This window comes from Paenibacillus sp. FSL H8-0175 (assembly GCF_045040615.1).
Lineage (GTDB): Bacteria > Bacillota > Bacilli > Paenibacillales > Paenibacillaceae > Paenibacillus_AQ > Paenibacillus_AQ odorifer.
In genome coordinates this window covers 2,537,372-2,595,042 of record NZ_CP150299.1, presented here as the reverse complement: position 1 = coordinate 2,595,042, position 57,671 = coordinate 2,537,372, and the positions used below count along the sequence as shown (strand labels likewise).

The window sequence follows — 57,671 nt, the reverse complement described above, 5'->3', positions numbered from 1 at the left end:
CTTCACCCTGTGCAACTCGTTTTTGATAAATCCGCAAATTACGATCTGTGTATTCCTTATCTTTCTCATGTGTGATGCAGACATCACTACTAAAAGAAGGACCACTTACCTCTAAATACTCATGAACAGGCCCAATCCATTGAAAGTTGCAGCTGCGCCGAACCAGCCTGTTGCGGCGTAAACTAGCTGTGACATTTCCCGCTTCGTCAAAAGCCAGATTATATTGCATGTTCACACTGTGAATATGTCCGGGCAGGATTTCTTTTAGTTTTTTAAAAAGAATCTGATCCTCTTCCTTTATATAATCATCCGCATCAAGCCACAAAATGTACTCCTGAGTAGCTTTGCTAAAGGCAAAATTACGTGCGGCACTAAAATTATCAATCCATTCAAAATCATAAATTACAGCTCCGAAGGACAACGCAATCTCTTTTGTTTTATCCGTCGAGCCTGTATCCACGATAACAATTTCATCTACGAGACTTGCAATGGTAGACAAACATCGGTGCAAGCTTTTTTCTTCATTTCGCACTATCATACATAAACTAATCGTAACCATACTCGCCCTCCTACACGCTTTGTTTGAAATTCTTTCTATATTGATATGCAGGGTTTAAGAAACGGACTCCCTCTCTATCCCGCCCGATCATGAAGAACTTCAGAAATATAAAGGTTATGTAAGAAACTTTCCACTCCATTCTTAGGTCTATATAAGTAAGATCAAAGGAGGTACAACATATATGAAATCCAAACGAAGAGGTGTTAGAAACGGCTGGATCTTAACTTCAATATTATGCGTCGTAATTGTACTAGTGCTGCTGGTTGGATATAAAGGGCTCGACTGGGGTACACCTACCACACCACCTACATCCACCAACGCACAAACTAATAATGAAGCAGATAACAAACCCAGCTCCACTCAAGAAATGATCGAATTTCCTAGCAGTGATCCCGATAATGGGCAGGTCATCATTCCACTGCACACTACGCTCGCGCAGCTAAATATTGATAGTGGCAGCGAATATGTAAATACAGAAATCCCCCCCATACCTGAAATGACCTTTGCTTTATCTCAAGACATGAAAAACCAAGTAGAAGCAACGCTGGTCTACCGCCCTGATATCGGTGGAGGTTATCTTCTACTCGCTCCTGCCGGATGGCAGGCTACCGCGGTTGTCGGCGCTAACGGTTCTTATGGAGTTACCTTTCAGGATCCGAACCATCCGGAACAAAACATGCACTATTCAGATACGGCTTGGACTTGTATAGGCTGTGCCATCACTGCAATCGGAGCCTATTTCCCGGAAAAAGCCGAATGGGCTGACGCGCTGGGATTTACCATTAATAATCCGCTTAAGTTTAGCGAGCAGCATATTTTAGGTACTGCCGGAGCTGAAGCAAGAACGGTCAGATATACGCTTCAAGCAGACGCGAATGGCTATCAGGATGAGGGTGCTGCCTATTACGATAAGGGAGAATGGGGTTATTTATTCCGCAGTATCGGAATACATCAAGCTCAAACATCCCCACAGCAGGAAGTAGTGGAGACCCTCATGAAGTTCTTTACAGATAATCATGGACCGCTCTTCATTGCTGACCCAAACGCAGAGAAGCTGGACTAAGGGCGGGAATTTTTAGAGGAAGGTATTTTCAACCTTACTCTTGCTTTTAGAAAGACGTAGGTGCTATTTTTTGTTATAATCAATGCAATGCGTTGTTTATGAATTCAGACATATATAAAGGGGACGTAACCATGACTCAAATTATTAAAACTCTAACTATTGCAGGCAGCGACTCCAGTGGTGGCGCAGGCATCCAAGCGGATCTAAAAACATTTGAAGAGTATGGTACCTACGGCTTTAGTGCCTTGACCACTATCGTTACTATGGACCCGGACAACGGCTGGCACCATAATGTTTATCCAATTGATGCCTCCATTGTTGCTGAGCAGTTAAAAACTATTTTCGCTGGTGGCCCGGTTAATGCCATGAAGACAGGTATGCTTGGAAGTGTTGAAATTGTGCGCGTTGCAGAGCAAGCGATCAAAGAAAATCTTCAGACTAATGTAGTTATTGATCCAGTTATGGTGTGCAAGGGTGAAGATGAAGTCTTGAACCCTGACAGCGCTGAGGCTATTCGTGACTTATTGCTACCACTAGCAACTGTGGTCACCCCAAACTTGTTTGAAGCAGGTGTTCTTTCAGGTCTTGGCAAACTTACTACCCTTGAGGAAATGAAAGAAGCTGCCCGTCTGATTCATAAGCTCGGTGCACGTAATGTCGTGGTTAAAGGCGGCAAAGCCCTCGGCGGCGATCAAGCGATTGATATCTTCTTCGACGGTTCTGAGTACACTGTATTCCAAACAGCCAAAATCGAACCCGCTCACAATCATGGAGCTGGATGTACTTTTGCCGCAGCAATTACAGGTGGTCTAGCTAATGGCTTAACGGTTCATGAAGCTGTTGCAAAAGCTAAAGATTTTGTCTCCGCAGCCATTCGTAATGGATTTGCGTTTAATGAATATGTGGGTCCTGTATTTCACGGTGGTTACCGTTTAGAACGTTAGAACTCGCAATCCAATTACACAAAAAATAAATGGCAGTCCAGACGCTGAACTTCAGCTCTGGACTGCCATTTTTATTTACTATTATAGAAAATCCGTAAATTCAAAACTAAGCTTACCGAACATAGATTTTTTATACGATTATTTTCATAAAAAAAGCACCCGAATCAAGATTCGAGTGCTTCTGAGCTACGTCCTCTAATTATTTTATCAGAATGGATAAAGCACTTTTTGATGCCAAACGGAAAGATAATTCATCCGCTCCCGGCAAGTTCAAAGCCACATTCTCAGCCTTTTCACTATCGTTAAACAGAACAACTGCAATAGAGTTATCTGTATTCTTAAAAGCTACGGAACGAATCACTTCTTGATCGGTTGAAGCGTCAATGCGCACAGCCTTCGGACGAATAATTTTACTGAAATGGGCAAGCGCATAATAGTCGAGCGTATACGTAAGCTCCTTGGTCTCTTGGTTAACTGTCACAACACCACGACAAGTACTTTTGCCAAAACCCGGTACGGTTGGGCCGTTCTTTTCATCTAAGGCCATATTCCATAACACAAAGGATTTACTATGATTTCTAAGAATATCAATCCCTGTTCTCATTACATTGGAGAAGGCTTGTTCAAACGGAGGAATCCATTCTCCACCAGAACCTTCTGTAAAATGCACTTCTTTATCAGCAAAAGCTTTCAGAACCTCTGATTGCGCTGACGCATTGCCACCATACCAGTGCCAAGCTACACCATCCACTTCATCTTTTGCATAATCGAGCACGGTTAACGGATAATCTGGACGATCCCAGTTGTGGTCGTAGCAGAGAATTTTTGTAGCGATGTTATGCTTAACAAAGCTCGGCTTCAGGTAGTTTTTAATGAAATCTTTTTGCGCCTCAGGCAACATTAACATACTAGGGTAGTGTTTGGGTTCAAATAAAGGCTCGTTCTGTGGTGTTACAGCATAAGTTGGCAATCCGTGCCCTTCAAAAGCTTGAATATATCGAACAAAATAATCGGCATAAGCCTGATAATATTCTTGTTTAAGTTCTCCAGCAATCATCGATCCGCTAGTCTTCATCCAACCTGGTGCACTCCATGGAGAAGCCATCAGTTTGATCTCAGGGTTAATTTCCAGAGCTTGTTGCAACAAAGGGATAATGTCTGCTTCATCATGTGCGATAGAGAAGTGGGTTAATTCCGTATCCGTTTCCTGTGCAGGTCTATCATCATAGCTATAAATATCTCTAGCATAATCCGATGCCCCCATTGGATTTCTTAATACGGACAAACCAATTCCATCTTGTGCGTCAAAAAGCTTGCTCATGACTTCCTTTTTCTGTTCGTTGTCCAGGACTTGATTAATCAAATAAGCGGATGAATCCGTAAAGGATGCTCCAAAGCCATCCATTTCCTGAAAGGTTTGATTCTCGTCAATAGTTACAGTAGTGGTCGCCTCTGCGTCAGCAATTGGAGTTAATTGTTGCAGACTTTGCTCTACAAACAATGTATTCTCCCCGGTGGATTGATAAATTTTAAGCTCTGGCATGTTGTTTCCCTCCATCTTTCTATGAAGAGGCCCCAGTGAAGGGGCCACATTCTATTATCTAACTTATTTAAGGCCTAATTTTTCTTTGTTGTTTTTCATTTTTTCAGAACGAACTTCTACAATCTTATCCCAGTTGTTATCATTCAAAAATGTTTTGTAAGCAGCCAAGGTGCTGTCGAATGTAGCATCGTCTTTAGCGCGGATCATACTTACAAGCGTAGTGTTCCAAGTAGTATCAATTGCAGTAAGACTGCGAGCTTCAGGCGTTCCTTGAGCCGGGTTAATATTTTCAAGAATAAAGTGTGGTTTTAGCTTTCCTTTGCCCCACTCTTGCATTTGTTTAATGGAATCTGCGAATGCGTCATTACTCAGCGCTTTATCACGGTCATGTCCAAAGAACATAAATTCGCCCATCCGGTAATCTTTTTTGAATTTATCGGCATTATTTAATTGCAGGTCTTTGATTTCAGGCAAGAATTCAATTTTACCGCTGTCATTAACTTTATAGGTCTCTCCTTCAATACCGTAGTTCATGAGCTTTTGTCCTTCGTCGCTGAGCAAATAAGTGTAAATTTGAATCGCTTTTGCAGGATCCTTAGCCTTTTTAGTAACATAGCTAATCATCCAACCTGTAATTCCGGATTGATTCAACGTTGGTTCATGTCCAACAGTACTTTGTGGGCCATCAATAGCGATATATTCCTTGCCTGGATTTTCTGTCATGAAGATTTGCAGGTTACCACTTTGTTGAGGGGTTCCATCCAAAAGTATTGTTGCATATTTACCAGATTTCACTTTTTCTTCAAAGGCAGTACCGTCATCAGCAAAACTGTCATCACTGATATCACCATTTCTGTAGACTTCATTTAACGTTTTCAACCAAGTCAAGTAATCCTCATCCAGGTTACGGTTGTAGAATTCGCCATTTTCAGTTTCCATCGGCACTCCGATGAAGTCCTCCAATACATCTCCCAAAGAACCAGTGCCTGAACCAATGGAGTTAAAACCAAAAGGAATCATGTCCGGGAATTGTTTTTTGATTTGTTGCATAACGCTCTTGAATTCCTCAGGAGTTCCAAAGCTTGGTTTTCCAATGGCTTCGTAAACATCCTTGCGGATGACAAAGGCTGTTTTAGCAGGGATGTTACCGCTATCATAATCGTTTTGCGTATTGGAATAGTTAGGGTATCCATAGGTCTTGCCATCTGCTAACTGGAACCAGTTTATCGTATCTTTTTCTGCAACTTTATTGAAATACGGATCATATTTATCTGCCAGATCATTTAAAGGCAATGCCCATGTAGCAGCTTTTTGTACGACTGGAGAGTTGGAATCAAAAATAGTCAACAGATCTGGCATTTCACCGCCGGCAAAAATCGTATTCAGCTTAGTGTCATCGCCTGTAATGAATTTAATGTTGATGTTTAAATCCTCTTTAATTTTCTTGGTGACAAGGTCTTTTCCGAAATCAGTATTCCACCAGTCTGCATTCACGTACCAAGTCAGATCTGTTGTCTCTTTTTTTGTATCCAGCTTCCATGCCGGTGTTTCCGGATCTATAGTATAACGGCCTTCAATGGAGCTTAACTCTTTACTGGAGCTGTCAGAATTACCTTTCGATCCACAACCTGTAAATACTAATACAACAGCCATAAGTGCCGTACAAAGTTTGAGTCCTTTTTTCCCAAATGCTTTGTTCATCTTTTATTTCCCCCTAAAATGTTTTGTAAGCATTCACTACTTGGAGATTTACTTACTATTCCTTCACCGCCCCCATCATCATGCCTGAGATAAAGTACCTCTGTAATATTGGATACATCACAACAATCGGCAAAGTTGTAATGACAATTGTTGCTAGTTGAACCCCTTTAGTCGTAGTTTCGATAATCGCAGATCCACCAACATTTTGCATGGATTGTGTTTGCGACTGAACAATGATTTCATAGAGCTTCATCTGCAGCGGGTAGAGCGATTGATCGGTAATATATAACTTGGTAGTCATAAAGTCGTTCCACTGCCCAACCCCGTTAAATAACGCAATGGTGGCCATAGCCGGCATGGAAAGAGGGATAAAGATTTTTAGGAAAATGCGCCAGTCACCTGCACCATCAATTTTGGCTGACTCTTCAAGTGAATCCGGTACATTTCTGAAGAAGTTCATTAGAATAACTACATCATAATAACTGAACAAGGCCGGGATAATATAAACCCAGAAGCTGTTTAAGAGGCCTAATGATTTAATCAATAAATACGTAGGGATCATTCCACCAGAGAAAAACATAGTGATTACACCCATGGCAACATACAGCTTACGTCCACGTATGTATTTCTTACTCAAGCCATAACCGATCATGGCACAAAAGAATACGTGGGTAATGACACCAATGAATGTTTTGGCAAGCGATACTACGAATGCTAAACCAATGGTCTCATCTTGAAATACAGCACGATAATTTTCCAAAGAGAACTCTGGAGACCAAAATATGAATCCGCCTTCCGCAAGCGCCTTGCCCGAACTTAAAGAGGATATGACTACATTCCATAAAGGAACGACAATAATGATTGTACAAATACAGAGCAGGATAATATTTAAGGTATTAAAGATTCGACTATCGAGATCTTCTTTAGCCACCGTACGATTCACAGAAATGCCTCCTTCTACAGAACTGATTGATTATCATTTAATTTACTGGATACTTTGTTGGCGCTAATCAGTAGGATGACTGAAACGATGGAGACACCTAAACCAACAGCAGTAGCATAAGAGAAGTCACCTTGCGTCATACCCATACGATACACATAAGAATTAATGACCTCCGCCTTAACGCGGTTCTGAGAATTCATCAATACCAGGGTTTGGTCCAGATTTGATCCTAATAAACCGCTTACAGTGAGAATCAGATTTAAACTGATAATCGGTTTCATGTTAGGAAGCGTGATATTCCAAATTTGTCTCATACGGCTTGCGCCATCTATTTTGGCAGCCTCATAATAAGTAGGATCAATTTTCGACATAATGGCTAAGTAGAGAATCGTTCCCCAACCAGCCTCTTTCCAAATATCGGATAACGTTGCAATCCACCAGTATTTATTCGCATCAAGCAAAATATTTACCGGTTTCGAAATCAGTCCCAAACTGAGCATAATCTCATTAAACATACCGGATGAGGAAAACCAGGCAATCAGCATCCCGCCGAGAACGATCCAGGACAAAAAGTGTGGTAAATAAGAGATGGTTTGCACTATCTTTTTAAAACGTCCACCACTTAATTCGTAAATCATAACGGATAAAATAATAGGAATAACAAACCCTATGGCTAATTTCAGAAAGCTGATCCCTAATGTATTGACTACAGCGTCCCAAAAATATTTATCAGATAAAATAATTCTGAAATTATCGAGCCCTACCCAAGGTGCAGAATCGAGCGTATCAATTACGGTGTAGCTTTTAAAAGCAATCGTCAATCCGTAAATCGGAATAAAACAAAAGATAATCATAAAAATAATTCCCGGGATGACCATGGATTGAATTTCCCATTGTCTCTTATAATCAATTACAAATTCTTTGACCCTCTGCCCCATAGGCTTTTTCCCGCTCATTGGATTCTTTCCGTTTGTTGGCACTACGGCTAATTTATCCACTTTTTCTTCTCCCCTCCGAATCATGATCCCCAAACAATAAAAACGTTTTTATTTTTTCGAAAAAAAAACCCTCCCAAAACAACAAAATTTTAAAAAATGATCGGGTGAAACCTTGAACCCATTACATATATGTGTTCTTACCGACCAATCTTTACTTGACTAGAACCTCTTACAACTAATTCACCCGCCAATTTCATCATCTCGCCCTGTTCCTTCTTCTGAATCATACGAACGAGGTGATTAATGGCCAAAATACCTTGTCTAGCAATTTGATTTCTTACAGTAGTTAAAGGCGGTGAGAAATATTGCGCAATATCAATATCATCAAACCCCATAACACTAACATCTAGCGGAACTTCGTATCCATGCGATTTCAAAGCTTGAATACATCCAATTGCACTCAAGTCGTTCCCTGCTAAGAAGGCATCAGGTATTTTATCAGGACTATAGTGAAGAAAAGATTTTATAGCGTTGTAAGTGCTTTCTTCTTCAAAATATCCTTGTATAATATACTCTTCATGCGTGGGTAGCTGATACTGACGCAAAGCAGCTAAGTATCCTTCTCTCCGCTGAACACTGTCGTACATCTCATCCACACCAGATATGTAAGCAATCTTTTTATGCCCTAGACTGATTAAATATTTGGTCGCTTCAAACCCCGCTTCAAAGGAATCAAATATCACGCTTCCCATCGTGTCGTTCTTAAGCGGCCGATCCAGAAATACAGCCTTGATCTTGTCTTTCACCATTGCAGCAATTTCTTCTTCGTCTATTCTCAGCTCTTCGTAGATAATGACACCATCCACTCGCCGGCCTAGAATATTGCTCATAATCACTTGTTTATCCTTGGTAACAAATACATTCAGCCCGTAACCTAGCCGATCACATTCACGCGACATGGACTCAACCAGCTTATAGAAGTATGGACCCGACACACTTGTTGTGAAAAAACCCAGCATTTTGGTTTTCCCATTCCTAAGGAGCTTACCGTTCAGGTTAGGAACATAATTTAATCGCTTCGCAACCTTAAGAACATGTGATTTCGTCTCCGGGTTCAATACATCTACGTCATTTAGCGCGTTGGAAACCGTAGAAATGGAGACTCCAGCCTCTCTGGCAACATCTTTGATCGTTACCTTTTCCATAATGATTCAATCTTCCTTTACGAATAAAAACGTTTTTATAGATTTAAATTAACATAAAAACGTTTTCATTACAATATATTTTTTATTTTTATTTTATCAGAGGTAATAATTGGTACACAAGCTTAAATTTTCTACAGAATCTTATAAAACACCTCTTCTGCAAACTCGAAATCATTCATAATACACTCTAAACATAATGTCTTGCTCGTAATTCCCAAACCCACGGCCATATATGGTTAGTCCCCCTCTTCTCCGTCCGCTATTCTCTGCCGTTAAACGAAAGGTCCACTGATCCTGCTCTACTCGTACATCCTCCAAGGTAATATCTGAGATTTGCTGGCCATCTACAAAGGTTCCACCTGTATTAATCCGCAGAACCTTCAGCAAACCATATTGGTTAACATCCGAACGCCACCAAATGGGATTTAATCGTCCTCTAGTGAGGCCAAAGTCGCCCGGACTGGTCCATTTTCCTAAATCCTGACCATTCATCATAAAGCCAATATCCGACGGCCACTTCTCATTTACATGTGGAGCTTCGGAACCTATTTCTAGCGAAATCTCAATTTCCTGCACCACTTGATCTTGAAATAGATAATTTGGAATCTTGTACTCGATAGAACCTTTCGCAAACCATACAATGCCGGCATTCACCCGTTCCGGGTCCAGAAAATAACGTGGATCATCATAATAGCCGATCAGCTTCTCAGTAGTAGCAATCCCGCAGGTAGGTAAAGCCTGAATATCGGTATATTGCCCTACAGGGATAGACACCTCAACCACCTTTCTGGCAACTCCACGGGAGCCCGATAATTTAATCTGCAGGTAATTCGCAGACAAAGAACAATATTTATAGGTCCCTCCATTTACTCGTCTCATTTTAGAACTGATCAGGCCTGCTTTTTGCAGCTTTGCTACATGAGTACTGACAATTGCACTACTAAGGTAGAGCTCCGCTGCCAGCTCTTTGATGTGCATCTCTCTGCGGTCCAGAAGTTCAATAATTCGCAGCCTAACTTCACTTGCCAGCGCTTCATACACCTGCAAGGATTCAGAATCTGTGGTTAAGTACATTTCAACGTCTCCAATGCTTATTGAATTAGTATTTTAACGAATCCTAAATTAATTCATTGCTTATTATAAGCTAAAATCAGTATCATGTAATCATAAAACAATTACTTAATTAGTGAAATCATTAATTCAACTAGAGGGAGCTGTACACTCATGCCGATTAAATCGACAATGATTATTGACAAAGATTTCAGACTAGCTGAAGTAGACCCGCGGATTTACGGCTCATTTATCGAACATTTAGGAAGAGCAGTTTACGGTGGCATTTATGACCCGGGTCACCCTACTGCGGATCAGAATGGTTTTCGGAACGATGCCATCGAAGCTATTCGTGCCTTAAACGTTCCTATCATCCGTTATCCTGGAGGCAACTTTGTATCCGGTTACAATTGGGAAGATGGGGTTGGACCCAAGCACGAACGCAAGCAATCTCTTGAATTAGCTTGGTGGACCACGGAAACCAATCAAGTGGGTACCAACGAATTTGCAGATTGGGCTAAGCTCGTAGGCAGCGAAGTCATGATGGCAGTTAACCTTGGAACACGCGGCATCGATGCAGCTAGAAATCTAGTAGAGTACTGCAATCATCCTTCCGGCTCCTACTACAGTGACCTGCGGATCTCTCATGGGTATAAAGAGCCTCACGCTTTTAAGACCTGGTGCCTCGGAAATGAAATGGATGGTCCGTGGCAGATTGGAGCTAAAACCGCGGTCGAATATGGACGGTTAGCGAACGAAACTGCAAAAGCTATGCGCTGGGTCGATCCAACGCTTGAGCTTGTGGCTTGTGGCAGCTCCGGCAGCGGCATGGACACTTTTGCCGAGTGGGAAGCTACCGTGCTTGATCTTTCTTATGATAATGTGGACTATTTATCACTGCATACGTACTACAATAACAACAATGACGACACGCCTAACTTCCTAGCCCGCTCTATGGATTTGGATCATTTCATCAGCAGTGTGGCTGCCACCTGTGATTATGTTCAAGCGAAGAAAAAGAGCAAAAAGAAAATTAATCTGTCGCTCGATGAATGGAATGTATGGAAATCACAAGGCAGCAGCCGTGCCGAACAACATTGGCAGATCGCACCGCCAGAATTCGAAGATGTGTACACTCTTGAAGATGCACTTGTTGTGGGCTGCTGTCTTATTTCATTGTTGAAGCATGCTGATCGTGTGAAAATGGCCTGCTTAGCGCAGCTGATCAATGTAATCGCCCCAATTATGACTGAAAATGGCGGACCGCTTTGGCTGCAGACTACTTATTATCCGTACCTGCATGCTTCCCTTTATGGTCGTGGAACCGTACTTCACCCGCTGATTTCCAGCCCTAAATACGATTCCAAAGATTTCACTGATGTGCCTTACTTGGAAGCCATTAGTGTATACAACGAAGAGCTGAATGAAGTAACCGTCTTCGCTGTAAACCGCCATTTATCCGAAGGACTAGAGCTCGACGTGGATCTGCGCAGCTTCAGTTCCGTAAACATTATTGAACATATTGTACTGGAACATGAAGATATAAAAGCTGTAAATACCAAATCCAATCCTCATAACGTGATGCCTAGCCAAGGCAAAGCCGTTGTTGAGAGTGGACATGTAAAAGCCCTTCTCGCAAAAGCTTCCTGGAATGTGATTCGTCTGCGGGTGAACGGCTAAGCTAACTTGTAATAGTCATAGAAATGCCCCCATGAATCTTTAATAAGCCATCGATTCATGGGGGCGTCTTCGTTATTTTATTCTGAAAATTGTCACGGATTGCTTCGGAAACTCATAACTAAAGCTGCTTCCTTCTGTCTTAAAGCTGGTTTGTTTCGGAGAGACCTGCTGCTTATTCTCGAAGTTATTTTCGTCCTCAAGCGGGTATCCCGACATTTCATAGACTTCGATGGTCAGTGCTTCTTTTGCCAAAGATTCCAGTACAACCTCAGCAGAAACGCTGTTCTCTTGTACGTTTACAGTCTTGAGGATAATATCCCCCGTTAAATCTTCCACACTTGCCGTGTAATACAGCGGTTCGATGACCGGAAGTTTATCTTCTGTCTCATTCACCAGTTCTCCGTTAATAAAAGTACGGATCTGTCTGCCCACTACTTCTAGCTTAAGATCGTATTCTACATCTGTTTCAACCGTAAACATAGCATGCGTCAGAACAGAATTTCTTCCGTTGATAATTGAGGCCACAATCGAATCCTGATTCTGCCAGCCACCCAGCTCCCAGTACAAATGATTCTGATCATCCGCTTTACCAAAATAGAAGATAAACCCTTTATTTCCTGCGGTTCGTCTAGCCTTAAAATGCAAAGTATAGTTTTCCCACTCTGTCTCACCAAGCTCTAGTGTCCGATTAGCCGTTTTGTTCTGAGCAGGGTCAGGCAGATTTGAAACTTCCTCTGATAAGTCAGAATACGTCTTCACTTCTCCCGTAAGATTGTTGACTAAGGTGATCTCGGAGAAACGAGCAGCAGAGGCATCCACACCGAAACTGACGGCTCCAGTGATCGCTTCCTTTCTGCTTTCCTTCGGTGCCGTGAAGCCATCTGCTTCCATCTTCAGCAAATGATCTCCCTGATGGTTCATAAATAGCTTTTGCACATAATAGTTTGCCGTTCCGTACACTTCATGATTATTGAACCAGATCATATCCGGCTTCCAGTTAATATAATCCACATTGCAGAGCATTGGAGCATAACAAGCTAAGCCAACGGCATGCGCATTATTTTGCAGACCTGTCATAAATGCTGCTTCCACCAATGCATTGTAATAGGTATTGCCCCATGAAGCATATTCACCGAGGAATACCTTTGGCTCATCGGCTTTGAAGTCATCATAACGATGATGATTAGCCAGGAACCATTCAGGTGTACAGTAATAATGCTCGTCTACGAGGTCAGACTTGTTCTCTTTTGCCGACGTCCAGCCCCGTTCATATTCCTGGCCGGCAGAGAACGGACCGCTAGAGTTAATGACCTTGATTTCCGGATATTTTGCTTTGATGGCTTGATGAAAGTAAGGATATCTCTCGAAAAAGGGTGCACCTACCTCTTCATTCCCAATGCCGACATACTCCAGCCCAAAAGGCTCAGGGTGACCCAGTTCTGCACGAATGCCTCCCCACTTCGTGGAAGAATCCCCCTTGGCGAATTCAATTAAATCCAAAGCATCCTCAATCCAAGGCGTTAATTCATCCAGCGGTACCATCCGTTTATGATGCGGGTCGTAGCCGCCCGGAAGAACGGGGATCGGCTTAGCTCCAATATCCTCACAGAACTGAAAATATTCATAATAACCTAACCCAAGCGTCTGATTATATGACCAGTTATTGCGTCTTGCCGGTCTTTGTGCAACATCCCCAATCGTATTCTTCCATCTGTACATGGAGTCTCTGTCATCTGGATCCAAGGAACCGTCATGCACCAGACATCCTCCTGGGAACCGCATAAATTTAGGTTTTAAATCAGCGAGCAGCAGCGAAATATCTTCACGCATGCCTCCGGGTCTATTCTTAAAGGTCTTCTCAGGAAACAGGGAAACCATATCCAGATATACCTTCCCGTTACCTTTGGTAACGATTACAAGACGACTGCTTGTGTCCGTGCTATTAGCTGTAATAACGGCTTCATATCGGGTCCATTCAGAGCTGCTTACGGCTATTTTCGCTTCACCAAGAATGGTGCCGTCTGTGCTTTCGATGTTTACGGTAAGCGGCACATCAAAGCTTGTCTCCCGGCGGGCATACACTGAGAAGTTATAATTCTCGCCTTCTTTTACCGGAATACCACTGTTAAAGCCTAGATTCATCAGGCCAACGCCGTCACCTTCAGCCACAATATCGATGGCAACATAATGTTGGTTACGATCATTTAAGGGCTTGCTGTCTTCTACAGAGATATTTACCTTTCCATCTCCACGTTCTACAGGCTCCCAAGCCATCAGCGCATGATAATCTGCCCGGTCAATCGGGTCGAATTCAAAAGATCGGTTCTGAACTAGTTCAGCGTAAAGCCCACCATCGGCCGCATGATTCAAATCCTCGAAAAAGATACCGAATAGATCGCCTAACTCCGCCCCCCGCTGCTGCGTATGTATCGTCAATTTTCCTTCTGTCTTCATTCTTTTGTCTTCCTCCTTGTGAATCCAAATTTAATTTATATTTATATTACTTAGTTCATATCAATATAAATCATTATAATAACTCCTCTCTACATTCGTCAATTCGAAAACGAAAAACTGACACCGAATACCCCTCGATGTCAGTTCACACTAGGAAGCCCCCTAGTAAAGGTTATAAAGAATACGTAAATTGATAGCTGCCCGAACCTAATTGAAGTCTCACTCCGTTATCGACCAAGCTGATGCTGTGCACGCCTCTGGACTGCTCCACAGGAACTTCATTTTCTAATAACCCTAGTTGATTGGCTCCAGGCAGAACGACAATACCGTTGGTATTGGCAGGAATCGTAACGTGAATCATCATTCCATCATCCTCTGATCGCCGCCACGCTGACTCTACTTTTCCGTACATGGTTTCAAGACTAGCTTCTGCGTAATCCAGACCGGGGCCAGGCTGTGGCTTGATATGAACGATTTTGAAACCAGGCTCCAACTCATCAGTTCCGATTCCTGCAACGTAACGATACAACCATTCACCTATTGCGCCATAGGCGTAATGATTGAAGGAATTCATATCTGCACTCCAGAAGCTGCCGTCCTCCTTGATCCCATCCCAATGCTCCCAAATCGTAGTCGCACCTTTCGTCACCTGATACAGCCAGGATGGATAATCCTTTTGAAAAAGAAGCTTATACGCGAGTTCATTATTTCCAATCTCGCTGAGCACAGGATTCAGATATGGTGTGCCCACGAATCCAGTAGTCAGATGATCCTTAGCTTCAGCAATCAGCTCAGTTAGCTTCTGAATTGCACGTTCTTTGGCGACCCCTTCTATAAGATCGAAACGTAGGGCTAATATCTGTGCAGTCTGGGTAGAGACGGACAACCTTCCCGCAGGTGTTATGAACTCATTACTGAATGCTTTTATAATTTTGGCGTGCAGCTCACTATAATAGTCCACGTCCTCCGATTTTTCTAAGGCTATTGCCGCTTTTAAAGTAAGAGAAACGGAATAGGCATAAAAAGCGGTGGCGACATAATCCCGATCTGTAGCTCCCACATAGCTGTCTGGCTTGGAATCAAGCGCTAGCCAATCGCCGAAATGAAAGCCAGTATTCCACAGATAAGGGTTACTTCCCTGTGCATAGATATATGAAATCCATTGCTTCATGCTCTCGTATTGCTCTGCAAGCAGCCTTTTGTCGCCGTACATTTCATAGATTGTCCATGGACAGATCGTAGCTGCATCCCCCCAGGCTGCAGAAGAATGGTTAGTATCTCCGTCGCCAGGAGGCGCTGCTCTCAGCTCTGGAATAAAAAACGGAATGCCGCCCTCAGGGGTTTGGTCTGCCTTCAAATCCCGTAACCATTTCGTAAAGAAAGGTGCCGTATTCATCAAATAGGAGGCTGTTCGGACAAACATCTGAGCATCCCCCGTCCAGCCGAGCCGCTCATCACGCTGTGGACAATCAGTGGGCACATCGAGGAAATTCCCTTTTTGCCCCCACAGGATATTGTGATGCAGTTGATTCACAAGTGGATCTGAGCACTGAAAATCACCCGTACGTTCCATATTAGAGTGCATCACAATTCCTGTTAAATCCTCTAGTTGAAGATCTGCTGAGAACCCACTAAGCTTCACATACCGAAAGCCTTGGAAGGTGAAATGCGGTTCATACGCCTCTTGCTCTCCACCTTTCAGAGTATAGCGGATGCACTGTTTCGCTTTACGCATATTCTCCGTGTAGAAATTTCCGTCCCGGTCTAATATTTCAGCATGCTGAAGTTCTACCGCCTGACCAGATTGACCTTTTACATTAAATTTTAACCACCCTACCATGTTCTGGCCCATGTCCAGCACTCTATCTCCCTGCGGGGTAGTCAGCAGTGCAATCGGCTTCAAGGTTTCAACTTGTGTCACTGGCACATTTTCCTGGGCAACGATGATCGCTTTGGAATAATTAATAATCTCCACTGGATGCCAACCTTCTGATGAAGGATCGGTGATATCCAGCTCCAGCCGAGCATCATAGGTTTCACCATTATAAATTTCAGACATCATAATTGCGCTTTTTGCAGCCTGCCAATTCTGATCTGAGCTAATAAGCTCATTTGAACCGTCTGCGTACCGGATATGAAGCTCCAGCAGAAGTGAAGTCTTTGATCCATAAATCTCCTTTTGATTATCCCAGCCCAAATACCCTCTGTACCAGCCATTGCCCAACAGTGCGCCTAACGCATTCGCACCTTCATGCAGAAGCTTTGTGACATCATAAGTTTGATATTGCAGCCGCTTACTGTAACTGGTCCAGCCTGGAGTAAAATAATGATCTCCCACCCGACTTCCGTTCAGCTGCAGTTCATACAAGCCCAAAGCAGTAGCATAAATCCTTGCACTTTCCACTGGACCTTTTACATCCACGAATGTACGAAGCTGTGGGCAAATCTCAGAATCTTGTGAAAAAGAGGCTGTAGGAGCGCTGATCCACTCCGCCTGCCAATTCCCTGCATCTAATAGTCCGGTTTCAAAAAATGCAACCTCAGACCAACCCGAGTCTATTGCATTCTGATTCCATGCCCGAACCCGATAATAATAACGCGTGCGAGCTTCCAGCAGCAGACCTTCAAGCTCAACATGGATCGATTGAGAAGACTTTACTTCCTCTGTATCCCATAGCTTGCCTTGAAAAAGCATATTCTCCGCCACTTGAATTTGATAAGCAGACTGCATGCAGTCCCTGTCATCTGAAACTAACTGCCAACTGATTCTGGGTCTGATCACATCAATTCCTAGCGGATTTTCTTTGTACTCACAACGAAGCTTAGTCATTGCGAACATATAGATAAAAACCTCCTTCTATAGCGACAAATTAGTCTTTGCCCTATAATTATAGCTGGGTTACCGCTTTCATCACCCGGTAAAAAGGACATCATATCCCTGCAATCATGCCATGAATCTGGAAGGGGGAATTCAATATGCAACGAACCACCGAGTTGTTCAAAAATGAAATTTTTTTTCAAAACGATCTGCATCTGCTCGTTAACCGCTATTCAGAGAACTTCCATGCCCCTTTTCATGCTCATGAATTTATTGAGTATTGCTATGTAGCTGAAGGAAGAGGTTTTCATCACCTTGAAAATGAGATCTTTCCCGTTAGAAAAGGAATGCTGTTCGTGATTCCTGTAGGTGCCCCCCATGTGTTCCGTCCAGCATCTTCTGATACTTTAGGGAATCGCCTGATCGTCTATAACTGCCTTTTTGATATGCAAATGGTGGAGCAATTAAATATCGTCCTTCAAGAGCCATCTATCCGGGAGCACCTAGCCACTCTTGGGAGTAGCAGCTCATCTTACTTTTCCGTCTCAGATCGAGATGGCTCTATTGAGCGCTTAATGCTGAATTTATATCATGAAATGTCGGTATCCGGTATGGGCTCCAAAACAATGCTTTACACCCTCTTAAGTCAATTAATCATAGCAGTGTACAGGCAAAAATACGGAGAAGATGACAAATCTACGATGGATATGGCAGACTTCACGCAAGTCATTCAATACCTAGAGCATAATCTGTCGGAAAAGATTACACTTGCCGAATTAGCCCGTATTTCACAGTGGAGCAGCAGGCATCTTCAGCGCATGTTCCACAAGCATACTGGCCAGTCCTTTGGGACCTACTTGAAGAATCTGCGAATGCATAAAAGCTGTGAATTGCTGCGTACTTCTGGACATAAAATTAATATGATTGCCGAGCTAGTGGGTTACCGTGACATCGACTCCTTTAACGCTGTATTCAAAAAAATAGTCGGCCAGACACCCATCGCGTACCGCAAGCTCTACAGATCATAAAAAGGCCGATGTCGTATGAACATCCATACAACATCGGCCCTATTAATTTATTGATTAGTGATCTGTTTAAGTAAAAACTCAACAAAATCAGTTGATTTAGTCTTACTGTCATCTTGTCCTAACGTTCCGACGATCATCTGATTTGAATGGATAGGGAGTTCTGTAGCAAAATCCGTATCTGTGATATCTATGCCAGTAATCAGCTCTTGACCACTCTCCGGGTTAGTCATACGTTTCAGACGGTTATCATCAAGAGGAAGTCCTGCGGATTTAATAAACGACTCCAGATTTTGCAGTCCCGACTGCTGGCCAATCCATTCAAAAGTAGCATCATCCATAATCAGGATATCCGGATGATCGGCTGCCAGCATCGCCATAGCCCGCTGCATATAGCTCATATCCAAGGCTCCACCGTCCGTCCCACCTGTTGAGGGTAGATAAACGATTTCTGCCTCCACTCTCTTCCAAGCCGGGTAACGTTTGATGATTTCTTGTTTTAGCTCTTCATTCTTACCTGACGAGTCCTGAGATTCATAGTTGCCTAGGAACATGATTCGAACATCTACCGGTGGGAGCGTAGCTTCATATTTTCTTTCCTGCCATTGATCATAGAGCGCTTTCCCTCCAAAGATAACTACCAGCAGCACGATAATAGAAATAATAGTGTGCGTTTTGTAGAGGCGAAAGAAATTCTCCGATTTACGTGCTACGCCGGACATGGCTCCCCACTTCTCCAGCCGCTTGTCCTCTGCTTCCTGAATCTCCTTCTGATCCAAGCCATCTAGGATGGTTTTGTAAGCGCGGAATTCCTCTTCATAAGCTGCAACCTCATCTTCAGTCGAATTCGATCGACGGCGTTTCAAATGCATATCTAACCTTTTGTTCAATTCCTCCCGGGTAACGTCTTCAGGCAAGTTCAAACGCTCATAGGCTTGCTTTAGCTTCTCATTCAAAATGATGTCTCCTTCCTGATGCTTTTCGTCATTTCAGATCGTTAATTTGGTTCTATGTATTGAATTCTTGTGGCAGTAAAAGTATGGGCTAAGCCGCAAAAAAAACATCGCAGGAACTCAAGTAAACTATATCATGTTGTGCTAGACGGTAACAAGTAAGCGTTTATCTAATCCAAACCATGCAGCTGCTTAAATTGCTCAGGACTCATCCCTGTCAATCTTTTAAACACCAAACAAAAGTAACTAGCATTATCAAAACCCACTAGCTGGGCAATTTCATACATTTTTTTATCGCGTCCATTAAACATAAGCTGTTTACTCAAATTGATACGTTGCTTATTGATATAGGTTACAGGTCGATCATGAATTGTTTTTTGAAAAAGCCTGCATAAATACTGTGGCGATACAGAAATAATCTCCGCCAGCTCCTTTAAAGGAAGCGTCCTATGCAGATTGCTCTCAATATAACGCAGCACCGGCTTAATTCGCTCCAATTCATGTGCCTCATTCAGAGGCGATACTAGCTTTCTTTTTAAATCCAGAAGCAATGCATAAAGATGTTTAGATCGTGCCAAATTAGTCTCCAGCTCATTGCTATCTGGCAGCATAAGGATTTGCTTTAGAGGATTGAGCCATTGATCTTCTTTTAATCTAGCAGGACCAGACTCGCGGATGCCCGCATAGAGCAGCATTTGACCAACCTCTCTGCCATTGAACGAGACCCATGATACCTTCCATTCCTTCCCACTGATAGGGGCATACGAATGAGGAATATCCGGGAACAAAAAGAACACATCCCCTGGACCCACGAGATATCGGTTCTCATGAATGATAAGCTCACCCTTGCCTTCGTGAATCTGATGTATTTGATAGTCTGGAAAGCCTGCAGGACGTATAGTTTCTGGCTGATGCTCCCAAAATCCAAGGGTTGTAGCATAAAGCGGCAGCATGATTACATCTTCTGTTTGGCAAAAAATAATTTTGCTCTCCATAAAAAGTCCTCGTTTCATATTTTGTTATCTGGGACTAAAATTCTTTTATTTATCCTAACATTACTTCAACTTATAATATGAATATAATAACATTACAATGATTATAAAGGAGATCAACTCATGCGAGCAAAGTTTGTCTACCAGCCACCTGCTAACGGTTATCCGGAATGGAATAACAACCCAGAGACTTTTGAATTGAATCGATTGGATGCACATGCCTCCATGATCCCTTACCGTAGCTTATCCCAAGCGCTAACTAACGATAAAGAAACCTCACCTTTCTACCAAACCCTCAATGGGCTTTGGAAATTCGCTTTTTCCGAAACACCGGATCAACGAATTGTGGATTTCTATAAAACCGATTTTGATTGCAGTACTTGGGATACAATTCCTGTACCGTCCCACTGGCAGTTCCAAGATTATGACTACCCACAATATACAAATCTCCGGTATCCTTGGGCGGAATCCGAGCCAGAGCTTAAAGCCCCCTTTGCCCCAACAAAATATAATCCAGTAGGCTCTTATCTACGAACCTTTACTGTACCTGAGTCTTGGAACGGTCAACCGGTGTACCTAAGCTTTCAGGGTGTTGAATCCGCTTTCTACGTATGGGTAAACGGTGAACTTGTCGGGTACTGTGAAGATACATTTACTCCATCAGAATTCGATATCACCCCATATTTAGTGGCAGGGGACAACAAACTAGCTGTCGAGGTTTATCGTTGGTGTGATGCCAGCTGGCTAGAGGATCAGGATTTCTGGCGCCTGAGCGGTATTTTTCGGGAAGTCTATCTTTATTCGGCTCCTTCCGTTCATATTGCTGATTATTTCGTCCACACAGATCTGGATGAAAACTTCGTACATGCGGATTTAAATGTAGATATCAAGGTGGAAAATTACTTTAACGAGCAAAGCCCATATACACTGCAAATGCAGCTTTACAATAAAGAGGGCCAGCCTGTTTGGGAGACTCCTATCTCCGCTACTGGTTCCTTTGAGCAAGAAGGCGTTCAACAACTCAAGCTTGCTGCCCCGGTTGAGCAGCCTTTTAAATGGAGTGCTGAAACCCCTTATCTTTATACCTTAGTTCTGTCTATAAATGACGGCAACGGGCATACACAAGAAACGGTCAGCTGTAAGGTTGGATTCCGCAAGTTTGAGATTAAAGACGGACTTATGAAGATCAATGGCAAAAGAATCGTACTCAAAGGTGTCAATCGCCACGAATTCTCTTGCGACACAGGTCGTGCTTTAGCCAAAGAAGATATGCTGCGCGACATCCAATTAATGAAAACACATAATATTAATGCTGTTCGAACCTCCCATTACCCGAATCAGTCTATCTGGTACGAGTTATGTGATGAATACGGATTATATGTGATTGACGAAACTAATCTGGAAACTCACGGCACCTGGGCATACAGCCAAGAAGGGTTGAATGACGGGAATGTCCCTGGAAGCAAACCGGAATGGCGGGCCAATGTCATTGACCGCTGCAACTCCATGATGCAAAGGGATAAAAACCACCCTTCAGTCATCATATGGTCTCTCGGCAATGAATCTTTCGGAGGCGACAATTTTATCGCTATGCACGACTACCTGAGAGAAATCGATCCTTCGCGGCCGGTTCATTATGAGGGAATCTTTCACTGTAGAGAATCGGAAGCAGCAAGTGACATAGAATCTACTATGTACATTAAACCGCAGGATGTTGAAAAATATGCGCTTAATAATCCTAAGAAGCCTTATATCCTCTGTGAATACAGTCATGCCATGGGCAATTCATGCGGTGGGCTGCACTTATACTGTGACTTGTTCGACAAATATGACATTGTTCAAGGTGCATTCATTTGGGATTGGGTAGATCAAGCCATTCGGACCCACACCTCCGAAGGAATTGAATATCTCGCTTATGGCGGGGACTTTGGTGAATCGCCTCATGACGGCAATTTTAGTGGCAACGGATTACTTTTTGCTGATCGTACGGTTACTCCTAAGCTCTTTGAGGTCAAAAAATGTTATCAGAATATTAAAGTAACGGCTGAAAATATCCTAGAAGGACTCTTCCAGATTCGAAATTCCTTCTTATTTACCAACTTAAAGGAATACGATCTCAAATGGGAAGTTCGTTTAGACGGAGTAACTGCGCAAGAAGGCTTGCTGAAGATCTCATGTGCACCAGGTGAGAGCATTTCATGCAAAGTTCCTTACGAGTTGGATTCACTGCGTGGCAATCATGAAGCAGTTCTGAATCTTTCCTTTATTCAGCCTTCAGCAACTATATGGGCAGAAGCCAATCACGAAATCGCTTGGGAACAGTTCATTCTGTCACCTCGTTTCGTAACCAGTACCTCAAAGACAACCGCAGAAACACTGCGTGTCAGCGAGCTTGAGAATGTTTTGAACGTACAAGGTGATAATTTCGAACTGAGCTTTAGTACCACTATGGGTGCTCTGAACTCTTATCGTTCCTCAGGCAAAGAACGTCTGCTTGAGCCTGTAAGACCTAACTTCTGGAGAGCAGTCACAGATAATGATTGTGGCAATAAATTGCCACAGCGGTGTGCAGTATGGAAGCAGGCATCGCATAAACAACACTTAATCAGCTTTACATTTAGAACCGAAGGCTCTCTCTGTTTCGTCTATGCCAGCTACCTTCTGGCTACAAGTCCGGATTCCACGCTTCGGGTCCAGTATGTGATTCGCGCTGACGGGACTTTAGAGATCACGCAAGAGCTGAGTCCAGGCAGCAGCGAACTGCCGGAAATCCCTGAGTTCGGAATGATGTTCGTTCTAGATGGAAGTCTTGATACCCTGTCTTGGTACGGCCGCGGACCTCATGAGAATTATTGGGATCGGCAAACCGGAGCCCCACTTGGACGTTACACAGGTAAGGTCAGTGATCAATTCACGCCTTATCTCAAACCTCAAGAGTGCGGCAACAAGACTGATGTCAGATTCGCTTCAATTACAGAGGGCAACGATGGATCAGGGTTCTATTTTGAAAGTGCAAACCCTATCGAAATTAATGCCCTGCCTTGGAAGCCTGAGGAACTGGAAGCCCATGACCACGTCTATAAATTGCCAGTCTCAAACAAAAGCGTACTGAGAGTCAACTACAAGCAAATGGGTGTTGGCGGGGACGACAGCTGGGGCGCACCAACCCACGAAGAGTTCACTCTGCCGGCTAATCGCCCGTACATCTTCCGTTTCACTGTCTCACTGCTCTAATCTCTTCCACTTATAAAAAAGGCCGTCTCTGGTTGGTTTCTACCACACAGGACGGCCTTCTTCTATTTATTTCACAGCTACTGTTCCTTGTCTGAATTCCGAAGGGCTTAAACCTACATTTTTTTTGAACTGTTTGGAGAAATAATAGAGATCGCTAAAACCAAGATCATGGGCAATCTCACCGACAGAACTTTGCGTCCCCCTCAATAGCTCCTTGGCCTTAGTTATCTTTTTTCTGGTGATATACTGAATGGGTGGAACTCCGATTTGCTGTTTAAATAGCCGGATAAAATAGTTGGGATGCATGTACGCAATCTCGGCAAGCTCGTGTATGGTGATATTTCGCTCGATATGAGCGTCTATGTACGTTAATACTTTCGTTAATTTTTCGATCGAGCTCAGATTCTTAAAGGTGATTTCGTCTACTTCTATGTTCATAATAAAATAAGAAAATAACTCCATTAACTTACTTTTGGCTAATAAATGAGCATACACCGCATCAGATTTCATATGACTCGTTAGGCTGCTGAAAATCTTTTGGATTACATGAGGATCTACTTCTCTGCATACATGACTTAACTCTAACATTTTGAATAGATTAATGTCTCCGACTTTTGCGCTGAAATGGCACCAATACTTCTCAAAGGGTTGATCACTTATGCAAGAATAAGATTGCTTAACTCCCTCAGGCATCAAAAAAAGCTGACCAGGCTTCGGATAATATTCTCGATCCCCAATCTTTAACCAACCCTCCCCATCGCAAATAAAATAAAATTTACTATAGTCAGGTGTGTAGTCAAGATCTCTCCAGTCACGGCCACAAAGATTGTAATCAGCCATAAATAAATCAACCTTTAAATTGGATAAATAATTTGTAAGCAAAACATGGTTATCCATCCCTTACTCCGCCTTATCAGGTTAGTTTTGTACATCTAAAAGTTAATGTCCTACATTTTGATTTCCACCTCCAATCACTACAATGAAGTAGAAATAAACGTTTGAAAGGATGATTGCAAAATGGTGGATAAAAACAAATATTTAAAAGTAATCGAAGATACGATCGCAACTGGAAGATTCAAAGCCGATTGGGATTCACTAAGTCAATTTCAAGTGCCTATGTGGTATGAGAACGCTAAGTTTGGTATTTTCATTCATTGGGGCCTTTATTCTATTCCGGCTTTCGCCAATGAGTGGTATCCCCGAAATATGTATATCCAGGGTTCACGGGAATATGAACATCATCTTGCTACCTATGGCGAGCATAAAACCTTTGGTTATAAAGATTTCATCCCCTTGTTCAAGGCTGAGCATTTCAATGCTGAGGAATGGGCCAATCTCTTCAAATTATCTGGTGCCAAATACGTGATGCCTGTTGCAGAGCACCATGACGGCTTTCAAATGTATAAGAGCGCTTACTCTCACTATAACACATATGAGATGGGTCCTAAGCGGGATTTAGTCGGGGAAATGAAAGACGCTTTTGAGCAGCAGGGATTAGAGTTTTGTGTATCTTCCCATAGGGCTGAGCACTGGTTCTTCCTGTCTCATGGCAAGGAATTTGATTCCGATATCCATGAACCGCTTGTATGTGGAGATTTCTATTGGCCATCTATGCCCGAACCCGATCATCACGATTTATTCGGCTCCCCACCTAATCAAGAATTTCTGGAGGATTGGTTGATTCGCTGCTGCGAGCTGGTAGACAATTATCAGCCGAAAATCTTTTACTTTGACTGGTGGATTCATACAGCTGCCTTCAAACCCTATCTCAAAAAGTTCGCCGCTTACTATTACAATAAGGGAGAGGAATGGGGAACTCCGGTTGCAATCAATTATAAGCATGATGCCTTCATGTTTGGCTCAGCAATCCCAGATATTGAGAGAGGTCATTTCTCCGGGCTTAAACCTTATTTCTGGCAAACGGATACAGCAGTTGCTAAAAATTCATGGTGTTATACTCCGGAAAATGATTATAAATCTGCCGTAGAAATTATCAGAGATCTAATAGATATCGTAAGCAAAAACGGCAACTTGCTGCTGAATATAGGTCCTAAAGCGGACGGCAGCATACCAGCTCAGGATCAGGAAATTCTGCTTGGCATCGGAGAATGGCTAAAGGTGAATGGTGAAGCAATCTATGATACGACCTACTGGCGCACCTTCGGGGAAGGCCCTACAGAGATCGTTGAAGGTCAGTTTACAGATGGGATCACGAAAATTTTCACTAATGAAGATATCCGCTTTACGGTAAAAGGCAGTTATCTTTACGCTACTGTTCTTGTCTATCCAAACAACGGTATAGTGCAAATCAAATCCCTTAAAGAAAACGCTGCGCACTTCCATGGGATGATTAAACAGATCAAAATCTTAGGTTTTGAGGAACAACCTGCATGGGAAAGAACCGATGAAGCCTTGGTTATAAAAACGACCTCGGTTCGCAGTGATACTCCGGTTGTTCTGCGGATTGAATTGGATTAGGGACACTTACAGAACTTCGTAACCTATAAAAAGAGTGTTCTTGCCCATCCAGCAGAGAACACTCTTTTATAGTTTTATAACCATCGTTTTATATTAAAAGTAGGGTACCCTGACGTTTACTGTCTTCATTCTAGTCCTATGAGGATATCTCGCGCGTAATTTGTTGGACTCCAAAATAATGCGACCATGAAGCGGATGCTCCGTGGGGATTTTTAGTTGTGCAGCAATGACTTCACTTAGCCCGTGGTTTCGGATGTCCGCTTGAAGCTGTAAGGCTTCTGGATCTTTTTCATGATCAAAATAAAGTGCAGAAGCAATAGCTGAGACTAAATGTGAGGTCTCAAAACCAAGTTCATGAGCAAGCATTGCCGGTTTTACGAGCCGATCATTAGGTGAAAGCTTGCGAAGCGGCGAGCGGGCGACACGTGTAATTTTATCGTTAAAGTTGGGGTTAGTGAATCTCTCCATCATCTTTTCTATATACCGGTCATGTTCTATGGGCTTGAAGCCATATAAATGCACCAATAAGGCCCCTGTTTCCTTAAGCACCCCGTGAACACGAACTCTGATTTCGGGATCAGACATCGCTTCTTGAATGCTAGTATAACCTTCCAGGTATCCAAAATAGGCTGCACTGCAATGACCTGTATTCACAGTATATAGCTTCCGTTCGAGGTATGGCGCCAGCGAATCCACATAATGGACGCCTTTAATTTCATTGTAATTACCAATCATTCCACTGCGGGGAATAACCCACTCACTGAAGGGTTCAACGAGGATTTCAAGTGAATCTGTATTTTTCTGCATAGGTACAATCCGGTCCACCATCGCATTGGGAAAAGCGACATTGCGGTCGGCAAGTTCCTTGAAGGATTGCTTCATATGCCGATAAACTGATTTTTTCAACTTCTGACTGCTTCCAATCCCATTCTCACAGGCAATGATATGAAGAGGGTTGAGATTTCTGCTATTTTCAAGCCTTCGTTCGATGCCCTGCGCAATGGTCTCAGCAATATCTTTTAAAGCGGATATTCCGACGGCAGTTGTCACAATTTCAGCTTCTGCTATAGCTCTAGTAACGTCCTCAGTATCATTCAGATTGATTGCAGTAACATTATCAACAATAAAGCTGTCCCGGTTCTTGTTAGCTAGGGTGACAGGATATTGCCCACGTTTTTGCAATTGGGCAATTTTACTCTTATTTCTTCCGACGAAACAAACATTGTAACCGGAGTCCGACAACATAGGCCCAATAAAACCTCTGCCAATATTACCTGCTCCAAAATGTACGGCTCTCAATTTGGTATCCCCCTTTAATTTGAACTTAGTTTCTCGGTTTCTCTATACGAAGCAACGTTGAGTAACTACATGATCAAATTCAAGAAGACTTAGATTATCAATTTTATGGTGCTGCTTATCGAATTCAAGAAAATTAGTAATTTCGTTAGGCGTCACAATGCAACGGATGCCAGCTGCTGCCGCTGCCTTAGATCCATTCGGTGAATCCTCGATAGCAACCGCCTCATCAGCTGTGATTCCAAGACAAGCTAACGTTTGGTTATATAGCTCGGGATCTGGTTTCACTTTTGCCACATGGTCGGCAGTCCGAACACATTCGAAATACTCGCGAATACCCAATTGATTCAGATATTTTTCCACCCATTCCAGTGAAGAACTTGAGGCCAGCCCTACGCGCAGTCCAGCTGCTTTGGCGGAATCAAGATAATGCTGAATGCCTGGTCGTATTGTTTCAAGCTCCATAAGTTTGCTGTGTCTCTGTTTAACAGCCTTACTGAACTCTTCTTTGTCAATCGCTAGCTTAAGATCAGTCATTAAATATTCATAAGGATTAAAACTGTTCAAGCTCGTGCCGATGCAGGTGGAATATTGTTCAAGCGTCAGATCCACTCCATATTCTGCATAAGCCTCGTTAAATGCGGTGTACCAAGCAGTCTCCGTGTCGATAATCGTTCCGTCAAAATCAAAAATAATTCCTTTGATCACAATCAACCATCTCCCTCGTATTATGTTTGGTTAGAATATCTTACGCAAAACCTTCTGCATATTCTACAAAAAGCTATTTCGGCTTGCGTTTGACTATAAAAACCATAACAAAGCCCTTCTACTGACGTCAAGCACGGTAGATAACATGCCACGTAATGATAACGATTACAATCAATGTGGACAAACCTGGATTTTTTCATCACCTGAACTTCTTAATACATAACAGTAATCAGATTCAAAAAAACACCACAATCCTATGTGCTTCAAGGGATTCCTTTGCCAAGTTTATTATGAAGACAAGCTCCCTCTCTTTCTCTCGATTGCTGTTATTTAGAGTATTTTTCCAAGCAGCTAAAAATAATTCAAAATAATTTTAAACACATCCTTTTTACTTGATTGTACAAATCAAATTACGGGGTTATTTTTTGTCCATTGAGTAAAAAGAGGCTTTAATTTATGATATATTTTAATCGAGAATGATTATCATTATTGGTGGTCGTTACATATAATAGGGAGGCAATAAGATATGAACAAGGTACGACAGTCCTTCGCTGTGGTATGTGTACTATTTTTGCTGAGTACATTGCTACTGGCGTGCGGAAACTCAAAGGAACAATCCTCTGCCAATAGTACGGTGAACAAAACCGGGAACTCTTCCGCTGCAACCGCGGTACCTTCAGCAGAACCCTCAGATAGCAGTACAGATGAAGCAGCAGCGACTACCCGCTCCTATACAGATTACATAGGGCATACTGTAGAGATTCCGGTGAATCCGCAGCGAATTATCTATTCTGGAGAAACTTATGGCGATTTGCTCGCACTTGGTGTGCAGGCGGTAGGTTATCCTCTTTCTATGGGTGAAGGCCAGGTTTTTGAAGATCAATTACAAGGTGTGGAGGATGTAGGCTTCCCTATCAATCTGGAAAAAACATTGGAGCTTCAGCCTGACCTGATCATCTATGCGGGCACAGATGAAGCTGATTTCGAACAGCTCTCCAAAATTGCACCCACTATAATATTTGATACCTTTGCCCCACTCCAGGAACGTATGCTGGACATTGGTGGAATTGTTGGGAAAACGACTGAAGCAGAAGCATGGCTTGCGCAGTATAAAACCGCTGAAGAGAACATGTGGAAGCAATTGAAATCCGCAGGCATGAAAGAGGGCGAAACGGCTGCGGTCTTCACTTATTATCCAGGAGACAGACTGTTTATAATGGCTGCAACCGGACTTTCCCAGGTACTCTATGGGGAGAATGGCTTCAAGGCAACTCCAGCTATTCAAACGATCCTTGATGAAGGTAAAGGGTTCCAGGAAGTATCCATGGAAGTCCTGAAAGAATATGCCGGAGACCGGATATTCCTCTTGACTCCAGTGGCAGAAGAAGCAAAACAATCCACAGAGAATCTATTAAAGAGCCCTATCTGGAAGAGCCTTCCTGCCGTCAAGAACGGATATGTCTATACACAAGACATCATGAAGACTTCAAGTGATGCGACAACAAGAGAATGGCTGCTTGGCGAAATTCCACAGCTATTGAATATGAATTAACCTTCTGTGATGAAGAGTTTAACACAAGGCTGATAAAAAACTGCAAGAAGCATGTCAACAGCTGTTGATATGCTTCTTTTTTTTATATACAATGAATTCATTGATAATCATTCTCACCAAATGAACGGAGGCTGAACCCATGCTGCATACATCATCGTCCTGCCCCCCACTCCACTCTCTGCTATTTCAGCTAAACGAGGCCGAACTGATGATTCAAGCTGCCGATTCAAGCTCTATAACGCGTACAACCCAGGACTATACCCTTCTCATATTTACTGGAGGGAACGGACAATTGAACCTCGATGATCAAAGCGTGATACTAAGTACGGATAAATGTTATCTACTATCTCCTGGAATCTCCTATAGTACGGACAACCAGGAGCTGACGTTGTATTATTACCTCATCACCTTTACAGCAATTTATACAACCGAGGATCCTAAACGATATTCTGGAGAGCTGCTTTCCGGCAGACGGGAGTTAATTGTGCACCCGTTCACCAAGGTAATCCGACTAGTCGAAGACCTGCTCATGAACAGGAATAACACCGATGATGTACAACAATTCAAGCGACAATTAAAATTCCAAGAATTGCTGCTGCTACTTTTTGAGCATAATTACCCTTCCAAACACCTGCCAAGTCCTACGGAATCCGTAGAAAAGACCATAACATTCATTCAGGAGCATTATACAGAGAGTATCACCGTGAAGCAGTTAGCTGAACTGGCGGGAATATCAATCTGGCAATATACACCGATCTTTCAGCAGCTTACGGGTAAAAAGCCGCTTGAATACCTGACGGATCTGCGCATTAATCATTCCAAACGATTCCTGCAGGAATCGACTGAACCACTGCGGGAAATCGCCAGACTGGTCGGCTTCTCGGACGAATACTATTTTAGCCGCCGCTTTCGGCAAAAAACCGGAGTTACACCCGGACAATATGCACATCAGAAAGGTCGTAAGCTTACCGTCAAGGATTGGACGGGTCATGAGGTGGAGATTCCAGAGCGAGCGAAACGTATTGTCTATCATGGCGAAACACTTGGCGACCTTCTCGCGTTAGGCGTAAAGCCTATCGGTGGAGATGAAGCGTTCGCCCGGAACAGCGTCTATAAACATCGGCTTAAGAAGCTCGCCAACGTCGGGTTTCCACTGGACCCGCAGTTGACCGCTTCCCTAAACCCAGATTTGATCATTTTGGCAAATAGTGATGAAAGAGCCTACAGAGCAGTTTCTGGTATCGCTCCGACACTCACCTTTGATTCATTTGCATCTCTCGACAAACGAATGCGGACACTAGGCAGTTGGCTAGGTAAACAGCGCGAAGCCGAAGCATGGCTGGAGTCATTCACAATCAAAAACGCTGCCATGTGGCAGCAGCTTTACACGACAACCCTCCAAGTTGGAGAAACCGCCTCTGCTTTGGTCTATGATCATGGAGATCATCTGTATGCTATGGGAATGTCCGGATTCTCCACTGCGCTTTATGCCCCATGTGGTTTACAACCGACCGAAGAGATCCAGGCCATATTGGACGAAGAGTTAGGGTTCGCCGAAGTTGATCCAACACGACTGCCTGCCTACGCCGGAGATCATATCTTCATGCTCATTCCGGAACGCAAAGACTCGCGAGCTGCGATGGAACGATTACTAGACAGTTCACTTTGGAACAATCTCCCGGCAGTACGTCAGGGACATGTTTATCTGCTCGACGGAAGCAAATGGAACTCTAGTGATGCGTTAACCCGGGAGAAGCTGCTAACGCTGTTGCCTAAACTACTCGGCGGAAGTAGCGCTAACAATTGAAAGTGAATCTAGGATTCTCTTTTGACTTATCAAAACTTGATAGGGTATACTTTATCTACGCTTAATTTCCAACTTTTACAGTTGAAAAGCGGGGGAACCAGTTAATTGGGGCGAATCATTGAGCATTAGAATGTAGGGTACCATCTTACCCGAGTCCGTCAGCTAACCTCGTCAGCAGTGGATGGGTCTGCTTTCCATGTTATTTACATAACCAGAGACCCTTGCTAAGGGTCTCTTTTCGTGCTTTTTTGGACCCTGCTGGCAGTAGATTGGCCTTTGACACTAAGGCTCCCTCATTTTTCTCACACTACGAGACAAAGGAGAGATGTACGTGCAAAAGGTAAAGTACTTCACGGATATTAACAAAATAGCTATGTTGTCTGAGCTGGAAAAAGAGAATCTGAAAGAAATTACGGACAAATTTGTTTTTCGTGTAAATGACTACTATCTGTCTTTAATTAACTGGGATGATCCAAATGATCCCATCCGTAAGCTGGTTATTCCTAACGAAGGTGAACTGCTGGAGTATGGGCGCTGGGACGCCTCCGATGAGGACACGAATTATGTGGTACCTGGTTGTCAGCACAAGTATAGAACCACTGCACTACTGATTGTATCCGAGGTCTGCGGGGCTTATTGCCGCTACTGTTTCCGTAAGCGTCTTTTCCGAAATGACGTGAAAGAGGCGATGGCTGATGTCTCTCCGGGCTTGGAGTATATCGCAAATAATCCGGAGATTAACAACGTACTTCTTACGGGCGGGGACAGTTTAATTCTCTCCACACCGAAGCTAAGATCCATTATTGAAAATCTAAGAAGCATTGAGCATGTTAAGATCATTAGACTGGGTTCCAAAATTCCCGTATTTAATCCGATGCGGATCTCTGAAGACGAAGAACTGCTGGAGCTGATTCGTACTTACTCTACCGAAGACAAACGAATCTATGTTATGGCGCACATCAATCATCCTCGTGAAATCACACCTGAAGCCAAAAAAGCATTTAAAGCTCTCCACAACGCAGGGGCAATTGTCGTAAATCAGACCCCCATCCTCAAAGGCATCAACGATGATCCCGTTATTTTAGGGGAACTACTGGACCGGCTTTCATGGGCTGGCGTTACACCCTACTACTTCTTTGTGAACCGGCCCGTAGCCGGAAACCGGGATTTCGTATTACCGCTCGAGCAAGTCTATCAAATTGTAGAAGAAGCCAAAGCCAGAACCTCAGGACTTGGCAAAAGAGTACGCTTATCCATGAGCCACACCTCAGGAAAAATAGAAATTCTCGCCATTGATAACGGAAAAGCCTATCTCAAATACCATCAATCCAGAGATCAGGAATACGGAAAGTTTATGATTCTAGATTGTCCAAAGGACGCCGAATGGTTCGATGACCTGCCTGGGAATGAGCAATATTGGACCCCACCTGTGAAAAAAAACGATGCTATTATTTCTGTTAATGATTTATCAGGCGAGCCTGCGGATTTAATCTGTAAATAGATTAATCAACTCTGTCAGACTCTGTCATAGGATATTTCTTCATCACCAACAACAAAACTCCTCCCGCCCAAAATTAGCCCGAAAAAATCTATGATATAATCACGCTGTAACACGAAATGGACTAATGGGTGGGAATGCACACATGAAATTGGAACGATTGATTTCTATGATCTATAAACTATTGAACCACGAAGTTTTATCTGCCTCCAAGCTGGCTGAAGAGTTTCAGGTTTCCCAGCGAACAATCTATAGGGATATCGATGTGATTTGTGCCGCTGGCATCCCGGTCGTATCGTATCAGGGTACTAAAGGTGGATATGGCATCATGGACGGATATAAAATGGATAAAAGCCTGCTCCGTTCGTATGATGTCACTTCTCTGATTACTGTACTTAACAGTCTTTCTTCCGTGTTTGAAGATGAGCATACGCAAGGAACCATTGAACGGCTGCAAACGATTGGAACGGAGCCACAGACCTCTAGTCTCGCGGTGGATCTTGAAACCCGGCGTACGGATCCTGACGCACTTCCTCTTTTACGTGCGGCTATTGCGGAACGAAATGTTGTCCGTTTTGATTACATCAGTGTAAAAAATGAACGTACAACCCGTGAAATGGAACCAGTAAAGCTTCATTTTAAATATAGCAACTGGTACATCTATGGTTATTGCCGGGCTCGGCAGGACTATCGGGAGTTCCGACTTTCCCGGATGCTGAATTTGTTCCTGACGCAGGATACCTTTCATTCGCAACATGAGGTACCCAAAGAGGCCGGCTGTTCAAACAGGGCAGATCAGGTGGAGGAAATAGTGATCCGGGTAGGCCCTGAGGCTTTGGCAGAAGCTTTGGATCAGTTTCATCAAGTCGACAAGGAATTTCATTCCGATAAAAGCATGACGATGCGAATTCCTGTGTATAAGCCATTGGAAGCACGTTGGCTTTGGTCCATTCTGCTGAGTTTTGGCAGCGGTGCCGAAGTCCTCGAACCCCCTGCATTGCGAGGTATTTTAAAAGAGCAGCTTCAAAACACACTCAAACTTTATGAAGAAGTATGACAGTCTGATGTCATACTTCTTCTTTTATATTAACTACAGTAACAAAAAACAAATCCATGACCATTCAAAAGGAGAATGTACGAATGACAAATTATCCAGTAGAAATGTTTAAATACCACACATGGGCAAACCAAACTATCCTGGGGAGAATCAAGGAACTCCCGCCTTCTGTGCTAAGTCAAGAAGTGAACAGCTCATTTCCCACCATCGCTCATGCCCTTAGCCATATCTATGCGGTTGATACGATGTGGTATCTTGTATTAACAGGCACTGCCATGCCAGAGGCTTTTCAACAAAGTGTCCCGCTAAATTTGAGCATTCTAGATTCTGTGGATGAATACGTAAATATCTTTGCCCAGCTATCGGAACAATACAAAGCATGGTTACACAACCAATCCGATTTGGAGCAAACTATTCTGCTTGACAATCCATTCGCCGGAATCCGCCAAACACACCTATCAGAAATTGTGTTGCAAGTCGCCAATCACGGGACTTATCATAGAGGCAATGTATCTACTATGTTACGGCAGTTAGGCCATGCTTCCACCATGAATGACTATGCTCTTTTTTGGTATCAGGTTCCTACGGAAGCTATTTAATCTCGGATGGGCAAGACGCTCCACTCCATACCTAGAAAGGAAATTGTATTTTAATTATGGAGATTAAAAATCTAATTACAGTAAAAACGAGAGAAGATTTAAGAGTTTGGCTGCAGGAGAATTGTAAGACTGAACAATCTTGTTGGGTACTCGTTAGTATGACGCCAAACCCAGAAACGTTGCTATATTTGGACGTAGTTGAGGAATGTTTGTGTTTTGGATGGATCGATGGAGTGAAAAAGAAAATTTCGGAAACGGAGCTGGCGCAAAGACTCTCTCCCCGAAGCAAAAGAAGCTCTTGGACTGAATTGAATAAAGAGCGTGTCCGCCGCCTTGAAAAGCTGGGGTTAATGAGTGCTGAAGGAAAACGGGTACTTCCTGATATGAACCCTGATTCTTTTATAGTAGATAAGATTATAGAGCAAAGGCTAAAAGAGGACAGTCAAGTATATGAGAATTTCACAGCCTTTCCAGCCCTTTATAAAAGAGTTCGGATCGACACGATCCAAAGCAATAAACATCAGCCAGATTTATTTAAGAGTAAATTAGACAAATTCATTGCAAACACTAAAGAAAATAAAATGTACGGGCAATGGCATGATAATGGACGTCTGCTAGATTATTAAGCTGCGCTATATGCATGATCTCCTGCTGAGGCTTTCGGACTCCAATGACGCTATTTACTAATTTGTCGCCTTTTCAGCAATCCATCGGACCCCAGTGCAGCTATTCCTTAGAAACTGGCTCTTATAAGGCGTTTTTTTGGCCAATAGGAGCTATGCGGTCCGATAATACTCCAAATGGCGGATTTTCTTGCATATAAGGTCTGCTGAGTCCGATACCGCTGAAGTATGATCATTCGCTGGACTCCTGAGTCCGATACCGCCAAGTATGATCATTCGCTGATCTGCTGAGTCCGATACCGCCGAAGTATGGTCATTCGCTGGGTCTACTGCTACTGCTACCATGATCTCCTGCTGAGGCTTTCGGACTCCAATGACGCTATTTACTAATTTATCGCCTTTTCTGCAACTCATCGGACTCCAGCGCAGCTATTCCTTAGAAAGGGGCTCTTATACGGTGATTTTTCCGCCATTAGGAGCTATGCGGTCCGATAATACTCCAAATGGCGGATTTTCTTGCTTATAAGGTCTGCTGAGTCCGATACGCCGAAGAATGATCATTCGCTGGGTCTACTGCTACCGCTACTACTGCTACCGCTACTACTGCTACTGCTACTGTTACTGCTACTGCTACTGCTACTGCTACTGCTACTGCTACTGCTACTGCTACTGCTACTGCTACTGCTACTGCTACTGCTACTGCTACTGCTACTGCTACTGCTACTGCTACTGCTACTGCTACTGCTACTGCTACTGCTACTGCTACTGCTACTGCTACTGCTACTGCTACTGCTACTGCTACTGCTACTGCTACTGCTACTGCTACTGCTACTGCTACTGCTACTGCTACTGCTACTGATACTGCTACTGCTACTGATACTGCTGCTACTACTGCTCTAATACCATGATCTCCTGCTGAGGCTTTCGGACTCCAATGACGTTATTTACTAATTTATCGCCTTTTCTGCAACTCATCGGACTCCAGTGCAGCTATTCCTTAGAAACTGGCTCTTATAATGCGTTTTTTTCGCCAATAGGAGCTATGCGGTCCGATAATACTCCAAATGGCGGATTTTCCTGCATTTAAGGTCCGCTGGGTCCGATACCGCTGAAGCATAGTCTTTCGCTGGGTCTACTGCTACTGCTACTGCTACCATGATCTCCTGCTGAGGCTTTCGGACTCCAATGACGCTATTTACTAATTTATCGCCTTTTCAGCAACTCATCGGACTCCAGCGCAGCTATTTCTTAGAATCAGGCTCTTATACGGTGATTTTTCCGCCATTAGGAGCTATGCGGTCCGATAATACTCCAATTGGCGGATTTTCCTGCTTATAAGGTCTGCTGAGTCCGATACGCCGAAGAATGATCATTCGCTGGACTCCTGAGTCCGACACGCCGAAGAATGATCATTCGCTGGTCTGCTGAGTCCGATACCGCCGAAGCATAGTCTTTCGCTGTCTGATGCTACCGTATCCTAATCATCTGCGGATCAAACACCATTGACTCATGATCATCTGTTATACCCAAAGTGCTAAGTACGCGCGAATGGGATTGGTTCAGACGTTCAGACGAAGTTTAGAGTTGAGAGCAGAGGTTTGGTTTAAGTTCAAAAAAAGAGAGGTGCCCCAGCCATTTTCATGGCTTTTGGGCACCTCTTTTATTAAGTTACAGCCCTTCAGCCAGAATCCGTTTCAGGAACATCCCTGTGTAGGATTCCCGTACTTCAGCAACCTGCTCCGGTGTACCTTCAGCTACAAGCTTACCGCCCACAACGCCACCTTCAGGGCCGATGTCAATCACCCAGTCGGACTCCCGAATCAGCTCTAAGCTGTGCTCCACAACTACGACAGTATTTCCCGTATCAACCAATTTGCTCAATAAGGTATGGAGCTGCTTGATGTCTGACGGATGAAGGCCTGTTGTGGGTTCGTCAAGCAGATAGAGCGTATGGTTTTTGGAAGGTTTGCTCAGCTCTTTAGCCAGTCTAATCCGTTGCCCTTCACCACCGGATAAGGTTTTGACAGATTGTCCCCATTTAAGGTAACCGAGACCCACCTCACACAATGTCTCGATAATCCCCGCCATTTTGGCTTCCGACTTAAGAATCGGCAAGCTTTCCTGTACGGACATGTCCAGCAGATCCGAGATGGAATATCCATCATATTTCACCTGGAGAACCTCATCCGTAAATCTTCTCCCCTTGCATGCGTGGCATTTAACCTCCAGATCGGGTAAGAAATTCATGTCTACAGTCAGCACCCCAAGACCCTGACAGGTTTCGCAGCGTCCACCCGGTGTGTTAAAGGAAAAATGCTTGGAGGTCAGTTTTCTTTTTTTCGCCTCCGGCAAAGCAGCAAACAGCTGGCGCAGATGTGTGAATACATCTGTATACGTCGCTACATTAGAACGCAGCATTCTACCCATGGGCGATTGGTCAAAGATCACTATATTTCCAACCTGATCTAAGCCCGCAATCTCCGCACAGCCTATTTGCTCATGTCCTTTCGTACTGCCTTGCGCAAGAATATCAAAGACTAGGGTCGACTTGCCTGAACCCGAAACTCCAGTTACAGAGACCAGACAACCTAGAGGTAAAGAAACCTCCGGGATATCAATATTCCGGTACTGTGCCTGTCGGATGGTGATTTGTTTTCCGTCACCTTTCCGGCGAACATATGCAGCAGTCTTATGACGCTCTTCTCTAAGATAGGCTCCCGTAACAGAAGCCTCGCTTGCCATCAAATCCTCAATGCTGCCCTCGCCAACAACTTGCCCTCCGTCCAGACCAGCACCCGGACCCATATCAATAATATGATCGGCAGCGCGCATCATCTCGATATCATGCTCGATAACGAGCACCGTATTACCCAAATCGCGCAGCTCCTGAAGCACACGAATGAGGCCAACAGTATCCCGCGGATGAAGCCCGGTCGTCGGTTCATCTAGAATGTATAACACTCCAGTCAGACCTGACCCCAGCAATGAGGCAAGGCGCAGCCGCTGTGCCTCTCCACCAGAGAGGGAGACCGTCTGACGGTTCATGGAAAGATAACCAAGACCAACATCGATAATCCGTTTTAGTCGGGTAGGCATATCGTGAAGGATGGGTTCAAGCAGATGAAGTCCCTCGGTTGGCAAAGCCGCCTCCAAGCCTTTAGTCCACTCGTAAACATCGCTTAATGGCCAATCTGATACCTCCGTAATCGATGCGCCAGCTACCCGAACGAGACGAACTTCTTTTTTTAGGCGAGCGCCAAGGCATTCCGGGCATTGCTGCTCATGAAAAAATCCGCCGTCTTTTTCCTGTGTACCAGCTTCTCCTTCCTTCTCCTTGTATCGCCGCCACAAACCAGGAATGACGCCTTCAAATTTGGTGCCTTGAATCGGCTTAACATTGGGAAAATGGCGCTTAAACGCCTCACTTTCCACTCCGTAATATAACAAGTCGCGCTGAATTTCGCCGTAATTTTTTAAGGGCTGATCTGGGTCAAACTCAAAACCAAAATGCTTGCCAGCGGCCACTAATATACGCATCTGTATATCACGATGAACACCATTCAGCGAGGCCACCCCACCCTCACGCATACTAAGCTCTGGATTAAACACTGCCACTTCATTTATAGTTGCCACAGATCCAACACCACCGCAGGCTTCACAAGCTCCCTCCGGCTTATTAAAAGAAAAGTGTGACATGCCCAGCTTCTCAAGCTCAGCTCCGCAATGCGGACAACCCATCGTTTGACCATGCATTTCCTCGTCTTCCTCGATCAGCAATCCCCTCGCTTCAAAAGAAGGTGGAATGCTGCCACTACAGGAAGGGCAAACCCGCTCGCCTAATCTGGAAAAGATAAACCGGACAAACGTATAGATGTCGGTGACTGTCCCAACTGTCGAACGGGGATTACGATTGGTGACATGTTGTCCAACACTAATGGACGGAGACAGTCCAATAATAGACTCCACCTTTGGTTTGCTGATCGTATCTGACGTCATGCCCATGGAATCCAAATACTGTCTTTGGCATTCCCGCTGAAGTGTATCCATAGCTAACGTCGATTTCCCTGATCCCGAAGGTCCTGTCAGGACAACTAGCTTATACTTAGGAATCGTGAGCGAGACATTTTTCAGATTATTCTCTCTTGCCCCTTTAATAACAATAGTCTCTTTCACATCTATTCCCCTCTCAATTCAACCCACTGGTTCGTAGTTATATCTTCTATCCATATGGTTGCCCAAAGTTGTTGGATTGCAATTATTTTGCAAAACATTTCTAATTTCGATAGAATGTATTTGATAAATCACAAAATTTTCAAATAACTTTATAATCTAATATCTTGACTATCAAGATATAATTATTTTAAAAGGAGCGTTATCTTTTGTCAAGCCACGAACAACCTACACCAGAGCAGGAACAATTCACCTTGCTTATGCGCAGTTTGGGAAACCGAACGGTATTGTACCAACAAAATGTAGCCGCCTCACTTGGGTTATACAATAATGATTTCTTATCTATAGATATTCTACGGGAGAAAGGTCCGATCACTGCTGGAGAACTGTCTAAATTAACCGGTCTGACCACAGGCAGTGTTACGGCATTAATAGACCGGCTCGAAAAAAATGGCTATGTCCGCAGACAAAATGACCCGAATGACCGCCGTAAAGTGATTATTGTGCCATTATATGAGAATAAAGATGATGTCATTAATACGTACCAACCGCTCCATACCGCCATGGTTAAGCTCGCAGCTTCTTATACGGATGAAGAGCTCGCCCTTATTTCGCAGTTTTTAGGCCAAGCAAGTGCGGTTCTGGAAGAGCAGATTGATCAGCTTGGATCCACTGCGCGCGGCAAATCTTCTTCCTAAGATACGTATTTATACAAAAAAGGACGATATCCAAAAGTCATACGACTCTCTGGATACCGTCCTTTTCCATTTATTTTCTAATACCAATCGTTACAATTTCGCATGGACCGATCTGTAAGTCAAAGCTACCTTTCTCTTTCTCATCACTAGTGACTGGGTGGCTCTCCTCTTCTAGAATCGTCGTTTTATAGAAATACTGCTGTGGAATAGACGAATGGAAGGCCAGGTTGGTGTTCTGCTGACTCATGTTGTACCAACGCAGCACTATATCTCCAGTCTGCTCGTTCATTTTCAGTGAAGAAAATGCGAGTTCCCTACTCTCCCAATCAAATGGAGTATACACCGGCGCAACCACGCCTGCATGTACATCTGTCTGACATACAATCCACGGAACCTGGAATTGGTAAGCTTCAGCATAAGCACCAGAAGTTATACCCTCACCTGTGTGCGGGATTAGCTCCATACGAACAACGTGCTCTCCCAGACACTGCGCTTCTGGAGTTGGGAATAGCCCCCAGTCACCAAGTTCGCCAACAGAACGTAGCAGCGTAATCGCAATAGTGTTACGCCCATCTCGCAGCACTTCATATTCATTTAATCCAAAATTAGCGACGGTTAGACCCGCTTTCCCATCACTAACATCAACAAAGGCTTGCTGATGTTGCGTGTTACTCGGATTCTTCCATTCTGTGGCTGGTTCAATATTCCGCTCAGCAACCTCGAACATCGAATCTACACGATGCGTGGCAGCGTTCAAATCTGTTGGAAACAGTATACGAATCCGGTGATCTTTGGCGTGGTTATCTATTGTCGTTTCGATATGCAATCCCTTTCCGCCCCGCTCCAAGGAGATTACAGTACGAAGTTTCAGAATGACTGTGTCACTACTGCGCTGAGCTTTGCGCTCCGGATAATAAACCAGTGCACGCTGCTCCTCATCCAGCTTATCATCTGCCGAGGCTGGAATCTCCCAGCTATGGTTAATTTCTATAGCGGCGCGAAACGATGTATTTTCCAGTACACAAATGTTAGCCTTCAGTCCTTTAGTCGTCAAAGCTTGTTCAGCCTCTGGCTGTTTGTACATATATTCATTGCCGATATCCCCGGTGTTTTCATATACACCAAGATCTTGATAGGTCACTCCACTAGTTTTGTCACTTAGCATAAACGAACCATCATCATTAATGACTACCTTGATAACGTCATTTTCCAGCACCCGATCTCCATATAGCAAAGATTCAGCGGCTATTACCAGTTTTGCATCTGCTCGGCGAACCCAAGCATATGATCGAAGACCTAGCGCAGGAACTTCTACGGCTTCAAAGGTAAGTCTTACCCGGCGGCACATATACGGCTGACGGAACTTATCATCTGGCAAATCATAACCAAACTGAAGCCCCAAGTCCTTCAGCTGGGAGGCAATGTTATTCCCTTGATCGTCTACTAACACACGACCGTGCAAGTCAATTCCAGTCATACGGCTAGCCGTTTCTTCCAGAGAGAATCCTTCTCGCAAATATAGACGCGCCACATCAAGTTCTACGCTCACAGTACCCGTGCGACTCCAACCCGTCATATTCATCGCTACTAATGGAAGCACGTCTTCACCATATGTGGTAAACCCGGACGTATCCACAGCTTCTGCAATCACTCGTTTACTATCCTCAACAATGGTCTCTGCCACATGACGGCTTTTGTCAAAACGGGTGACCATCTCACGGTGTACCTCATCCACGCTGCATCCACAAATACTATCATGCGGATGATTTTGCATTAATGTCTTCCATGCATAGGTGAACAGATGATGGGGGTACTCTTTGCCCAGTAAATGTGCGAACGAAGCAAGTGGCTCGGCCAACTTTTCAAGCAAGATTTGCCCTTCCTGATTCATCTGTTTCAAATAGACACGAGCAGACGCGGTATTCACTAACGTACCCCATCCATCGGTATGCTGGCTCCGCAGTTCGCCCTTTACAGTCGACAGATTGCTGCGATCCATTACACCCTCTACGGCCTTAAGGTAATCAGGAAAGTTCGAATGAATGAACTCCATATCTGGATACAACCGCTTCGCAGTTTCGATAGCCTCTGGCAAATCCAGTTGAGCCGGCTGATGATCACAACCATTCATGAACAGCAGCTCACCTGTAGAGGCAAACTTCCGCGCATCTGCCAGCTTTTTCTCCCAGAACACTTTGGCTTCTGCTTCATTTACAGGCACTTCGTTTCCGTTAGAATACCAATTGGCAAATAGGATGCCGACCACTTTTGATCCATCAGGACCTTCCCAAATCAGCTCCGAGAATGAGGATTCGTAACCTCCATCCGACACCGTATTATTGAATCCAGTGGGCTTCACACCTCTTCCAAAAAAGGCATTATTGATGCCGGATTGCAGCATTAATTGTGGAGTCTGGCCGACTAGACCAAAGGTGTCCGGAAAATAACCGATTTTGGAGGGTTCCCCGTAACGCTTCGAATCCTGATGGCCAATCTGCATATTACGAACATTGGCCTCCCCACTAGTAAGGAACGCATCCTGCAAAATATACCAAGGTCCTATTAGAAGGCGACCTTCCGTAATATATTTCTGTAGCCGCTCTTGATTTTCTGGACGTACCTGAAGATAATCTTCCAGAATAATCGTCTGTCCATCCAGATAGAAACTCTTAAATTCGTTATCCTCATCCAACCGGTTCAGTAATTCATCAACCAGTTTCACTAAGCGTACATGATGCTTCTCATAGGGAAGATACCATTCCCGGTCCCAGTGTGTATGGGAAATGATATGGGCTGTCTGAGGGCTAATAGATTGTTTTGAACTTTCCAAAGTGAAGACCTCCTTATATGCAATGCGTTCTATCTACCAAGATGCTTAATGTAGAAGATGTGGATAATTGACATGAATCTCGACTTCCTGCGGGCGATAAACACCAAGCAAATCTCCTTTACTATCCGTAGCAAAGAGAACAGAACGTTCCTGTTCCAACACGAACGAATAAGTTCGGCCAGTGGCTGAATCCTTCACCTCGATCTTTGCATCTTGGGCATATTCCGACACGAAGGTAAAAAGTGCACCCGTAGCAAAGCTCAGTTTTCGTCCGTAGATACCCGCTAAGTCCCCACCACTAATCCATTCAAAATCACGTTCCACAAAAGCAGCATTAACCGCGTAGCGGTAAAGTGCAGCCGTAGTATCCCTACGCTCACTCAATTCAACTGGCAGTGGACTCCATAGGAGTCGACCCTTGCCCAGCGGAAGGTTCACGACAGTGTCTATAGTAGAACTTCCACCATTTTTTTGAATGATCGTTTCCTTCGTCACCTCAGCTATCCGGCGGTGGCCGAAAGAGACAGGCAGTACTTGACCTTGAAGCATAAGCACTTCTTCGCGGCGCATATTACGCAATTCACGTTTGCCAAGAATATTACTCAACCGATCCGAAGAACGCCAGTAGGCATCAATGCCTAACGGTCCAGTGGCAAGCAATACCGCTCCTGTCTCTTCAACGATATGTAACAACCGTTCCATCGCTGCATCAGCGAAGTTATGCGCGCTTGGCAGTATAATCAGCTTCGCAGGGTTCTTCTCCAAATCATCTAGGTGGTATTCAGAAGCCCCCCGAAAAGACATCTTGAGCTCATAAGACAGAATGCGGGTAAGCTCTGTTGTAGACGCAAAAGCCAACTTTCGATTAGAGAAATCATTCGAATAAGGGAACACCACCGCAATCTCTTCCAATTTCCGATTACCAAATATATCACGGATACCTTCTATAAACTTCCCGAAATCATAAGATACGTCTGCCTCAGGCTTCTCGGTTCCATCCGCTCTCAGCGCTCCGATATGGGACTCATTCGCATTATCCATATAGAAATTCGTATTCCAGATCCAGTGAATAGCTCCCGCACCTGCCGTTCCAAAAGCGTAAGCATACTTGCGTTCCAGCAAATTCCGCAGCTCTTGTTCTGAACGTTTGGCTCGGCCATCTGGAGTTTCTACATACATGACGCCAGTCTCCTGAATTAGGTTTGGCTTATTGGGGGTTTTGGCAAAAATGCCATCCCATATCAAATAGTCGTTAAACCACCAGGAGTGCACAGTAGTGTAATCTACCGCTTCCTCATAGAAAAACGGCGAAGGACGCTGCGCTCCTAGTCCCTCATCCTGGCCAACCGTAACCATCTGAGCTGGACATTGCTCCTTAATGGTATCGTATAATTGCTTCACCCAACGGTTATGCATTTCCATAGAGAACAAACAATAATCCAACCAGCGTGTCCCCCTCTTAGCACTGTGCATATCTTGTACGTCGAAGTTCATCTCTTTTGCTTCAGGCAGCCCTGCCGAAGCAAAGTCCGGAAGCTGTGCGGGCGTCATATTCCAGCGTTCCTGCAGCACTTCGATTACACCATGTCTTTCTTGTAGCCATTCCCTAAAAGCTTGTCGCTCAAAGCGATCATGGCATGAACTCGGGCCGTCCGAGAAAATACGGTCCGGATCAAACATCGACGGTTCATTAATAAGATCCCAGTCTACATTCGAAGAATCTTTATGACGAGATACAATAGACCGAATGAACCGCTTCTGAGCTTCCACACTTTGTGGGTCCAGATAAGGGTTCACCCCTCCCCACGTTTCCGGTGTGAAGGAGAAAAACGTGAACGTCACCTGAAGATCATGCTTTTTCGCCGTCATGATGAAGGCGTCGATCGCCCGCAATACTTCTTCCGAGACATGTCCATCGTCTTGCATCACATTGCGATAAGCTGTCCAGATCCCTGTACGGATCCAGTTAATCCCGGCCTTCCGCATCTGGCCCATATCACGATCCCAAACTCCGACGTTCGGCAGAAAAAGAAATTTTCGCGCCACATCACTCGCCATATAAGTCATGCCGACCACTGGTAGCGGACGCCCATCTTTTATAAAATAATCTCTGCCGCTCGTTACCGGATGGCCTGCTGCCAGCAGCTCAGGAGCATGACCCCAGAACCCTTGGCGCAGAATGCGAACCTCACCATCACTGGCTTCTGCTTCACAGACAATCTGGTAGAGGCCCCTACTTATCTCCAAAGGAATAGGCAGACGCACCATGTTTAGTTCTGCATTCGCCTTCATTTCCAAACTCTGAGACCACTTCAAAGAGGTATCTGATTCATGCTCTACATGAATTGTGAAATTCCATGTATCTTCATTTCGCATAGAAGGTCTCACTCGTTCAAGCTGCTGAATCTGAAGGGTTAGGGAAGCACGTTCTCCTGATTCATAAGACGCGTAATTGGGCTTAACCCACATTTCCGTAACACCCTTGCTGCAAAAACGCGCCCAATTGGATATCGCGGAAGGACCTTTTTGCTCCCAAAAAGAAGCTGTTGCAGGTGTATTTACGAACAGCCAGCGTGAACCTGCATACAAACCGCTCGTATTCTCCCAAAGAACCACTGGGGCAGCGGTTTCTCGACCCTCGGACGTAATTCCCTTTAAGAGCGGGTAAATCCGTGTGCTCATCGGACCTGCCGAGCCCATTTGATGTGGTAAATCACTCGTCTTTGTCGTATGTGGCACGAGGTTCCATGTGTCCGCACTCGTTAGAAAAAGAGATTCTTGACCCTTAAGCAGAGGAATGACATCCAAGGCAAGCAATGAATGGTTGCGTGAGCATTCAACACGAAGTGCCTCATGAATATACAGCTCCTGATGATAGGAAGTCTGCTCCGCTTCGACATGCCATCGGCCATTTTCCCAACGAACAGGTTGTTTGAAGGGTGCGCCTCCAATGCTAATCAACCCGCCACCTCTTTGCAGGTATTCAAGAATGGCTATCCAGGCCGCTTTCGGGAAATAGGGTGCATGCAGATTGATGAAACAGCCGCCTTTCGTTTCGCATAGCGTTTGTGCAAGCTGATTCTCACTTACAATAGATCCGAACTCACTCATGGATGTAATCGCATCGCTAGGAATGGGACTGGAAATTGGAAAATCAGAATCATAAAATATGATTACAGGTCTGCTCAGGCTGCTCATAGTAGTCCTTCCTTCATCATTTTATAGACAAGTTGGGAGAACAGACTATTGGACCAGGCGAACCATTTTCTAGTGAACGTATTCGGATCATTAACATGGAATCCCTCATGCATAAAGCCAGTATCCGCATCCGTAGCTTCTAACATCTCAAGCATCTCCAGCTTTTCTTCCTTAGTTGAAGCCGTCAAACCTTGCATCGATAATGCCATATGCCAGATGTAGTCTTTGGGAGTATGCGGACTACCGATTCCCTTCGCTGCGGTTCCTTCAAAATAAAAAGGATTCTCCTTGCTCAGAGCAAATCGTCTCGTATTCTGATAAATTTCATCCTCTGCGGTAACATAGCCGAGATAAGGAATCGACAGGAGTCCTGGTGTTCCCGCATCATCCATCAAGCAGTAGTTGCCATAACCATCGGTCTCGTAGGCGTAGATTGGACCGAATTTCGGATGACGATAAATACCATACAATTGAATTCCGTGATCAATCTCAGCTTCTAATGCTTTAAGCTGTTCCAGAAATTCAAGATCACGGAATACCCATTCAGCAAATTCCTGCATATGACGTAATGCAACAACAGCGAACATATTCCCCGGGATGTTGTAATGAAAGTCGCATGCATCATCACTCGAGCGGAATCCCGACCAGACCATACCCGTGTAATTAACAGGCATACCTAGACCATTATTACGCAGTGTATCTTCAGGAATCCCATTGTTACGCGTAAAGCGGTATGGAGATAATTCACTATGGCGCTGTTCAGTTTTGAACAGGTTGAATATTTTGAACATTGCTGCCTTAAATCCAGCGTCGAATATATCAGCCTTTCCGGTTTCTTTCCAATAGGCATAAGCCAGACGCATGGAAAAACAAAGAGAATCGATCTCGAATTTACGCTCCCACACCCAGGGGGACATTTCCGTAATATCGCTAGTGCTCCAATGCCAATCATTCGCTGTCTCATTAAACGCATTGGCGTACGGATCGATATGAATATACTCGATATGACGTTTAATTAACCCGCCAATAATCCGCTGAAGATCGGGATCTTTTTTAGCAAAGGGCACGTAGTGCATAACCTGCTCCACAGAGTCTCGCAACCAAGAAGCCGGGATATCTCCTGTAATTACAAACGTTGTCCCATCATCCATAAGCTTAGTCGTTGTCTCAAGCGTATTGGGAAAACAGTTCTTAAAAAGCTGCAACAGCTTTGGCCGATGAGCTAACTTCTCCTCTGCTTCGTTCAATACTTCTTGAACCGCTTGAGGAAGCGGCAGCTTCGGCATAGAGATGGCGGGAAGTCGGAATTGTTCCATATTCTCACTCCTTCATAATAAATGGGGATAGATAGAGAGACGGGCAGCATAGCTGCCCGTCTCCACTAATCCTATTTGTGTTACCTTTAGTGATTAATCTTAGGCGTGTTACGTTCATTAGCTTATTTCTTTGTCTGGTTCCACTCATCAAGTTGCTTTTGAACTTCTGCAATGACTTTATCAAGTCCAGCTTCTTTAAATTTCTTCGCTGCTTTTGGCAGATATGTTTTAGGATCAACAGAACCTGTGTATAGCGCTGGCATAAATTCTTTAGTTACGTTGTTGATAGCCGCTACTTCTGTTTTTACAGGTGTAGGATCAAATGCAAAACCGAAGGTAGGGGCTTCTTTTGAAGAATCATTAAACTTCTTGAAAGCATCCCATTTATCAGCAGGGTCATCAGCATGCAGATAAGTCAGTAACATGTTCCCAAGTGTGAAGCCTGGCATTGCATAGCTATCTTGCATAGCTGGCAGATCTTCAATGACATTGTCAGAGATTTTCTTATAATGTGTTCCTTCAATACCATAGTTGAGCAAATTGCGTAAGTACTTATCTGTATTCAAAAGATTCAAGAACATCATCGCGCGCTCAGGATCACCTGAGGTTACGGAAATCGCGTGCATCGAACCTGCGGCGGACTGTGTATATACATAAGGCTCATGCATAGGCGAAGTTACAATTTCATAACCTGCTGAACGAGACCAACCTTTTTCTGCATAAGGCTGTGTAATTTCGCGATCGGCAAACCATTTACCGGTCTTAATGTTATCAATACCTTCAAGTGTTGCAACGTCTGGGCGTAAGTAACCTGCTGTGTAAAGTCTACGCATCGTATCTAACGATGTTGCAAGTTCAGGTGTCTCCAGAATATTAACAACCTTGCCATCTGTGGAATCCATATAGACCCCGATAGGTAGCTCATCACCTAGTACATAGTCAAATGGCATGAATGGTTTAAAGCCTTTAGGAACAGCTAGAGGTGTAATATCAGCCGGCTCGTTCTCTTTAATCGTTTTAAGAAGTGGCTCTAGATCATCCAATGTACGGATATTGGAAATGTCCATGTTATATTTATCAACATATTTCTTATTGAAGCGCCATACCCATTGCTGTCCAAGCTCCTTATTTACAGGAACACCATAGATCTCACCTTTAATCTTAGTTCCTTCTAAGAAACGAGGGTCCAAAACTTCTTTCGTTTCCTTACCATACTTATCTAGCAGATCATTCAGACCCAAGAACGTCCCATTAGCAGCGTTACGACGGAAGTCATTTGTCCAAGAAGAGGTAAAGGCAATATCATAAGGCTCACCGGAAGCGGTGATGACTTGCATCTTCTTATCGTAATCGCCCCAATCGAACATCGTAATGTTCAACGTCGCGTTAATTTTTTCTTGGGTATATTTATTAACTTCTTTTAAGACAAGATCTAAATCCTTTTGAGGTCCACCAATTAAATACATCTTCAACTCATATGGCTTTAATTCTGATGTGTTCCCTGCTGAATTCCCTGCTGCCGCTGAATTGTTTGTTTCTTTAGCAGCATTTGTATTATTATTCGAACCACATCCAGCTAGAAGGCCAGAAAAAAGCATTGTCCCTGCAAGAGCGAGTGTTAAGCCTTTTTTCATTTTCATTTCTATTTTCCCCCTTTAGATTAATGAACGCTTTATTTATATCGATTCCTGTCCTAGCGATTCGAATAAATACATCTTAGTAGTGTTACTCCTTTAAAGAGCCCACGGTTAAGCCTTGTACAAAATACTTTTGGAAGAACGGATACGCTAGTGCTATAGGTAAGGTCGCCAGTACAACCATCGCCATACGAACGGTTTCTGTTGGCAAGGTTGCAGCAATCTCAAAGCTTGATCCCATCTGCATACTGTTCTGAATGACAAACTCCATATTATTCTGAATTCGCATCAGCATCGCTTGGAGTGGAACAAGACTCGCATCATCTATATACAGCAGGGCATTAAACCAATCATTCCAATAGCCCAGCGTACAGAACAATCCAATCGTTGCAATCCCCGGTAAAGAGATTGGAAGTACAATTTGCAGGAAGGTCCGAAACTCACCAGACCCATCAATTTTGGCAGCCTCAATGAGTGCATCAGGTACGCTAGTCTGGAAGAAGGTCCGCATTACTAGAATAAAGAATGCATTCATCGCTATGGGCAATATTAAAGCCCATATCGTGTTGTACAAATGTAAAAACTGCGTAGCCACGATATAGTTGGGAACCATTCCGCCTGAGAATAACATCGTGAAGAAGGCGAAGAAGCTGAAATAATTACGATAGCGAAATGATCTTCGAGAGAGAACATACGCATAAGTTGTTATTAGAAATAAACTAATGAGCGTACCTAGTACAGTAACCATCAAAGTAACTCCAAAGGAACGAAGCAATTGATCACCTGTGTTAAAAACAAACTGATAAGCTGCTAAACTATATTTTTCGGGTAACAAGCTAAATCCATTTAGAGCAAGTACTTTCTCATCTGTAAAAGAAATGGCTATGACAAACAAGAACGGAAACACACAAGTAAAAGCGAAGATGCCAATTATAATATTGAGTACCACATTCCATAAAGGAGTAATGGCGTTGTTGTCGATTTCTTTTGGCTTACGTTTGAATACTGCCATAACGTCACTAACTCCTTTCTAGAATATCGCATTCTCTTTGCTGATCTTTTTCACAATAGAATTCGTTACAAGCACCATGATAAATCCAACAATCGATTGATATAGACCCGCTGCTGTACTCATCCCTAGATTACCTGTCGTACTCATACTGCGATAAATATAAGTATCGATAACATTCGTTACGGAGTATAGAACACCTGAATCCCGAGGGATTTGATAGAATAAACCGAAGTCCGATCTAAAAATACCACCAATCGCTAAAATCGTTAGCGTTACCATTAAAGGTTTAAGCAAAGGAAGTGTAATAAACTTAATCTGCTGCCATTTGCTGGCCCCATCAATCATAGCTGCTTCATAGTAGGACTTGTCGATACCCGCTATAGCCGCTAAGTAAACAACACTTGAATAACCAATTGATTTCCAAATCCCCATGAAAATTAGGATATATGGCCAAAAGCGAGTATCCCCATACCAGGAAATAGGATCGCCTCCGAAGTAAACAACCACTTGATTCAATATTCCTTTATCTACACTCAGAAAGCTGAAGGTAAAGAAACTAATAATGACCCAAGAAAGGAAGTAAGGCATAAACATCGCCGTTTGATAAACTTTAGCCATCCGTTTGTTCACAAGTTCATTTAAGGTGATCGCAATACCCACCGCAAGAACTAAACCGAGAGAGATCAACGCCAAGTTATAAAGAATCGTATTTCTTGTAATGATATAGGCGTCCTCCGTCGAGAACAAAAAGTTGAAATTTTCAAGGCCAACCCACTTACTGTTTAAAACGCTTGCAAAGAATCCATCCCGATGAATCTTGAAATCCTTGAATGCAATTACTGTTCCAAACATCGGTAAGTAGCAAAAGATCAGGAACCATAATGTCCCTGGTAATACCATAAACCAGAGTACTTTATCCTTAATTAAACTTTTGAAAAATGCAGGCATTATTCCACATCCCCCTTCTCTCTATCCCCAAACAACCCCTATATATCCCTTCGATCTTTTTCCCTCGCCCCTTTAACTACCCTTAATTCTGCGCTATAAAAGCGGTTTCATAAAGTTGAAAAACTCCAGAATCAGATGTAAAAATTAAAGATCCACAGCAGAAGGGACATTTAAAAAGTCTATTTCCCCTTAAATTTGAGCAAAAAAAAGGAAACATTCTCGTTATCAACGTCCATGAAGCCCGTACTTGAACGTGATACTCAGGAACATTTCCTTTATTTTAGGATTTTGCTTTTTTGTACATATTCCGAAGCTCTGTCGGCGAGACACCTACTGATTTTTTAAACTGGCGATAGAAATATGCTGGATCCGGATATCCTACTTCAGCTGCAATTTCGTTGGTTAGTAACGTAGTTTGAAGCAGCAATTGTCTTGCCTTTTCAATTCGAAATTGATTAACATAATCAGAGAAACTACGGCCCATTTCCTTCTGAAATAGCTGGCCCAAATAATTAGGATGCATTTCCATACGCTGACTGAGCGTTTTCAGGGATAGCTCTTCTCTATAGTGTTTGCTTACTTGATCAACCATATATCTCATATTCGGACTGAGCTCATCATTTACTAATGATAATTGGTCCAGTGTTTCTTTCACACTTTCCTGCACATGGTGCACCAATTGCTCAATAGTATGTATGCGCAGCAATGGATTAAACACGGCACTAAAATTAGAGTTTTTCTCCATTTTCTTAGCAATCAACATTAACTCAATCGCTACGTTGTAATTATCAATGCGGGTAATCATGCCACAGCCAAACAGCTTTTCGAACGTTTCTGCGATAAATTGGTTCGTAGCCTCCCGGTCTCCAGATAATAATAATTTGGTGAATTCCTCATAATCAATTTCGAGCTTCTCCTCATGCAGAACCATCTTTGATAGTTGTTCCACATCTATAATCGGGTAACCCGGTAGCATAAGATGATCAACATATAAACTCTTCGCCTTTTTATAACTATTTGGGACTTCCTGAAAAGCATGCTCCTTACTTCCTATCGTTATCCAGACAGACTTTTCTAACTCATGCATAATCTCACATTGCACTTGCTCCAGTACACAATAAAGCTCTTCTTTGTTCTCAGCTTCAGCCCGCTCAGCAATAATAAGAACAAGATCACCTTCCATATCTATAAATACAATAACGGTTCCAAGTTGCTCTAATGATTTCACAGCGATACGATAACATTCATCCATAAGCTGATTCCTATGGAGTTTATCCTGGCCCTCATCGTCATCCTGTTCGGTGATAAGCCGAATCGCAGCCACCGTAAAAAATGAACAGTCCAGTGAGATATTTAAGACTTTTGAACGGTGCTGTAGCTCCTGCCGGCCTATATTGCCAGTTACCCAGCGGTTTAGAATATTATTGCGTAGAACTTGCCAATCCTCTTTAGCATGAAATTGTTCAACATCCTCTTGATTCAGCACTTCAACAATTTGTTCAATGGTTGATTCCAACTCATGTATATTAATGGGTTTGAGAATATAATTTTCAATGCCTAGACTCATTCCAGCTTTTAAATACTCAAATTGCTCATACCCGCTCAAGATTATAAACCTCATTTTTGAATCAAAAACCTTTATTTGCTGAATCAGTTCAAGTCCCGTAAGTTTTGGCATCGTAATGTCAGTAATTAATATGTCGATCCCTTCATTATGATTGCGTAGAAATTCTAAAGCTTCTTCCCCATTAGACGCTTGTCCCGCGATTCTCAATCCATATTTTTCCCATTCAATCACTGAACGTAATCCTTCAAGAATAAGAGGTTCATCATCCACGATAAGTATATTGTGCATTATTAGTACTCTCCCTTACTACTGGTATATTCATGATGACTATTGTTCCTTTATTTACTTCACTAGCGATCGTTAATCCATATTCAGTCCCATAATAAAGTTTAATTCGTTCATTCACATTACATAGGCCTACCGAAGAAGGAGGTTCATCCATTCTCATACTGACTTGAAGCATTTGCTGTAGCTCTGTCAGCTTGCTGGCAGTAATTCCATTCCCGTTATCACTTATAGCAATTTGAATTTCCCCGCCAGATTCAGTAACTTCAATACGGATGAGATTGCCAAAACGGTCAGGTCTAAATCCGTGAACAATATAATTTTCAATGACCGGTTGGATGAGCAATTTAACGATAGAACAATTCATGGCAACTGGACTTATTTGTGATATGATTTGGAGCCTATCTTTATGTCTAATCTGAAACAGCTCCAGATACAAATTGCAGTATTCAATCTCATCAGATATTGTAACGACCATGCTTTTCTTAATCATCGTTCGAAATAATGTCGATAAAATGTAAATCATCTGACCTACATCCTTCGCTCCTTGCGTAATTGCCCGCATCCTAATCGCCTCAAGTGTGTTATATAAAAAGTGTGGATTAATCTGCGATTGAAGTGCAACTAGCTCTGCATTTTTCTGCGTAAGCTCCGAAATGTACACTTTATTAATATAGAGTTCTAACCTTTCACACATATAGTTAAAGTTGTTGGCAATTAGCTGCAATTCATCTTCTCGATTTAGGTGAATACGTGTGCTTAAATCACCTTCCTGTAAGCGCTTCATAGATTTGATAATGATCTTCACTTTTTTAGAGAAACGTAAAATAATTCCGTATGTAAAAGACATTGCAGTAATAATAAGCGCTGTGGTAATCCCGATAATCCAAGTTCGAACCGTTTTCATTTCGTTGTTGACCTGTGACTTCTGAATGATCCCTGCCATAATAAGACCTGAGCTATTCGTTGTATTTAAGTTAACCTTGGAGATCCCATCCAGTGTTGTCCAGCCATCCGCATGAAGCGCATCGAGATGTGGATATCGCTGTCCCATATACCTTCCCAATGAATCATATATAACGTCACCGCTTGGGGTTAAGACCAACAATTGACCATTATTTTCTGCAACTTTTGTGCCAAGCCATTTTGAAATAAGTTCTGCGTCAAAATCTACTATGAGCATCCCGATCGTTTTCAGTGTAATCGGATCTTTAATTTCCCTAGTCATTGTATACAAATTGTTATTGTCTTCTCTTATTTCCTTAAGCACTAATTTGGTTTCATGCGAGACCCAGCCATTCTTCGGTAAGGATAACTTTTGCTTAGAACCGTCCATGTCGCTCAAATAGAATTGTCGGGTATTATTTTTATATAAATAATAAAATTCTTTCTCTGTGCTGTATAAAATAACGTCATAAATCCCGTTTTTCTGATTCAAATAGGTTTTGAAATAAGTATCGAACGTATGAGGAACGGAGCTCCCTATGTCTGCATATTGATCTAAACGGTATTTAAGATAATCCCCATAATCATTTTGCAAAAAGTAGGACAAATCCTCACTTACAGAGGCATCGCTATAAATTTGCTGGATGGCTACTTGGATACTTTCGTACTGCTGATTCATATACAAACTCACATAATCCAGCACCTCCCGATTGGCATCTACATGTTGGCGAGTGATCGTCTGTTCATAGTATTTATATACGGTAATGGATGAGGCAATTAACGTAATTATAATGATCGAAGAGTATATAGCTAAAATTTTATTGAACAGTTTTTTCTGCAAATGGTTTTGATAAAATTTCTTTACATTCAACAAAGCCACCTTCTTTCTGAATATCACCTTTAGGATTAGAAGCTTAACATCACACTTCTTTTTCTGCAATGGAAGCGTATGCATTTTTTATTTATAAATTCTAGCGCTCCAACTTTTCTCTCCACCGAGAGTTTACAACTCACACAAAATCGTCTATAGTTGATTTCTACCCCCCAAACAAACCTATAATAACCCAAATAGATCTTAATTTCCTCGTCCCCCATCAACATATTGGAGGGGCTATTACTCATGTTTCTAACCAAACGCAAACTCAACTCCCAACTAAACGAAATTTCCGAATATCGTTACCGGGATCGTATACACATTCCTTTTTTCAACTCAATGATTGACGAACAAGGTGAAATTGCAGCCGAACCGCCCGTGGATGGAGAATGGTCTAAGCTACGAGTTGGCGATACTTGGAAAGGCCGCGATTTGTATTTATGGCTAACGACAAATATAGACGTACCCGCTACTTGGGCAGGCCGTAAAGTACTGGGTCGATTTGATTTTGGCGAGACGGGTGCTGGAAACAACTCCGGATTTGAATCTTTATTCTTTTTCAACGGCAAACCCTATCAAGGTGTGGATTCCAATCATACCGAAGTGTTCTTGCCAAATGAAACGACAGGCACTCAGCTTCCACTGACCTTCCGGTTATGGTCGGGACTCGAAGGTGGCGGCCCTAAAAAAGATCAGACACATGGCATTCGCATGGCTGAAATTTGTTGGCTGGATGAAGCAACGGATGATTTCTATTTTACCGCGCTTGCTGTAGTTGAGACGCTGAACGTACTCGATGCCAAAACTCCAGAATATACACAACTTATGAGTACAGTAGACCGCTCCTTTCTTCTGATCGACTGGTCTCGTCCAGGTTCAGACAACTTCTACGCTTCGATCGAGGAAGCCCGCAATTATTTGCGTGATGAAATTAACAAAATGGAGAAATCCTCACCCGTCACAGTTACCTGTATTGGCCATACCCATATTGATGTGGCTTGGTTGTGGCAATTGAAACACACCCGTGAGAAATGTGCGCGTTCCTTCTCAACCGTACTACGTCTGATGGAAATGTTCCCGGACTATACCTTTTTACAGACTCAGCCGCAACTCTATGAATATATCAAAAATGACTATCCAGAAATCTATGAAAATATTCGTGAACGTGTAGCTGAAGGACGCTGGGAAGCTGGCGGCGGCATGTGGCTTGAGGCAGATTGCAACTTGACCTCAGGGGAGTCTCTAGTCCGTCAATTACTCTATGGAACTCGCTTCTTACGTAATGAATTTGGGGTTGAATGTGACTATTTATGGCTGCCGGACGTATTTGGCTACAGCTGGTCCTTGCCACAAATTCTAAAAAAATCAGGAATTAATACCTTCATGACCACAAAAATTAGCTGGAATCAATATAACCGGATGCCACATGATACCTTTCAATGGCGTGGGATTGATGGCACAGAGGTGTTAACACACTTTATTACAACGCCTGAGCCTTGGTCCGAAGAAGATTCTTGGTTCTACACTTATAATGGCCGGATTATTCCTAAGACTGTGAAAGGAATTTGGGATACTTACCGGGATAAAGAAGTGAATCGCAATCTGTTACTTTCTTACGGATATGGCGATGGTGGCGGGGGTGTGAACCGTGAAATGCTAGAGATGCGCCGTCGGCTAAACGATCTTCCCGGTCTGCCGAAGATTGAAACAGGAACAGCGGGAGACTACTTCCGTACCCTGCAAGAAACTGTTGCAAATACAGATCGTTATGTCCATGTATGGGATGGCGAGCTTTACTTAGAATATCACCGCGGCACCTACACAAGCCAAGCCTACAATAAGCGGATGAACCGTAAGCTTGAGCTGCTATACCGTGAGGCGGAATGGCTAAATACACTGCAAAGTGTGATGACAGGTGACTGGTCGAACTATCGTCAGACCGATTTAGACGAGGGCTGGAGAATTATTTTGCGCAACCAATTCCATGATATTATTCCGGGCTCTTCGATTCGTGAAGTATATGAAGACAGTACTATTGAATATGCACAAGCAGAAGCAATAGGTCAGTCTGTCTGGGAGCAATCCAGTAAGGCACTTGTGAGCGGAAATGAAGCCGGTAAATATACGATCTGGAACAATGCTGCTTGGGAGCTGACAGAACTCGTAGAAATTACTGTTGAAGCCGGGATGGAAACAGGACATTGGATAAGCTCAGAAGGAAAACAACTACAAGCTCAGCGTGAAGGTGACCGCTGGATCGTTGAAGTATCTAACATTCCTTCTCTTGGATACACAACGATCTCCTTCGTAGAAGATGTGAATTCTAAGTCACTAAGCGCTCCATTCAAGCTAAATGAATCAGGAATCTCAACGCCTCACTTCGAAATTGAATGGAACGAACAAGGTCAATTAGTATCCATCTATGATATAAATGAACAAAGACAAGTATTAGCAAACGGAAGTCACGGTAACGTGTTCCAAGTGTTTGAAGATAAACCCCTAGCCCATGAAGCTTGGGACATTGACATCTACTATCAGCAAAAGAAACGTGAAGTCACCGACTGCCGCAGCATTGAAGTCATAGAAAAGGGTTCACTGCGATGTGTTGTACAATTCACATGGAGTTATATGGATTCCACGATTAAGCAGCAAATGATCTTACATGCACACCATCGTCGTATCGATTTCGTGACAAAGGTAGACTGGCATGAGCGACAACAGCTAATGAAAGTAGCTTTCCCTGTTGCAATACGAGCTACCGAAGCCACTTATGATATCCAGTTCGGTAATGTTACGCGTCCAACACATTGGAACACTAGCTGGGATTACGCTAGATTCGAGACTGTGGGGCATCAGTGGGCAGATTTATCAGATCGTGGTTATGGCGTTAGCTTGCTGAACGACTGCAAATACGGTTATGACATCAAGGATAATGTGATGCGTCTATCCTTAATCAAATCGGCAACGCACCCTGACCCTGAAGCGGATCAAGGTGAACATACTTTCACCTACTCTATCCTGCCTCATACTGGGGATTGGCTACAGGGTGACACCGTCCGTCAAGCTTGGTCCGTCAACAACCCTCTACGGAGCACCATGGGGCAAGCAGAAGTAGCAACCAAGTCGCTTATTCGCCTTTCTACTCAAACGGTTATGGTTTCTGCGATCAAGAAGTCTGAGGATGGTCAAAAATTAATCGTACGTGTGCACGACTATTCCGGAAGCCGCCAGCAAATTGATATGACTAGCGACTTGAATATTATTTCGTGGCAAGAGTGTAATCTAATGGAGCGTCCTGAAGGGGAAGTCCACACTGAACCTGTCATTACTTTTATACTTGAACCTTACGAACTAAAAACATTTGAAATCGAAGCAGCAAAATTAATAAAGTAACATACAAATAAAGTAACATACAAAAATCGGGGTGTCCCTGTAGCCATGGATCAAAGTGATATGCTCCCCATATAGTAG

39 protein-coding genes and 1 riboswitch (1 of these 40 cut by a window edge) are annotated in these 57,671 nt (G+C 43.4%); of the genes, 15 read left to right on the top strand and 24 right to left on the bottom strand.

Features of this window, described 5'->3' with window-relative positions; translation table 11 throughout:
* A protein-coding gene (locus MHH46_RS11095) for a glycosyltransferase family 2 protein (RefSeq protein WP_076193817.1) crosses the window boundary here: on the bottom strand, positions 1-559 show its 5' portion. The gene continues 536 nt to the left of window position 1, outside the view; 559 of the gene's 1,095 nt are visible here — the first part of the coding sequence; it begins with the start codon at positions 557-559; its stop codon lies beyond the left edge, outside the window.
* 181 nt (positions 560-740) lie between these two features.
* Here MHH46_RS11095 and MHH46_RS11090 point away from each other — a divergent pair, with 181 nt between their 5' ends.
* Entirely contained in the window at positions 741-1,622 is an 882-nt protein-coding gene (locus tag MHH46_RS11090) for a DUF4850 domain-containing protein (protein WP_076193814.1), read from the top strand.
* A 131-nt stretch (positions 1,623-1,753) separates the two neighbouring features.
* Positions 1,754-2,566: a bifunctional hydroxymethylpyrimidine kinase/phosphomethylpyrimidine kinase gene (thiD, locus tag MHH46_RS11085; protein ID WP_038570000.1), complete on the top strand. Its 813-nt coding sequence runs from the start codon at positions 1,754-1,756 to the stop codon at positions 2,564-2,566.
* A gap of 199 nt (positions 2,567-2,765) precedes the next feature.
* Here the strand turns inward: thiD and MHH46_RS11080 are convergent, their stop codons facing one another.
* The 6 genes from MHH46_RS11080 to MHH46_RS11055 all read right to left on the bottom strand — a co-directional run bounded on the left by MHH46_RS11080 (position 2,766) and on the right by MHH46_RS11055 (position 9,970).
* Entirely contained in the window at positions 2,766-4,109 is a 1,344-nt protein-coding gene (locus MHH46_RS11080) for a glycoside hydrolase family 30 beta sandwich domain-containing protein (RefSeq protein WP_076193812.1), read from the bottom strand.
* A 63-nt stretch (positions 4,110-4,172) separates the two neighbouring features.
* A complete protein-coding gene (locus tag MHH46_RS11075; RefSeq protein WP_076193810.1) occupies positions 4,173-5,810 on the bottom strand; it encodes a sugar ABC transporter substrate-binding protein in 1,638 nt (545 codons plus the stop codon).
* A 55-nt stretch (positions 5,811-5,865) separates the two neighbouring features.
* Positions 5,866-6,753 carry a carbohydrate ABC transporter permease gene (locus MHH46_RS11070; RefSeq protein ID WP_036689738.1) on the bottom strand — a complete coding sequence of 296 codons (888 nt, stop codon included), beginning with the start codon at positions 6,751-6,753 and terminating at the stop codon, positions 5,866-5,868.
* A 14-nt stretch (positions 6,754-6,767) separates the two neighbouring features.
* A complete protein-coding gene (locus MHH46_RS11065) occupies positions 6,768-7,709 on the bottom strand; it encodes a sugar ABC transporter permease (protein WP_036689816.1) in 942 nt (313 codons plus the stop codon).
* Between the two features lie 179 nt (positions 7,710-7,888).
* Positions 7,889-8,896, bottom strand: a complete 1,008-nt coding sequence (locus MHH46_RS11060; RefSeq protein ID WP_036689737.1) for a LacI family DNA-binding transcriptional regulator — start codon at positions 8,894-8,896, stop codon at positions 7,889-7,891.
* A gap of 171 nt (positions 8,897-9,067) precedes the next feature.
* A complete protein-coding gene (locus MHH46_RS11055; RefSeq protein ID WP_076130581.1) occupies positions 9,068-9,970 on the bottom strand; it encodes a transcriptional regulator in 903 nt (300 codons plus the stop codon).
* Positions 9,971-10,120: 150 nt separating this feature from the next.
* Between MHH46_RS11055 and MHH46_RS11050 the strand changes: the two genes are divergently transcribed.
* Complete coding sequence (locus tag MHH46_RS11050) at positions 10,121-11,626, top strand: alpha-N-arabinofuranosidase (RefSeq protein WP_076187265.1); 1,506 nt, start codon at positions 10,121-10,123, stop codon at positions 11,624-11,626.
* Between the two features lie 72 nt (positions 11,627-11,698).
* Here the strand turns inward: MHH46_RS11050 and MHH46_RS11045 are convergent, their stop codons facing one another.
* Positions 11,699-14,080, bottom strand: coding sequence for an alpha-L-arabinofuranosidase C-terminal domain-containing protein (locus MHH46_RS11045; RefSeq protein ID WP_076193808.1), 2,382 nt, complete (start codon positions 14,078-14,080; stop codon positions 11,699-11,701).
* Between the two features lie 172 nt (positions 14,081-14,252).
* A complete protein-coding gene (locus tag MHH46_RS11040) occupies positions 14,253-16,919 on the bottom strand; it encodes a family 78 glycoside hydrolase catalytic domain (protein WP_076193806.1) in 2,667 nt (888 codons plus the stop codon).
* Positions 16,920-17,056: 137 nt separating this feature from the next.
* On the opposite strand from MHH46_RS11040, the gene MHH46_RS11035 reads away from it, so the two are divergent.
* On the top strand, positions 17,057-17,926 hold the full coding sequence (locus MHH46_RS11035) for an AraC family transcriptional regulator (protein WP_076130584.1): 870 nt from the start codon (positions 17,057-17,059) through the stop codon (positions 17,924-17,926).
* A 47-nt stretch (positions 17,927-17,973) separates the two neighbouring features.
* On the opposite strand, the gene MHH46_RS11030 is transcribed toward MHH46_RS11035, so the two are convergent.
* Both MHH46_RS11030 and MHH46_RS11025 read right to left on the bottom strand, forming a co-directional pair.
* The gene (locus tag MHH46_RS11030) at positions 17,974-18,879 is read right to left on the bottom strand and encodes a hypothetical protein (protein WP_076130585.1); all 906 of its coding nucleotides are present in this window, start codon (positions 18,877-18,879) and stop codon (positions 17,974-17,976) included.
* A gap of 167 nt (positions 18,880-19,046) precedes the next feature.
* Positions 19,047-19,871 (bottom strand): AraC family transcriptional regulator, encoded by an 825-nt coding sequence (locus MHH46_RS11025; protein WP_076143215.1) that lies wholly within the window; start codon positions 19,869-19,871, stop codon positions 19,047-19,049.
* A gap of 120 nt (positions 19,872-19,991) precedes the next feature.
* Here MHH46_RS11025 and MHH46_RS11020 point away from each other — a divergent pair, with 120 nt between their 5' ends.
* Positions 19,992-23,102, top strand: a complete 3,111-nt coding sequence (locus MHH46_RS11020) for a glycoside hydrolase family 2 TIM barrel-domain containing protein (RefSeq protein ID WP_076193804.1) — start codon at positions 19,992-19,994, stop codon at positions 23,100-23,102.
* 66 nt (positions 23,103-23,168) lie between these two features.
* On the opposite strand, the gene MHH46_RS11015 is transcribed toward MHH46_RS11020, so the two are convergent.
* Positions 23,169-23,999: an AraC family transcriptional regulator gene (locus MHH46_RS11015; RefSeq protein ID WP_076193801.1), complete on the bottom strand. Its 831-nt coding sequence runs from the start codon at positions 23,997-23,999 to the stop codon at positions 23,169-23,171.
* Between the two features lie 120 nt (positions 24,000-24,119).
* Here MHH46_RS11015 and MHH46_RS11010 point away from each other — a divergent pair, with 120 nt between their 5' ends.
* The gene (locus tag MHH46_RS11010; protein WP_076193799.1) at positions 24,120-25,580 is read left to right on the top strand and encodes an alpha-L-fucosidase; all 1,461 of its coding nucleotides are present in this window, start codon (positions 24,120-24,122) and stop codon (positions 25,578-25,580) included.
* A gap of 93 nt (positions 25,581-25,673) precedes the next feature.
* Here MHH46_RS11010 and MHH46_RS11005 read toward each other — a convergent pair whose 3' ends face one another.
* A complete protein-coding gene (locus tag MHH46_RS11005; RefSeq protein ID WP_076193797.1) occupies positions 25,674-26,879 on the bottom strand; it encodes a mannitol-1-phosphate 5-dehydrogenase in 1,206 nt (401 codons plus the stop codon).
* 42 nt (positions 26,880-26,921) lie between these two features.
* Positions 26,922-27,584 (bottom strand): HAD family phosphatase, encoded by a 663-nt coding sequence (locus MHH46_RS11000; RefSeq protein WP_076130591.1) that lies wholly within the window; start codon positions 27,582-27,584, stop codon positions 26,922-26,924.
* A 526-nt stretch (positions 27,585-28,110) separates the two neighbouring features.
* On the opposite strand from MHH46_RS11000, the gene MHH46_RS10995 reads away from it, so the two are divergent.
* The 6 genes from MHH46_RS10995 to MHH46_RS10970 all read left to right on the top strand — a co-directional run bounded on the left by MHH46_RS10995 (position 28,111) and on the right by MHH46_RS10970 (position 34,723).
* Complete coding sequence (locus MHH46_RS10995; protein ID WP_076193795.1) at positions 28,111-29,136, top strand: ABC transporter substrate-binding protein; 1,026 nt, start codon at positions 28,111-28,113, stop codon at positions 29,134-29,136.
* Between the two features lie 139 nt (positions 29,137-29,275).
* Positions 29,276-30,943 (top strand): AraC family transcriptional regulator, encoded by a 1,668-nt coding sequence (locus tag MHH46_RS10990; RefSeq protein ID WP_076193792.1) that lies wholly within the window; start codon positions 29,276-29,278, stop codon positions 30,941-30,943.
* 48 nt (positions 30,944-30,991) lie between these two features.
* A riboswitch (cyclic di-AMP (ydaO/yuaA leader) is annotated at positions 30,992-31,133 on the top strand.
* A 135-nt stretch (positions 31,134-31,268) separates the two neighbouring features.
* Positions 31,269-32,444 carry a KamA family radical SAM protein gene (locus MHH46_RS10985; protein ID WP_370510815.1) on the top strand — a complete coding sequence of 392 codons (1,176 nt, stop codon included), beginning with the start codon at positions 31,269-31,271 and terminating at the stop codon, positions 32,442-32,444.
* A gap of 142 nt (positions 32,445-32,586) precedes the next feature.
* The gene (locus tag MHH46_RS10980; RefSeq protein WP_076193790.1) at positions 32,587-33,498 is read left to right on the top strand and encodes a YafY family protein; all 912 of its coding nucleotides are present in this window, start codon (positions 32,587-32,589) and stop codon (positions 33,496-33,498) included.
* 83 nt (positions 33,499-33,581) lie between these two features.
* Entirely contained in the window at positions 33,582-34,097 is a 516-nt protein-coding gene (locus tag MHH46_RS10975; protein ID WP_076193788.1) for a DinB family protein, read from the top strand.
* A 56-nt stretch (positions 34,098-34,153) separates the two neighbouring features.
* Complete coding sequence (locus MHH46_RS10970; protein ID WP_076193786.1) at positions 34,154-34,723, top strand: YdeI family protein; 570 nt, start codon at positions 34,154-34,156, stop codon at positions 34,721-34,723.
* Between the two features lie 150 nt (positions 34,724-34,873).
* Here the strand turns inward: MHH46_RS10970 and MHH46_RS10965 are convergent, their stop codons facing one another.
* Positions 34,874-35,134, bottom strand: a complete 261-nt coding sequence (locus tag MHH46_RS10965) for a hypothetical protein (protein WP_076308925.1) — start codon at positions 35,132-35,134, stop codon at positions 34,874-34,876.
* A 102-nt stretch (positions 35,135-35,236) separates the two neighbouring features.
* Between MHH46_RS10965 and MHH46_RS10960 the strand changes: the two genes are divergently transcribed.
* Positions 35,237-35,620, top strand: coding sequence for a hypothetical protein (locus MHH46_RS10960; protein WP_405132601.1), 384 nt, complete (start codon positions 35,237-35,239; stop codon positions 35,618-35,620).
* A gap of 768 nt (positions 35,621-36,388) precedes the next feature.
* On the opposite strand, the gene uvrA is transcribed toward MHH46_RS10960, so the two are convergent.
* Complete coding sequence (gene uvrA / locus MHH46_RS10955; RefSeq protein WP_076130002.1) at positions 36,389-38,893, bottom strand: excinuclease ABC subunit UvrA; 2,505 nt, start codon at positions 38,891-38,893, stop codon at positions 36,389-36,391.
* Positions 38,894-39,150: 257 nt separating this feature from the next.
* Between uvrA and MHH46_RS10950 the strand changes: the two genes are divergently transcribed.
* Positions 39,151-39,588 (top strand): MarR family transcriptional regulator, encoded by a 438-nt coding sequence (locus MHH46_RS10950; protein ID WP_076130010.1) that lies wholly within the window; start codon positions 39,151-39,153, stop codon positions 39,586-39,588.
* Positions 39,589-39,658: 70 nt separating this feature from the next.
* On the opposite strand, the gene MHH46_RS10945 is transcribed toward MHH46_RS10950, so the two are convergent.
* From MHH46_RS10945 to MHH46_RS10910, 8 genes are all read right to left on the bottom strand, one after another.
* The gene (locus MHH46_RS10945) at positions 39,659-42,418 is read right to left on the bottom strand and encodes an alpha-mannosidase (protein ID WP_256717262.1); all 2,760 of its coding nucleotides are present in this window, start codon (positions 42,416-42,418) and stop codon (positions 39,659-39,661) included.
* A gap of 45 nt (positions 42,419-42,463) precedes the next feature.
* Positions 42,464-45,616: a beta-galactosidase gene (locus tag MHH46_RS10940; RefSeq protein ID WP_076130001.1), complete on the bottom strand. Its 3,153-nt coding sequence runs from the start codon at positions 45,614-45,616 to the stop codon at positions 42,464-42,466.
* A complete protein-coding gene (locus tag MHH46_RS10935; protein ID WP_076130000.1) occupies positions 45,613-46,932 on the bottom strand; it encodes a glycoside hydrolase family 125 protein in 1,320 nt (439 codons plus the stop codon). The genes MHH46_RS10940 and MHH46_RS10935 overlap by 4 nt, the downstream gene beginning before the upstream one ends.
* Before the next feature lie 122 nt (positions 46,933-47,054).
* Positions 47,055-48,572 carry an ABC transporter substrate-binding protein gene (locus tag MHH46_RS10930; protein WP_076129999.1) on the bottom strand — a complete coding sequence of 506 codons (1,518 nt, stop codon included), beginning with the start codon at positions 48,570-48,572 and terminating at the stop codon, positions 47,055-47,057.
* Positions 48,573-48,657: 85 nt separating this feature from the next.
* Complete coding sequence (locus tag MHH46_RS10925) at positions 48,658-49,581, bottom strand: carbohydrate ABC transporter permease (protein WP_038569957.1); 924 nt, start codon at positions 49,579-49,581, stop codon at positions 48,658-48,660.
* An 18-nt stretch (positions 49,582-49,599) separates the two neighbouring features.
* The gene (locus tag MHH46_RS10920) at positions 49,600-50,529 is read right to left on the bottom strand and encodes a sugar ABC transporter permease (RefSeq protein WP_076129998.1); all 930 of its coding nucleotides are present in this window, start codon (positions 50,527-50,529) and stop codon (positions 49,600-49,602) included.
* A 280-nt stretch (positions 50,530-50,809) separates the two neighbouring features.
* Complete coding sequence (locus MHH46_RS10915) at positions 50,810-52,384, bottom strand: response regulator transcription factor (RefSeq protein WP_076195203.1); 1,575 nt, start codon at positions 52,382-52,384, stop codon at positions 50,810-50,812.
* The gene (locus MHH46_RS10910) at positions 52,359-54,197 is read right to left on the bottom strand and encodes a sensor histidine kinase (RefSeq protein ID WP_175617386.1); all 1,839 of its coding nucleotides are present in this window, start codon (positions 54,195-54,197) and stop codon (positions 52,359-52,361) included. Before MHH46_RS10910 ends, MHH46_RS10915 begins: the two co-directional genes overlap by 26 nt.
* Before the next feature lie 249 nt (positions 54,198-54,446).
* On the opposite strand from MHH46_RS10910, the gene MHH46_RS10905 reads away from it, so the two are divergent.
* Positions 54,447-57,593 carry an alpha-mannosidase gene (locus MHH46_RS10905; protein ID WP_076195206.1) on the top strand — a complete coding sequence of 1,049 codons (3,147 nt, stop codon included), beginning with the start codon at positions 54,447-54,449 and terminating at the stop codon, positions 57,591-57,593.
* The last annotated feature ends 78 nt before the right edge of the window (positions 57,594-57,671 follow it).

Bases quoted from the DNA above. Each gene is read 5' to 3' on its own strand.
- MHH46_RS11060 (WP_036689737.1), bottom strand. From the start codon at position 8,896: ATGGAAAAGGTAACGATCAAAGATGTTGCCAGAGAGGCTGGAGTCTCC.
- MHH46_RS10940 (WP_076130001.1), bottom strand. From the start codon at position 45,616: ATGAGCAGCCTGAGCAGACCTGTAATCATATTTTATGATTCTGATTTT.
- MHH46_RS10905 (WP_076195206.1), top strand. From the start codon at position 54,447: ATGTTTCTAACCAAACGCAAACTCAACTCCCAACTAAACGAAATTTCC.
- MHH46_RS11035 (WP_076130584.1), top strand. From the start codon at position 17,057: ATGCAACGAACCACCGAGTTGTTCAAAAATGAAATTTTTTTTCAAAAC.
- MHH46_RS11075 (WP_076193810.1), bottom strand. From the start codon at position 5,810: ATGAACAAAGCATTTGGGAAAAAAGGACTCAAACTTTGTACGGCACTT.
- MHH46_RS11065 (WP_036689816.1), bottom strand. From the start codon at position 7,709: ATGAGCGGGAAAAAGCCTATGGGGCAGAGGGTCAAAGAATTTGTAATT.
- MHH46_RS10915 (WP_076195203.1), bottom strand. From the start codon at position 52,384: ATGCACAATATACTTATCGTGGATGATGAACCTCTTATTCTTGAAGGA.
- MHH46_RS10950 (WP_076130010.1), top strand. From the start codon at position 39,151: ATGCGCAGTTTGGGAAACCGAACGGTATTGTACCAACAAAATGTAGCC.
- MHH46_RS10995 (WP_076193795.1), top strand. From the start codon at position 28,111: ATGAACAAGGTACGACAGTCCTTCGCTGTGGTATGTGTACTATTTTTG.
- MHH46_RS11090 (WP_076193814.1), top strand. From the start codon at position 741: ATGAAATCCAAACGAAGAGGTGTTAGAAACGGCTGGATCTTAACTTCA.
- MHH46_RS11080 (WP_076193812.1), bottom strand. From the start codon at position 4,109: ATGCCAGAGCTTAAAATTTATCAATCCACCGGGGAGAATACATTGTTT.
- MHH46_RS11040 (WP_076193806.1), bottom strand. From the start codon at position 16,919: ATGTTCGCAATGACTAAGCTTCGTTGTGAGTACAAAGAAAATCCGCTA.
- MHH46_RS10920 (WP_076129998.1), bottom strand. From the start codon at position 50,529: ATGCCTGCATTTTTCAAAAGTTTAATTAAGGATAAAGTACTCTGGTTT.
- MHH46_RS10930 (WP_076129999.1), bottom strand. From the start codon at position 48,572: ATGAAAATGAAAAAAGGCTTAACACTCGCTCTTGCAGGGACAATGCTT.
- MHH46_RS10965 (WP_076308925.1), bottom strand. From the start codon at position 35,134: ATGAGTTGCAGAAAAGGCGATAAATTAGTAAATAGCGTCATTGGAGTC.
- MHH46_RS10970 (WP_076193786.1), top strand. From the start codon at position 34,154: ATGGAGATTAAAAATCTAATTACAGTAAAAACGAGAGAAGATTTAAGA.
- MHH46_RS10990 (WP_076193792.1), top strand. From the start codon at position 29,276: ATGCTGCATACATCATCGTCCTGCCCCCCACTCCACTCTCTGCTATTT.
- MHH46_RS11055 (WP_076130581.1), bottom strand. From the start codon at position 9,970: ATGTACTTAACCACAGATTCTGAATCCTTGCAGGTGTATGAAGCGCTG.
- MHH46_RS11010 (WP_076193799.1), top strand. From the start codon at position 24,120: ATGGTGGATAAAAACAAATATTTAAAAGTAATCGAAGATACGATCGCA.
- MHH46_RS11050 (WP_076187265.1), top strand. From the start codon at position 10,121: ATGCCGATTAAATCGACAATGATTATTGACAAAGATTTCAGACTAGCT.
- MHH46_RS10975 (WP_076193788.1), top strand. From the start codon at position 33,582: ATGACAAATTATCCAGTAGAAATGTTTAAATACCACACATGGGCAAAC.
- MHH46_RS10985 (WP_370510815.1), top strand. From the start codon at position 31,269: ATGTACGTGCAAAAGGTAAAGTACTTCACGGATATTAACAAAATAGCT.
- MHH46_RS11025 (WP_076143215.1), bottom strand. From the start codon at position 19,871: ATGGAGAGCAAAATTATTTTTTGCCAAACAGAAGATGTAATCATGCTG.
- thiD (WP_038570000.1), top strand. From the start codon at position 1,754: ATGACTCAAATTATTAAAACTCTAACTATTGCAGGCAGCGACTCCAGT.
- MHH46_RS10925 (WP_038569957.1), bottom strand. From the start codon at position 49,581: ATGGCAGTATTCAAACGTAAGCCAAAAGAAATCGACAACAACGCCATT.
- MHH46_RS10935 (WP_076130000.1), bottom strand. From the start codon at position 46,932: ATGGAACAATTCCGACTTCCCGCCATCTCTATGCCGAAGCTGCCGCTT.
- MHH46_RS10980 (WP_076193790.1), top strand. From the start codon at position 32,587: ATGAAATTGGAACGATTGATTTCTATGATCTATAAACTATTGAACCAC.
- MHH46_RS11045 (WP_076193808.1), bottom strand. From the start codon at position 14,080: ATGAAGACAGAAGGAAAATTGACGATACATACGCAGCAGCGGGGGGCG.
- MHH46_RS11020 (WP_076193804.1), top strand. From the start codon at position 19,992: ATGCGAGCAAAGTTTGTCTACCAGCCACCTGCTAACGGTTATCCGGAA.
- MHH46_RS11015 (WP_076193801.1), bottom strand. From the start codon at position 23,999: ATGGATAACCATGTTTTGCTTACAAATTATTTATCCAATTTAAAGGTT.